Annotated in this window: 37 protein-coding genes, 3 tRNA genes and 2 pseudogenes; 19 read left to right on the top strand and 23 right to left on the bottom strand. The window is 57.7% G+C overall.

Annotated elements, in window-relative coordinates; genetic code table 11:
* Positions 1-14 precede the first annotated feature (14 nt).
* Positions 15-806: an IS21-like element helper ATPase IstB gene (istB, locus tag AKU94_RS16570; RefSeq protein WP_050528373.1), complete on the top strand. Its 792-nt coding sequence runs from the start codon at positions 15-17 to the stop codon at positions 804-806.
* 446 nt (positions 807-1,252) lie between these two features.
* Positions 1,253-1,741 (top strand): annotated as a pseudogene (locus AKU94_RS16565) (AAA family ATPase); the annotation flags it as partial.
* A 147-nt stretch (positions 1,742-1,888) separates the two neighbouring features.
* On the opposite strand, the gene AKU94_RS16560 reads toward AKU94_RS16565, so the two are convergent.
* Genes AKU94_RS16560 through AKU94_RS16550 form a run of 3 tightly spaced genes read right to left on the bottom strand, consistent with a single transcriptional unit; the run spans position 1,889 to position 4,060 of the window.
* On the bottom strand, positions 1,889-2,443 hold the full coding sequence (locus AKU94_RS16560) for a hypothetical protein (protein WP_050528372.1): 555 nt from the start codon (positions 2,441-2,443) through the stop codon (positions 1,889-1,891).
* Position 2,444: 1 nt separating this feature from the next.
* Positions 2,445-2,912: a DUF6634 family protein gene (locus tag AKU94_RS16555; RefSeq protein WP_050528371.1), complete on the bottom strand. Its 468-nt coding sequence runs from the start codon at positions 2,910-2,912 to the stop codon at positions 2,445-2,447.
* A gap of 38 nt (positions 2,913-2,950) precedes the next feature.
* Positions 2,951-4,060, bottom strand: a complete 1,110-nt coding sequence (locus AKU94_RS16550) for an AAA family ATPase (protein WP_050528370.1) — start codon at positions 4,058-4,060, stop codon at positions 2,951-2,953.
* A 701-nt stretch (positions 4,061-4,761) separates the two neighbouring features.
* Between AKU94_RS16550 and AKU94_RS16545 the strand changes: the two genes are divergently transcribed.
* Entirely contained in the window at positions 4,762-6,600 is a 1,839-nt protein-coding gene (locus tag AKU94_RS16545) for a TniQ family protein (RefSeq protein ID WP_050528369.1), read from the top strand.
* 118 nt (positions 6,601-6,718) lie between these two features.
* Here AKU94_RS16545 and AKU94_RS16540 read toward each other — a convergent pair.
* Positions 6,719-6,795, bottom strand: a tRNA-Ile gene (locus AKU94_RS16540).
* A 140-nt stretch (positions 6,796-6,935) separates the two neighbouring features.
* Here AKU94_RS16540 and AKU94_RS16535 point away from each other — a divergent pair.
* The 8 genes from AKU94_RS16535 (at position 6,936) to AKU94_RS16500 (ending at position 14,877) form a co-directional block, all read left to right on the top strand.
* Positions 6,936-7,895 (top strand): FliM/FliN family flagellar motor switch protein, encoded by a 960-nt coding sequence (locus tag AKU94_RS16535; protein ID WP_083445108.1) that lies wholly within the window; start codon positions 6,936-6,938, stop codon positions 7,893-7,895.
* Positions 7,896-8,261: 366 nt separating this feature from the next.
* Complete coding sequence (gene yajC, locus AKU94_RS16530; protein ID WP_083445107.1) at positions 8,262-8,585, top strand: preprotein translocase subunit YajC; 324 nt, start codon at positions 8,262-8,264, stop codon at positions 8,583-8,585.
* A 19-nt stretch (positions 8,586-8,604) separates the two neighbouring features.
* The gene (gene secD / locus AKU94_RS16525) at positions 8,605-10,272 is read left to right on the top strand and encodes a protein translocase subunit SecD (RefSeq protein ID WP_050528368.1); all 1,668 of its coding nucleotides are present in this window, start codon (positions 8,605-8,607) and stop codon (positions 10,270-10,272) included.
* 10 nt (positions 10,273-10,282) lie between these two features.
* On the top strand, positions 10,283-11,248 hold the full coding sequence (gene secF, locus AKU94_RS16520) for a protein translocase subunit SecF (protein ID WP_050528367.1): 966 nt from the start codon (positions 10,283-10,285) through the stop codon (positions 11,246-11,248).
* Positions 11,249-11,251: 3 nt separating this feature from the next.
* Complete coding sequence (locus AKU94_RS16515; protein ID WP_050528366.1) at positions 11,252-11,608, top strand: Mth938-like domain-containing protein; 357 nt, start codon at positions 11,252-11,254, stop codon at positions 11,606-11,608.
* A 194-nt stretch (positions 11,609-11,802) separates the two neighbouring features.
* Positions 11,803-14,211 (top strand): endopeptidase La, encoded by a 2,409-nt coding sequence (gene lon / locus AKU94_RS16510; protein ID WP_050528365.1) that lies wholly within the window; start codon positions 11,803-11,805, stop codon positions 14,209-14,211.
* Positions 14,212-14,372: 161 nt separating this feature from the next.
* Positions 14,373-14,789: an HU family DNA-binding protein gene (locus AKU94_RS16505; RefSeq protein WP_050528364.1), complete on the top strand. Its 417-nt coding sequence runs from the start codon at positions 14,373-14,375 to the stop codon at positions 14,787-14,789.
* A 13-nt stretch (positions 14,790-14,802) separates the two neighbouring features.
* A tRNA-Val gene (locus AKU94_RS16500) sits at positions 14,803-14,877 on the top strand.
* A 155-nt stretch (positions 14,878-15,032) separates the two neighbouring features.
* Here the strand turns inward: AKU94_RS16500 and AKU94_RS16495 are convergent.
* Positions 15,033-16,061: a LysR family transcriptional regulator gene (locus AKU94_RS16495; RefSeq protein WP_232295790.1), complete on the bottom strand. Its 1,029-nt coding sequence runs from the start codon at positions 16,059-16,061 to the stop codon at positions 15,033-15,035.
* Here AKU94_RS16495 and AKU94_RS16490 point away from each other — a divergent pair, their 5' ends adjacent.
* The 4 genes from AKU94_RS16490 to argE all read left to right on the top strand — a co-directional run bounded on the left by AKU94_RS16490 (position 16,062) and on the right by argE (position 20,339).
* Positions 16,062-17,033 (top strand): Bug family tripartite tricarboxylate transporter substrate binding protein, encoded by a 972-nt coding sequence (locus AKU94_RS16490; RefSeq protein WP_050528362.1) that lies wholly within the window; start codon positions 16,062-16,064, stop codon positions 17,031-17,033.
* 103 nt (positions 17,034-17,136) lie between these two features.
* Positions 17,137-17,631: a tripartite tricarboxylate transporter TctB family protein gene (locus AKU94_RS16485; protein WP_050528361.1), complete on the top strand. Its 495-nt coding sequence runs from the start codon at positions 17,137-17,139 to the stop codon at positions 17,629-17,631.
* Positions 17,632-17,643: 12 nt separating this feature from the next.
* Positions 17,644-19,134 (top strand): tripartite tricarboxylate transporter permease, encoded by a 1,491-nt coding sequence (locus AKU94_RS16480; RefSeq protein WP_050528360.1) that lies wholly within the window; start codon positions 17,644-17,646, stop codon positions 19,132-19,134.
* Positions 19,131-20,339 carry an acetylornithine deacetylase gene (gene argE, locus AKU94_RS16475; protein WP_050528359.1) on the top strand — a complete coding sequence of 403 codons (1,209 nt, stop codon included), beginning with the start codon at positions 19,131-19,133 and terminating at the stop codon, positions 20,337-20,339. Before AKU94_RS16480 ends, argE begins: the two co-directional genes overlap by 4 nt.
* A 12-nt stretch (positions 20,340-20,351) precedes the next feature.
* Here the strand turns inward: argE and AKU94_RS16470 are convergent, their stop codons facing one another.
* Positions 20,352-24,077, bottom strand: a complete 3,726-nt coding sequence (locus AKU94_RS16470; protein WP_050528358.1) for an AAA family ATPase — start codon at positions 24,075-24,077, stop codon at positions 20,352-20,354.
* A 3-nt stretch (positions 24,078-24,080) separates the two neighbouring features.
* Complete coding sequence (locus tag AKU94_RS16465; protein ID WP_050528357.1) at positions 24,081-25,298, bottom strand: exonuclease SbcCD subunit D; 1,218 nt, start codon at positions 25,296-25,298, stop codon at positions 24,081-24,083.
* Positions 25,299-25,434: 136 nt separating this feature from the next.
* Between AKU94_RS16465 and AKU94_RS16460 the strand changes: the two genes are divergently transcribed.
* On the top strand, positions 25,435-27,069 hold the full coding sequence (locus tag AKU94_RS16460) for an MFS transporter (RefSeq protein WP_050528356.1): 1,635 nt from the start codon (positions 25,435-25,437) through the stop codon (positions 27,067-27,069).
* 34 nt (positions 27,070-27,103) lie between these two features.
* On the opposite strand, the gene AKU94_RS16455 is transcribed toward AKU94_RS16460, so the two are convergent.
* From AKU94_RS16455 to AKU94_RS16395, 13 genes and pseudogenes are all read right to left on the bottom strand, one after another.
* On the bottom strand, positions 27,104-28,420 hold the full coding sequence (locus AKU94_RS16455) for an ATPase (protein ID WP_050528355.1): 1,317 nt from the start codon (positions 28,418-28,420) through the stop codon (positions 27,104-27,106).
* Between the two features lie 72 nt (positions 28,421-28,492).
* Positions 28,493-28,981, bottom strand: coding sequence for a prepilin peptidase (locus AKU94_RS16450; RefSeq protein ID WP_050528354.1), 489 nt, complete (start codon positions 28,979-28,981; stop codon positions 28,493-28,495).
* Positions 28,981-29,838: a tetratricopeptide repeat protein gene (locus AKU94_RS16445; RefSeq protein ID WP_050528353.1), complete on the bottom strand. Its 858-nt coding sequence runs from the start codon at positions 29,836-29,838 to the stop codon at positions 28,981-28,983. Before AKU94_RS16445 ends, AKU94_RS16450 begins: the two co-directional genes overlap by 1 nt.
* Before the next feature lie 28 nt (positions 29,839-29,866).
* Positions 29,867-30,433 carry a tetratricopeptide repeat protein gene (locus AKU94_RS16440; RefSeq protein WP_408633708.1) on the bottom strand — a complete coding sequence of 189 codons (567 nt, stop codon included), beginning with the start codon at positions 30,431-30,433 and terminating at the stop codon, positions 29,867-29,869.
* 12 nt (positions 30,434-30,445) lie between these two features.
* A complete protein-coding gene (locus AKU94_RS16435) occupies positions 30,446-31,420 on the bottom strand; it encodes a type II secretion system F family protein (protein WP_050528352.1) in 975 nt (324 codons plus the stop codon).
* A 10-nt stretch (positions 31,421-31,430) separates the two neighbouring features.
* Positions 31,431-32,399, bottom strand: coding sequence for a type II secretion system F family protein (locus AKU94_RS16430; protein ID WP_050528351.1), 969 nt, complete (start codon positions 32,397-32,399; stop codon positions 31,431-31,433).
* A gap of 9 nt (positions 32,400-32,408) precedes the next feature.
* Complete coding sequence (locus AKU94_RS16425; RefSeq protein WP_050528350.1) at positions 32,409-33,866, bottom strand: CpaF family protein; 1,458 nt, start codon at positions 33,864-33,866, stop codon at positions 32,409-32,411.
* 25 nt (positions 33,867-33,891) lie between these two features.
* Positions 33,892-35,162: pseudogene (locus AKU94_RS16420) on the bottom strand (AAA family ATPase).
* A 266-nt stretch (positions 35,163-35,428) separates the two neighbouring features.
* Positions 35,429-36,064, bottom strand: coding sequence for an OmpA family protein (locus AKU94_RS16415; protein WP_050528349.1), 636 nt, complete (start codon positions 36,062-36,064; stop codon positions 35,429-35,431).
* 4 nt (positions 36,065-36,068) lie between these two features.
* Positions 36,069-37,478, bottom strand: coding sequence for a type II and III secretion system protein family protein (locus AKU94_RS16410; RefSeq protein ID WP_050528348.1), 1,410 nt, complete (start codon positions 37,476-37,478; stop codon positions 36,069-36,071).
* Between the two features lie 236 nt (positions 37,479-37,714).
* On the bottom strand, positions 37,715-38,563 hold the full coding sequence (cpaB, locus tag AKU94_RS16405) for a Flp pilus assembly protein CpaB (protein ID WP_050528347.1): 849 nt from the start codon (positions 38,561-38,563) through the stop codon (positions 37,715-37,717).
* A gap of 42 nt (positions 38,564-38,605) precedes the next feature.
* Positions 38,606-38,800, bottom strand: a complete 195-nt coding sequence (locus tag AKU94_RS16400) for a hypothetical protein (RefSeq protein WP_050528346.1) — start codon at positions 38,798-38,800, stop codon at positions 38,606-38,608.
* Positions 38,801-38,992: 192 nt separating this feature from the next.
* The gene (locus AKU94_RS16395) at positions 38,993-39,196 is read right to left on the bottom strand and encodes a Flp family type IVb pilin (protein WP_050528375.1); all 204 of its coding nucleotides are present in this window, start codon (positions 39,194-39,196) and stop codon (positions 38,993-38,995) included.
* 236 nt (positions 39,197-39,432) lie between these two features.
* On the opposite strand from AKU94_RS16395, the gene AKU94_RS16390 reads away from it, so the two are divergent.
* Together AKU94_RS16390 and AKU94_RS16385 are read left to right on the top strand one after the other, a co-directional pair.
* On the top strand, positions 39,433-39,612 hold the full coding sequence (locus tag AKU94_RS16390; RefSeq protein ID WP_050528345.1) for a hypothetical protein: 180 nt from the start codon (positions 39,433-39,435) through the stop codon (positions 39,610-39,612).
* Positions 39,609-40,481 carry a lytic transglycosylase domain-containing protein gene (locus tag AKU94_RS16385; protein WP_232295788.1) on the top strand — a complete coding sequence of 291 codons (873 nt, stop codon included), beginning with the start codon at positions 39,609-39,611 and terminating at the stop codon, positions 40,479-40,481. The genes AKU94_RS16390 and AKU94_RS16385 overlap by 4 nt, the downstream gene beginning before the upstream one ends.
* A 33-nt stretch (positions 40,482-40,514) precedes the next feature.
* Here AKU94_RS16385 and AKU94_RS16380 read toward each other — a convergent pair whose 3' ends face one another.
* On the bottom strand, positions 40,515-41,144 hold the full coding sequence (locus tag AKU94_RS16380) for a 3-oxoacid CoA-transferase subunit B (protein ID WP_050528344.1): 630 nt from the start codon (positions 41,142-41,144) through the stop codon (positions 40,515-40,517).
* Positions 41,145-41,146: 2 nt separating this feature from the next.
* A complete protein-coding gene (locus AKU94_RS16375) occupies positions 41,147-41,845 on the bottom strand; it encodes a CoA transferase subunit A (RefSeq protein ID WP_050528343.1) in 699 nt (232 codons plus the stop codon).
* A gap of 212 nt (positions 41,846-42,057) precedes the next feature.
* Here AKU94_RS16375 and AKU94_RS16370 point away from each other — a divergent pair.
* A tRNA-Leu gene (locus AKU94_RS16370) sits at positions 42,058-42,144 on the top strand.
* A 401-nt stretch (positions 42,145-42,545) separates the two neighbouring features.
* Here the strand turns inward: AKU94_RS16370 and AKU94_RS16360 are convergent.
* Positions 42,546-42,909 (bottom strand): integrase core domain-containing protein (locus AKU94_RS16360; RefSeq protein WP_157056586.1); only part of this gene is annotated, 364 nt, incomplete at its 5' end.

The following is a 42,909-nucleotide window of genomic DNA, read 5'->3' as shown; positions in this document are numbered from 1 at the left end:
GGGGGGAACACGTCATGCGTCATGATCCCGCTGGTGCTGCCATCGTCATCATGTTGCGTAGCCTGAAAATGCCAGGCATGGCGCAGGCTGTGCAGGACCTGCATGAGCAAGGATCGCCCGCTTTCGACGCAGCGATCCCCATGTTGTCGCAGCTGCTCAAGGCCGAAATGGCTGAACGTGAGGTTCGTTCCGTCGCTTATCAAATGAAGGCGGCACGCTTCCCGGCATACAAGGACCCCTCTGGCTTCGACTTTGCCGCCAGTGAAATCCGTGAAGCCTTGGTTCGCCAGTTGCATCGCTGCGAGTTCATGGATGGGACCGAAAACGTAGTGCTGATCGGGGGCCCAGGAACCGGGAAATCGCATGTCGCTACCGCTCTTGGCATCCAAGCGATCGAACATCGCCGTAAACGCGTCCGCTTCTTCTCAACGGTTGAGTTGGTCAATGCGCTGGAGCAGGAAAAAGCCCAAGGCAAGGCCGGAAAGATCGCTGAGGCGTTGGTGAAAACCGACTTGGTGATCCTGGATGAGCTGGGATATCTGCCGTTCAGCGCTTCGGGAGGCGCGTTGTTGTTCCACCTTCTCAGTAAACTCTACGAGCGCACCAGCGTCGTCATCACCACGAACTTGAGCTTCAGCGAATGGGCCAGCGTGTTCGGCGATGCGAAAATGACCACCGCGCTACTCGACCGCCTAACCCACCGCTGCCACATCCTTGAGACAGGTAATGACAGCTATCGGTTCAAGGCCAGCTCTGAGACAGCGAAAAAGAAACGAAAGGAGACAGCAGCATTGACGCCATCATGACGCAAAGAACATAACAGCTGGGTGGGTCAAGTCTCGGTGACAATGCCGGGTCAGTTCTCAGTGACAATCAACATCGGCAGGAGACTTACCTTCGCGTCTTCAAAGCGATCCTCGCCGAGGAGCAGGTTCTTAGAGATCTTTATCAGCCGCTCGTGGATCGACTGCACGCCGCAGAAGGCACATTGCGGAAACTATCCTTTTCAGCGACACGCCGCGCCGATGTAGGAGGGTGGGCCGCATTGGGCGAGCAGCTGTTCGATCTTCGCCAGACGGGTGATTTCAAGGGTAAGGGATCGATTGCACAATGGGCCAACCAGCATATGCGTGCCGCTTGGGAGAAGGGTGACGTCTCGGCGATCGGTCAGGCGCTAAAACTATTCACGGAAGCATGGCAGGATGATCTGACGGCGGTTGCGAAGGTTCCGGCTAATGACGCTCCGGCATATCGTCGTTGGCTAATGCGGTTTGCCAAATGGCTGTTCAGCACTGACCACATCCAGATTGAATATAGCATCGACTATGAAGGGACCGACATAAGTAAACTGTCGCCCGGCACGAGAGGGATCGTCCTGCTTCTTCTTTACCTAGCGCTCGATGATACCGATCACCGCCCCCTAATTATCGACCAACCGGAGGAAAACCTCGATCCGAAGTCGATCTTCGACGAACTGGTAAGCCTGTTCATATCGGCCAAGGCGAAGCGTCAGGTAATCATGGTGACGCACAACGCCAACCTAGTCATCAATACGGATGCTGATCAGATCATCGTTGCGACCGCCGGCACTCATAGTCCTGGCGAGCTACCTCCGATCACTTATGTCTCCGGTGGACTTGAGGATGCAGGTATGCGGCGGCAAGTATGCGATATCCTGGAGGGAGGAGAAGCAGCTTTCAAAGAGCGTGCGCGCCGACTGCGTGTGCGGCTTGAACGTTGATTTCGTGCCTTGGACAGCAAGGAGGCGTAGGCGATGCACTCCTGAGATTACTACCAACGCGGCCATCGCGCTGGGTCCGAACGCAAGATTCCGCGTGCGGGCCTCCTTCAGCCGAGCGGGCATCAAGACTTCTCGCCGCCCTGCGCATCAACGCATGCTGCGCGGTTCGACCTGATGCCAATGGGCATTGACTGGCAGCGTGGCCGCGCGCAGTTCGATCTCGGGCAGTGTCACAGGGCGAAAGTCCCAAGCGTCAACCCCTACGTTGATGCCGTTTCGAGAGCCCTGCCAATTCTGGTGAACGTGGCCGAAGAGCTGCAGGCCATTCCGCCGCGCGCCAGGCCAGGTGATCATAGGATAATGACACAGGTAGAGACGTCTCCCATCCACCACGATGTCGGCAGTTTCCGCCATGCTGTCCCAAGGCAGATCGCGCACCCAAGGGACGTCATGGTTGCCCTTGATCAGATGTCGACGCCCCGGGAGGGCGTGGAAAATACTGCGCACCTCCCGCCGCTGTGCGTCCGTGGCTTTTCCCGCGCTGAAATCGCCGAGGATCCAGAGATCGTCATCGGGCCCGACCCGCTCGCGGCACTCAGCCAAGAGCTGTGCATTCATCGCGGCGGTGTCTGGACACGGCCTGTTGCAGAAATCAATGATCCTGTGATGGCCATAATGCGGATCGGAGGAGAACCAATGCATGTCAGTCCTCCTGTTCGGACGCGGCGCGGTCGGCCGCATCAATTTGGCGGATCTGCACGATGTTTGCCGAGAGGATCTCGTCGAGATCGCCCAAATTAGCCAGGGTGATGAAGCCGGTGATCGCAAACCGGGCCGCAATGGGGCTCTTCAGACCAAGGTTACTCGCGAAGATTTCCTTAGACGCAGGCTTTGGCTGCGCGAGACCATACCAACGCGACACCGTCCTAGCCCAGCCGGCTTCGGGATGGATCGCGATCAACTGGGAAGTCGTGATGCTGCGGGTGCCAAGAGTTGGGTGGCCGACCACTTTACCCACCAGGATCACGTGCGAGAACGGAGAGATCGCGGGCATCCAGTCGGACAGGACCGGCGCATTCGTGATGTCGGCGTCGGATGGTCCTGCCTCAACAGCGTTGATGGCGAAAAGTGCCTTGTCGATCCAGTCTCGGTCGTCGGGTAACAACTTCATATATTCACCTTTTGTTCCTTGAAAATCGGGCAGATGGCTCAGTGCTGCATCGGTCCGCTGTCGAGATCGTCAGCGCGTTGCAGCATCCGAATGGCGACCCGTAGGCTCAGGTGGTGACGTTGGATGGACGGATGGGAGAGGACCTCGCAGATCGCTTCGACCGCAGTCTCGGACAAGGCGCGCTTGGCCCCTTCGCGGCGAACGAAGCCCAGGAGCTCCGCGGGGGTAAGATGGCGCATCTGGATCGGCGGACAGCGGCTGAGCAATGGCTCCGGGAGCAGCCGGCAGTCGTTCGATGTCAGCACCCACACCACCCAGCTCATATCGAACTTCACCTGATAATAGGGACAACTCCAACGCTTTGCCGTCAGAGGTTCCAGAAGCGGCAACAGTGCTTCGGCCAGCCCAAAGGTGTGCCCCTTGTTTGACGTGGCCAGCCCCGCTTTTTCAACCTCATCCACGACCATCACTGGGCTGGCCACACGATGTTGCAACGTGGTTTCGATCAAGCGACCGGGGTAGGAACCGCCCCATCCGCGCTGCGATCCAACGATGCCAAAACTAGCGTTCTCGCCCGTGGCTTCGATCACCGTGGTGGGCACCGCCAGCAACTCACCAAGGCGGCGCGCCCAGTGGCTCTTGCCGATGCCTGGCGGACCGTCGAGCAGCAAAGGTGGCACACGAAGCCCCGGCCAACCCTCCCGAACGGAGCGGCGCATGGCCTGCCAGACGATTTCGGTCGCCAGTGCCATCCACGGCATGTCCTCGTGTAAAGCCGCTGCCAATTCATCGGCGCGATGTTCGCTCGGGATCGAGACCAGTCGTGCGCCGTCTTTCAGCGCCTCCAGCCGGGTCCGGTCATCGGATCGAAGATGCTCGAGGCCGGAGGCAGCCTTACGCCGGTCTTGGAGTCGCTTGACCCGACGCTTGATGCAGGCATCGTCATCGGAGGTGATGCCGATGATCCCCATCAGATGCGGGTCGAAGCTGTCGATGTCATCCAGCGCATCTTCGGGCGGCATCAGCACACTCGGCGGCAACTTCTTAACGCGCAGCATGCGCAGGTGCCGTCTGAGGCGGTTCTCGAGTTCGAAGCGGCTTTCGCTCGGATCGAAGAACCGAGCCTCAATGAAGGGAATGGTGGCCATGAGATAACTCCAGGCATGAGGGGACCGGCGGCCGAGAAAGCCCGGCCGGGAGCGAATTTTGCGAGACAGGCGGTGCCTGCTTGTGAGGACAGGCTTGATCGCCACTGTGGGTTGCGGCGTCATTCACCCTGCGATGGCCACCCCTTTCGCCGTTCGCCGCTCGTGTAGATGAGCTGGCGCGTCAATTAGCGTGGCTGCAGGCAGAGCGCGCGTCGAAGCGCTACCAGTTGTTCAGAGCAGTATTGTCTTCATCGGCAATCCTCCATCGACACCGATGGCGGATGCATCGGTGGGTCAGAAATGGCGCACTCATCGGCTGCAAGGACCTAACCGCGGCATAACCGGTGAAGCAGAGCAGGTCGTCGGGGTCGCAGGCAGGCGCACTTGCAAGCCCGCGCCGTCATTGATGGACAGCCAGATTCGAACGTATCCACCCCATTACACTAACGCGGAGGAACGCCTATGACAACACATATCTTATTGATTTAAAACGATAAAAATATTGTTGTGCGAATTTCTTATCTCGAAGAGCCTGATCGCCAACCCCGCTTGGCTTCGGGCCCGTTTACCCCCTTGCGAAAGATGAAATCGGTTTTCTTTTTTCGCATTTGCAGTGATGGCGAGGGCCTAGGGGCGTGAGCACCTCTGCCCTTCCAGGCTAATCTGGGTTATACTACCGCCCGATAAGGATCTGCCCAGCCATGACACAACTTCGCCCCGCCGACCGTGAGACCTTGCCGTCCTATCTGTCGCGGCTGGCGGCCTCAAAGGGTGTCGCAACTCCGGAATTCGCATACGATTTGAGAGGGAGCTTCAACCGCTTCCTGATCTGCGATCCTGAAATGATTGAAGCACTGTCCGCCTGGGCGCGACTTACGCCTCACGACACAGAAGAGCTTTTGTCCTGGACTGGCGTCCGCGTCGGCAATGTTCGATTGGACTATAGAGGCGACACCGTCATCTCGCGAGCCTTGCGCAGTCCTATTGTCCGCGGCTGTCCCGCTTGCTTGCGCGAAGATGCCGCCCTAGCCCCATCCGAGCCAACCAGCGCCATGGTCATGCGGGGCGACTGGCAACTTCGTGAGGTCTCGACATGTCTTCACCATAGCATGCGGCTTGTGCCGTTATGGACTGAGGATCAACCTGCGCGCAGGTTTGACATGCAGTTCCAGCTGCGCCTGATTTTGGATCGGATCATGTCCGGTCAGATTGACGGGGCGGACATCGAACCCTCTTGCTTCGATCTCTGGTTGGATGACCGTCTTTCCAGGCAACCAGACCAGACATGGCTTGCCCCGCACAGCACCTCCGCAGCCGCCGCGTTTTGTCGGATGTTTGGAACGGGGCTGATCCCGGCAGAAGCAGATCCCATCGCCCATCAGCACGCGGCATGTGCGGCCGGCTTCGAGATCGTCAGGCATGGGCCGGACGCGATTAAAGCTAAACTGATCCAGCTGTCTTTCGAAGGTGATGGCGTGGGTGATGGTGTCCGGCAGGTTTACCATCGAATGTTCACGACACTGGGTCGACATCTTAATCAGGAGCTAGCCTTTGACGTGTTCCGGGGTATCCTGCGCGAAGCAGTTCTCGACCTCTGGCCGTTGGCCGCCGGAGAAAGTGTCCTTGGCCACGTTATTCCCGAGCGGCGTGTTCACTCGGTCGCCACCGCCGCGAATGAGCTCAGCGTCAATCCTGACCGCTTGAGACCGTTGCTGGTCGAGGCCGGAGCAATCGCCGCCGATGATCACCGCCCCCATGCGCGTGTGACATTCGATGCCCGCAAATTCGCCTCTCTGCTGGAGAGCATCTCGGCACTCGTTCCGGACGGGGTGTTACGGAAAGCGCTCGGGGCCACCAAGGGCGAAATGACGGCGCTGGAGCACGCAGGAATCCTGATGCCCCGCACCTCCTTAAACACGGCGCGGTTGCGGTGGGATCCGAAGGACGCAGAGATCCTGATCCGTGAGTTAAAAGGCTATGTTCTGCCCAGCGACCCTGGTGATGCGAAGGACTGGGTTCCTATCCAGATTGCCCAAGCTCGAACCGGCGTGAGCATCGCTCGGATCTTCGCTAGCCTGCGCGCGGGGCTCCTGAGTTTGAGACAACAGTCACCAAGTGCGGGCTATCATGGGTTTCAGGTCAGTATCGCCGATGTCATTAACATGGAGAACGCCTCCCCTGCGGAGACTGGTCGTGCGGCATCTCTCTCCGAATTCGGGCGCGGGATCGGAATCCGCGATGCGGCGCAGCTTCTAGCCTTGGTAGAATCCGGAGACCTGGCAGCAGAATCCATTATCCACCCCGTCACGCGACGGCGCATGTGGACGGTTTCGGAATCATCTATCGCCGTGTTCCGCGCCCGCTTTCTGAACCTGACGATGATCGAACAGGAGTTCGGGCTGCAGCGAAATATTTCGCGCAGCATCCTAAATGGTGCGGCTGTCCGGCCCTATCTGGCGGGCAAAGGAAATGTCGGGACGCTCTATCTTCGTAGCGAGGTCGAGGAGGCATTACGCGCGACCGGACACAGGAACGCCTGATTCCATCAACAGACGCAAGCGATTGGCGTGCGCTGGTAGATTTCTCTTGACAGGGAGTGGGCAAAACTACCCCTAAAACGGGCAAACTTATGCCCTATTGGCATGTGACAAGAGGGAATGGTAGGCCCGGCAGGACTTGAACCCGCAACCAAGGCGTTATGAGCGCCCTGCTCTAACCAGTTGAGCTACAGGCCCGGAGCGGGGCAGGAATTTTGCACCCGTTCGGATGGCCAAGTGCTAAGCGCAACGGCCGGAAGGGTCAAGAAGAGTTTGCCATCGTTAACAGATCAGAAACTTGTTTCTGTAAAATAGACGGGGCGGCGAAGGGGGTTTCTTTGGAACACAACGGTATAAAACGTAAAATTGACCTGTCTCGCAAGAGTGCGGCGCCTCCTGAGGTGAAGGGTGCAGGCCGGTCATGGAAGCTGGCGCTGGCGCGTGCGGCGCGTGATGCGGTGGATCTGGACTTGGTGGTGTCGGACCTGCGTCAGAACCGGCGCTCGTTAACGGAGTTGCTGGAGCTGCTTCCTGAACGTGCGCTGATCATTATGCTGGAAGGTCCGAAGGATGGCTTGGGGCTCTTGGTGTTGTCGCCGGAGGTGTTGTCCGGGATTTTGGAAATGCAGATGGTTGGCAAGGTCAGTACTGCGCCACCCCTGACCCGCAGGCCGACACGGACCGATGCGGCTATGGTTGCCGAAATGATCGACCGTGCTTTGGACGGGTTGGAAGCAGAGCTCTTGCAATCGGCGGATCTTATCTGGGCCAGCGGGTTCCGTTACGCATCTTTTCTTGAAGACGCCCGCCCGCTTGGCTTGCTCTTGGAGGATGTCTCTTATCGTTTATTGCACGCAGATGTTTCCTTGTCCGACGGGGCAAAAACCGGCGAGGTTTTGTTGGCATTGCCGGCGGATGGCAAGGGGCGTCAGCCAAAATTGCTGGAGACCACCCCAAATCGCGCCGCAGCCATGGTTTTCGGTGCCGCTTTGGGGCAGCAGGTACAGGAAGCCAATGTGGAATTGATCGCGGTCTTGGCTCGGGTAAAGGTGCCATTGGACCTGACAATGCACTTGAAGCCGGGTGACCAGCTTCCGATCGGGGCGGCAGCCTTGGACCATATTGACATCGAAGGATTGGATGGTGTGCGGCTGGCGGGCGGAAAGCTGGGACAAAACCGCGGCATGCGAGCGGTGCGCCTCGCGGAGGAAGGGAAACCTGCCGCCCAGGTTACACAAGTCAAAGTTCTTGAAGCAGCCCCGCCCACAGCTTCGGCGCCTGTCCAAAAAGCGGGATAGCGATCGCGTCGGCTGGGGGTTGGTATTCAAGATGGAACTCTTGGTACGCATTTGGCGTTCTATGCTTTATTCGGCCATTGATGCTTGTAAAACCGATCCTCTTTTCTCGCGTTTAATGTGGAGAAGAAATATGCCCCTTTTACTGCGCTGAAAAGTAAAGATAAAAAAAGTACGAAATCTCTAGCCGCTCTATGCGTCTGTAAAAGTTTTGCGCTTGGTTGAGGTGCTGCCCTTGGACGTGGGCGCGTTTTGCCTATATGGGCAGGATGTGGCGCTTTCACATCGGCTTGCGAAGACCGCGCGCCGGATATAGGGTGCGCGGCGATAAAACAGGGGTTTTCCCCACCGACCGAGAGGAATTTTTGAATGTTTGCAACCCCAGCCTATGCGCAGGCCGCTGATGGTCTTACCGGTACTTTAACCTCGTTGATGCCATTGGTCTTGATCTTTGCGATCATGTATTTTCTGTTGATCCGCCCCCAGCAAAAGAAGCTAAAAGAGCATAAAGCGATGGTTGAGGCGCTGCGCCGTGGCGACCAAGTGCTGACGCAGGGCGGTCTGATTGGCAAGGTCGTCAAGGTTGGCGATGATGGTATCGTTGAGGTGGAAATCGCTGATGGTGTGAAGGTCAAGGCGCTCAAGCACACGATCGCGCAGGTCATGTCCAAAACCGAACCGGCTGCGGCCTAAGTTCAGAAAGCCATATTTTATGTTGCAGATCCCGCTGTGGAAGCGCGTGATAATCTGGGGGCTTTGCGCCCTCGGGGTTATCCTGACTGTGCCGAACCTGTTTTATAGTCAGGTTGAAACGCATAACGACGCCGTAGCGGCGGTGGATGCAGCGGGGGGTGTTGCCACGCCCGAGCAGGAGGCGGCCATTGCCAAGTGGCCGTCTTACCTGCCCTCGGGGTTGGTGAACCTCGGGCTGGATCTGCGCGGCGGTGCGCATCTGCTGGCCGAGGTTCAGGTCGCCGATGTCTATTCCGCGCGAATCGATGGCATGTGGCCTGATGTGCGCGATGCCTTGCGCGATGTGCGCGATGATGTCGGCGGGGTCCGCAGACAGCCATCGGTTGACGGTGTTTTGCGGGTGGCGATTGCCAAGCCCGAAGGGATGCCGGTCGCGCTTGCCGCCGTGCGCGCCTTGGCGACGCCCGTGGTTTCGCTGACGGGTGTCGGGCAAAACGACATTGAAGTCACGTCAGAAGGCGATGTGATCGTCGTGCAACTGTCCGAGGCGGAACGTGTGGCGACCGACAGCCGCACCATCCAGCAGTCGTTGGAAATCATTCGTCGCCGTGTCGATGCGGCCGGCACGCGGGAGCCGACAATCCAGCGTCAGGGGGATGACCGGATCCTGATCCAGGTTCCCGGCATCGGGTCTGCATCCGAACTCAAGGCGCTGATCGGGACCACGGCCAAGCTGACATTCAATCCGGTGGTGGGGCAGACCAGTGACCCAGGCGCCAATCCCGGCGCGCGCAATCTGCTTTTGCCTTCGCTTGATAACGAGGGACAATATTACATCGTCGAACAGACGCCTGTGGTAACGGGCGAGGATCTGACCGATGCGCAGCCCGCCTTTGATCAAAACAACCGTCCGGCTGTTAATTTCCGGTTTAACCCCTCGGGCGGGCGCAAATTCGGCGATTATACCGCGAATAACATCGGCAGCCCCTTTGCGATTGTGCTGGACGACGCGGTGATTTCGGCCCCTGTTATCCAATCGCATATCTCGGGTGGGTCGGGGATTATCACAGGGAACTTCACCGTTGAGGAAAGCACCAATCTGGCCGTGTTGCTGCGTGCGGGGGCCTTGCCTGCCGAAATGACCTTTTTGGAAGAGCGTACGATCGGTCCCGAGTTGGGGCAAGACAGCATTGACGCGGGGCGGCTTGCCTCATTGGTCGCGATGGGGGCGGTTCTGGTCTTTATGATCGCATCTTATGGCTGGTTCGGTGTGATGGCCTCGGTCGCTCTGGGGTTCAACGTGATGCTGATTTTTGGCACGCTAAGCATGATCGGTGCGACTTTGACCCTGCCTGGGATTGCCGGGATCGTGTTGACCATCGGCATGGCGGTTGACGCCAATGTGTTGGTGTTTGAGCGTATCCGCGAAGAGCTTAAAACGGCGCGCGGTCCGGCGAGGGCGATTGAGCTTGGCTATGAAAAGGCGCTTTCCGCGATTGTGGATGCCAATGTGACGACGTTCATCATCGCGACGATTCTGTTCATGGTCGGCTCTGGCCCTGTGCGCGGGTTCTCGGTCACTTTGGGGATCGGGATCCTGACCTCTGTCTTTACCGCGATATTTGTGACGCGGTTGTTCGTGGCAACGTGGTTCCAGTACCGCCGCCCCAAAACCATCGAAGTGTGAGGGTGAAACCATGCGTCTAAGACTTGTTCCACAAGAGACAAACTTCAATTTCTTTGGTTATGCCAAATATACCTTTGGTGCTTCTGTCGTTGCGGTGATTGCAGCCTTGGTCATCATTGCGATGATGGGGTTGAATTTCGGTATAGACTTCAAGGGTGGTACCACGATCCGCACCGAGAGCACCGCTGCGGTGGACGTGGGGGCTTACCGTGCAGCGCTGGAGCCTTTGGGGTTGGGCGATGTGACCATCACCGAGGTGTTTGACCCCAGCTTTGGCGCCGACAAAAACGTGGCGATGGTGCGTGTGCAGGCCCAGGAAGGCTATGAGGCGGTGACACCGGAGCTGATCCTTGAGATTGAGGCTGTTCTGCAAGAAGTTGATCCCTCAATCAGCTTTCCATCGGTGGAATCCGTTGGCCCGAAGGTCTCGGGGGAACTGATCTGGTCGGCCGTGCTGGCGGTTCTGGGGGCGCTGGGGGCGATTCTGGTTTATATCTGGCTGCGGTTTGAATGGCAGTTTGCCGTTGGCGCTGTGGTGTCGCTTGCGCATGATGTGATCATTACCGTCGGCATATTTTCCTTGTTCCAGATCAAGTTCGATCTGGCGGTGATTGCGGCCCTGCTGACAATTTTGGGGTATTCGATCAACGACACTGTGGTGGTATTCGACCGGCTGCGCGAAAATCTGGTAAAATATAAGACCACACCACTGATCGATGTGATGAACCTTGCCGTGAATGAGACCCTTAGCCGGACCTTAATGACTTCGGGGACAACATTGGTGGCGCTGACCGCGCTTTTGGTGCTGGGCGGCGATGTGATTCGTGGATTTACCTTTGCCATCACATTTGGCGTTGTGGTGGGCACCTATTCTTCGGTTTATGTGGCCAAGAACGTTGTGCTTTATCTTGGCGTTGATCGGGACCCGAAAAAGGGTGATGCACCGGGCACCCCGTTTTCCAATGTTGATGCGTGATCCATGCGGCTGACTGAAATCACATATGAAAACGCCCAGCCCATCGACAGCTATGGGCCGGGCTTCTTTCGCGTTGCAGGGCAGGTTATCCATGGTCCGATGCTGGTAACGCCTTGGGACGCCGGCCCTTGGGGTGGACTGGAAGATACGGCGGCACCGTTGGCGCTGGTTGACAAGATCGATGTGCTGTTTGTGGGGATGGGAACCGAGATTGCCCATGTTCCCACAGCCTTTCGTGAGGCGTTGGAGGCTGCGGGCATCGGGGTTGAGGTGATGAATTCCCCTGCGGCGGCGCGCACCTATAACGTGCTGCTGTCAGAGGGTCGACGTATTGCAGCCGCGCTTTTGCCGATTGGATGAGTGTGGCCAGATTTATACAAAATCTGTGTAAATCGACGCTTGCTGTGCATTTGCCATCCGGGCATGATTGGTGCAAATTGGACCGGACTGGTTGAAAGCGTGGCAGCGCAACACCAAATATACTATCCAATGTGGGGAAAGCCGATGTTGCCGAAATGTCGGGACATGGCCTTCCTGCCAGATAAGGAAATGAGATGAGCGAGATCAAATCCCCGAGCTACCCTGTATTGCCCCTGCGCGATATCGTGTTGTTCCCGCATATGATTGTGCCGCTATTCGTAGGGCGCGAAAAATCAGTACGTGCGCTGGAAGAGGTGATGGCAGAGGATCGCCAGATTCTGTTGTCCAGCCAGATCGACCCGACGGTTGATGACCCCGATGCGGATGGTATCTACCGCGCCGGTGTCTTGGCCAATGTGTTGCAACTGCTGAAATTGCCCGATGGCACCGTGAAGGTGCTGGTCGAGGGTAAATCCCGTGTGCGCATTACCGAATTCGTCGAAAACCCGGACTTTTTTGAGGCCGAAGCCGAGGCTTTGACCGAGCTTCCGGGTGAGGAAGAAACCGTGACTGCCTTGGTGCGCGCGGTTGCCGACGAGTTTGAGCGCTACGCCAAAATCAAGAAAAACATCCCCGAAGAGGCGCTTTCGGCCGTTGCCGAAACCCGTGAGCCGTCGCGACTGGCCGATCTGGCCGCCGGGCATTTGGGCGTCGAGGTCGCTGAAAAGCAGATCCTCTTGGAAACGCTGGATATCGGCAAGCGGTTGGAGTTGGTCTACGGCCATATGCAGGGCGAGATGAGCGTTCTGCAGGTCGAGAAAAAGATCAAGACCCGGGTCAAAAGCCAGATGGAACGCACCCAGCGCGAGTATTATTTGAATGAGCAGATGAAGGCTATTCAGAAAGAGCTTGGCGATGGCGACGAAGGCCAGAACGAGATTGCCGAGCTTGAGGCGCGGATTGCCAAAACAGCCCTGTCGAAAGAGGCTCGTGAAAAAGCCGATGCCGAGCTGAAGAAGCTGAAAAACATGAGTCCGATGAGCGCGGAAGCAACCGTCGTGCGCAATTATCTCGACTGGCTGCTTTGCGTGCCGTGGGGCACCAAATCGCGGGTGAAAAAGGATCTGGGCAAGGCGCAGGCTGTGCTTGATACCGACCACTACGGGCTTGAAAAGGTCAAGGAACGGATCGTCGAGTATCTCGCCGTTCAGGCGCGCTCAGCCAAGATGAAAGGTCCGATTCTGTGCTTGGTCGGCCCGCCCGGTGTCGGGAAAACCTCTTTGGGGCGGTCTGTGGCCAAGGCGACGGGGCGTGAATTTATCCGTATCTCTTTGGGTGGTGTGCGCGACGAGTCGGAAATCCGTGGTCACCGGCGGACCTATATCGGGTCGATGCCCGGCAAGATCATTCAGGCGCTGAAGAAGGCCAAGACAACCAATCCTTTGATCTTGTTGGATGAAATCGACAAGATGGGACAGGACTTCCGCGGCGATCCGGCCAGTGCGATGCTTGAGGTGCTGGACCCGGAGCAAAACGCAACCTTCACCGACCACTATCTGGAAGTGGAATATGATCTGTCGAACGTCATGTTCCTGACCACGGCCAACAGCTATAACATGCCGGGGCCGCTTTTGGACCGGATGGAGATTATTCCGCTGTCGGGCTATACTGAGGATGAAAAGCGCGAGATCGCCAAGCAGCATCTGATCCCCAAGCAGATCAAGAACCACGCCTTAAAAAAGAGTGAATTCTCGATTGCCGATGATGCGCTTTTGGAGGTGATCCGCACCTATACCCGTGAGGCCGGCGTACGTAACCTTGAGCGGGAGCTGGCAAAGCTGGCGCGTAAGGCCGTGACGGAGATCGTGAAGGGTAATGCCAAATCGGTTGATGTGACGATTGAGGGGCTGGAAGGCTTCCTTGGTGTGCAGCGCCATCGCTATGGTCTGGCTGAGGAAGAAGACCAGATTGGCGTAGTGACCGGCCTTGCATGGACGTCCGTCGGCGGTGAACTGCTCTCGATTGAGGCGTTGCGTTTGCCGGGCAAGGGTCGGATGAAAACCACGGGTAAGCTGGGCGATGTGATGAAGGAATCCATCGATGCGGCCAGCAGCTATGTCCGCTCGATCAGTCCCGAAATTGGGGTCAAACCGCCAAAGTTTGAGGCGCTTGATATTCACGTCCACGTGCCAGACGGGGCGACCCCCAAGGATGGTCCATCTGCCGGTCTTGCGATGGTGACGTCGATTGTTTCGGTGCTGACGCAAATTCCGGTGCGCAAGGATATTGCGATGACGGGTGAAGTGTCGCTTCGCGGGAATGCGATGCCGATTGGTGGCTTGAAGGAAAAACTGTTGGCGGCATTACGGGGCGGTATTAAAACCGTTCTGATCCCGAAAGAGAATGAGAAAGATCTTTCGGAAATTCCTGACAATGTGAAGGAAGGGCTGACCATCATTCCCGTGACCCATGTTCGCGAAGTGTTGAAACATGCCTTGGTGCGCCAACCGGAGCCGGTCGAGTGGGATGAGGCCGCCGAGGAGGCCGCCGCTGCAGCACGTCAGGCCCGTGCTGATAGCGCCATTCAACAGACAGCGCATTAAAGGTGTTTGTCTAAATCAAAAGGGCGCAGGCATTGCTTGCGCCCTTTCTTCATTTAACGGCATGATGCAAAACGCTGTTACACTGACCGCCCCAAAACACGCGCAGTTTTCTCATGATTGATTAAAAGAAAGCAGGACCCACTATGGTAAAACCCCGAACAATGGCTCCGAAGGCGCAAAGCACGGTCAAAGCAGCCATTGCACCGGCGGCGGTGGTCGTGCCGACCGTTTCCGTTCACGGCTCGGGCAATGCTGACACGCCGAAGGTGGCGGATACGGCCGCTGACCAGCCGCATATGCTTAAAAAACAAGAAATGGTGGAGCGGGTCGTCAAGGCCACCGGCGCCAAAAAGAAAGATGTCAAATTGATCCTAGAGGCGTCCTTGGGTGTTTTGGGTGATGCGTTGTCAGCGGGAGAGGTGCTGAACATTCCGCCGCTGGGAAAAATGAAGGTGAACCGCCAAAAAACCGAGGGCGGCAGCGACGTTTTGATCCTTAAACTACGTCGGCCGGGTGCGAAAACCAGTTTGAACAACCAGAGCAAAGAGGGACTTGCGGCCAAGAGCGACAAGGATTAAACCACGCTCTATCGGGTGATTAGCTCAGTGGTAGAGCGCTTCGTTCACATCGAAGATGTCAGGGGTTCAAATCCCTTATCACCCACCATTCCCCTTATCTTTGCAGCAAAAGTGCCACGAAAACGGCAGGGTTGATGTGATCATGAGCCCATTGATTGGCGGATATTGGGTTTGCACCTGTTGGGGCATAGCCTTGCCAAAACCTTCACTGGCGTGAAGCGCCTCGTCTGGCCTGACGGACCTTCATGAAACGACACCTGCGCGTTTCAAGCTGTCAATTTCATGAGCGACGGCTTCGGCAAAGGCCTGTCCAACTGTGCTTAGCGGGCGCTCATGCGGGATAAAGCGCGCGATATCCCAATTGATTGCGGGGATCAAACGGTGGACTGTCACCCGATTTGGATCAAGCAGTTGATGGGCGACGGGATCAATGATCGCAATGCCTTCGCCGCGTTCTACCAGCCGCACAATTGTGTGCACCGTACGCAGTTCTGCGATGATGGTGCGATGAACTTGGATGGTTTCCATCATGTGATCTATCCGCCGCCGTAGTGGGCTGCCTTGGGCCAGGTCGATGAACATCTCCTTGCGCAGGCGGGGCAATGGAATTTCGTCCATATCCCCCAGCGGATGCCCCATGGGCAGGATGCATTGCGCCTCGCAGCGGGCGAGCGACAGGGCGTCGCCGCCAAAGGCTTCGGCATTTAGGGTGATGCCAAAGGCCAGATCACAGCGTTGTTCGCTAATCATACGCAGCATTTCCGCCATGCCGACATCCACAATCTGGATCGTGGCTTGGGGATGTTTCTTCCGAAATTTTACCAAGGCATCCAGCAGAAACGTGTCGCAAAAAACTGGCTGGGCGGCGATCACCAGATGGCCGACTTGCCCACTGGCGATGGCGCCAGCCTCAAGCTCCAGATTGCGCAGACCGGCCAGATGGTGGGTGACTGTCTGATGAAATCGGAAAGCCTCGGCGGTAGGGGCGAGTCGATTTCGTTTGCGCTGAAACAACGCAAACCCTGCCTTCGCCTCTAATGAGGACAGCAGACGGCTTACCATTGGCTGGCTTGTATCCATATATTCCGCAGCCAATTTGACCCCGCCCAATTTCATATAGGCGTCAAAGGCCTTTAGTTCCCGTGTCTTAAACATAATGCACCCCTCAGTATGCATATTACGCAACTTTGCATCAACTATTGTTAAATTTCGCATACTGTGAATTGTATTACTATCCAACAGTCCGATAAATCGGACGAAAGAGAGGTACATATGAAAAAATTACTTGGATCGATTGCATTTGCCGTTGTGGCAGCGACAGGGCCGTTGATGGCTCAATCCTATCCTGATCAGGCGGTTACATTGGTGGTGCCTTACGGTCCGGGTGGAGCTTCCGATCTTGCGGGTCGTGCCTTGGCTGAAACGGTTCAACCGTTCTTGGGCCAACCTGTTACCGTGATGAACAAACCCGGTGCCGGCGGTATGAATGGCGCGCGTTTCGTGTCGGATGCGGATGCGGATGGCTATACGTTGTTGCTGGCGCGTGTTGGTATGGCGTTGTCGCCTGCGGTGATGCCGGACTCTGCGGTTGCATGGGATTCTTATACGTTCCTCAGCGCGCTGGAAGCCACGCCGATGATCCTCGCGGTGCGCAGCGATGCGCCCTATGACAATGTCGAAGGTCTGATCGCGGCGATCAAGGACAGCAATGGCGCGATGACCTATGCCGCCTCGGGGGCGACCGCGATTGACGGTTTCACCACCCAGGCGCTTTTGGCTGACAACGGTCTGGACCCGCTGACGGCGGCGACCTTGGTGCCTTACAAAGGGGGCGGTGCATTGGCGACGGCTCTTCTGGGCGGGCATGTGGATTTCGTGGCCATGGCCGCAGCCTCCTTGATGCCGCATATCGAAAGCGGTGACATGAAGGCCCTGATGGTGTTCGCACCTTCGCGTGTTGAAAGCCTGCCAGACGTCGCAACGGCCCAAGAGCTTGGCTATGAAAAAGCCGGCCAGATCACGGGTTGGAGCGCGCTTTACGCCCCGAAAAACCTGCCCGATGAAGTGGTTGCCAAATGGCACGAAGCCCTTGGTCAGGTGGCAACGGATGAAAAATGGCTGGATCTGGCCGCGCGTCGCGGGTCGATCTCGACCATCGGCACTGTGGATATGACCGATTACGCCAAAAGCCAGTATGAGCTTTTCAACGGTCTTGCCAAAGACTTCGGCTATTTGCCGCAGTAAGATGTTGACAGGTGGGCGCGGCGATCGCCCACCTGTCTTTCCGGCCTGATAAGACGGCCGATTTTATTTCCGTCCAGATCTCCATTTTCTCAGGAGCGTTGCCATGACCAAGCCTGTTTTGCGGGGGCTATTATTCATTGCGTTTTTCGCGCTTTGCGCCTTTGTCCTTGTGCCCGTATTCGTACCCCGCCCGGCCTTTATTCCCGGATTCGCCCCGCCGCCCGATATGTGGCCAAAGGCGGTATCGCTGGTTGGTGTCGCGCTTGGGGTGCTGGTTCTTTTGCTCGCATTTCGCGAAGGCCAGCCGGTGGATGAGCCGATTAAAACGGATGGCAGCTCTGCTGCGCGGATGGGTCTTCGGTTCTTGGGAGTTCTGGTCGCATTCGTCCTGTTTTTGGTGGTGATGCCCTATACCGGGTTCTTGGTTGCGACGATGCTCCTGACCCTGACGATGGTTTTGATGACCGGGGAGCGTGGCTACCGCATCTGGATTGCGCTGCTTGCCTTTGCGGCGCCGGTTTTGCTGTTGTTGTTCTTTAATTCCGCGCTCGGCACGCAGTTCCCCAAGGGTGCGCTGGCCAAGCTGCTCGGCTTTTGATCGGAGATACCTATGATCGAAGAGATCCTCTCGGCGCTGGTGGCCGTTGCTACCTTGCAAAACCTTCTGATCATGGCCGCCGGCATCTGGGGCGGGGTGATCGTGGGGGCCATCCCCGGCATGACGGGCACGATGGCCGTGACCCTGGCGCTGCCTTTTACCTTTTATATGGACCCTGTGCCCTCGATCCTGTTGCTGGTCGCTTTGTACAAAGGGTCCACCTATGGCGGGTCGGTCTCGGCCATTCTGATCAAGACACCGGGCACCGCCTCGGCGGCCTGTACCGCGCTTGACGGCTATCCTCTGGCGCAGCAGGGCAAGGCGGGCAAGGCGTTGAACATGGCGCTTTATTCATCCGTGATCGGGGATTTCCTGTCGAATATGTCCCTGATCTTTTTCGCCGTGCCACTGGCGGCACTGGCCCTGCACATCGGGCCGCCCGAATTTTTCATGCTGATGCTTTTCGCGCTGACCACGGTTGCTGGGGTGTCGGGCAATTCCTTGTTGCTGGGCATGATTTCTGCGGCGCTGGGGCTTTTGCTCGCCACGGTTGGGGAGGATATGTACGGCTCTTTCCGCTTTGCCTTTTTGCCTGATATGCAGGCGGGGCTGTCGATTGCGCCGGTTCTGATCGGGCTGTTCGCTTTGCCAGAGCTGATCAAGCTGATCGTGATGCGCGCGGCCACGACCGAAGATGCCGCCACATTGGGCGCGCAAAACATCACCCGCGCCGAGTTTATGGGGTCATTGCGCAGCATTCTCAAAGGCTCCGTCATCGGTTCCGTGCTGGGCGCAATTCCGGGTATCGGGCCATCCTCGGCGGCTTTCTTTTCCTATGGCGAGGCGCAGCGCAGCTCGAAAAACGGTGCAAATTTCGGCAAGGGAGAGCTGGAGGGCATCGCCGCCTCGGAATCGGCCAATAACGGCGCATGTGGCGCGACGATGATCCCGCTCTTGGCACTGGGTGTGCCGGGCGATGTGATCACCGGCGTGATGCTGGGTGCCTTTATGATCCAAGGGCTGACGCCGGGGCCGTTGCTGTTCCAGACCAATATCCACGAAGTTTACATGCTGCTGATTGGTATGCTGGTGTCCTCGGTCCTGCTGTTCTTTGCGGGCAAGATCACGATGCGCATGTTTTCCAAAGTGGCGCTTATTCCGCAAAGCCTGCTGACGCCTCTGGTGCTGTTGCTGTGCATCTTTGGCATCTACTCCATCGCTTCAAGCACCTTTGATGTCGCGGTGCTTTTGGTGATGGGCGTGGTCGGTTTTGGCATGTTCTTGTTAAACATCCCTGCGGCACCCTTCCTGATCGCCTTTATCCTTGGCCCGATGATCGAGGAAAACCTGCGGCGTGCGCTGGCAATTTCGCGCGGTGATTTGTCGGTGTTGTTGTCCTCGCCGATCACATGGGTCTTTGCCGCGCTGATCATCTTTGTGCTTGGGCTGACGATCCGTCGTGAAATCCAGAAATCGAAAACAGAAAGAAGAGTTGAACAATGACACTCTTGGACGGGACCACCTGCGCAACCAATGACCGGACGGGCAAGGCCGCAGAGCATCTGGCAAATTTGATCGCTTTTGATACGGTCTCGCGCAATGGAAACCGGCCGCTCATCGATTTCATGGCCGGTTACTTTGCCGATCTTGGCGCGCGGATCACCATCTTGCCAGATGAGACAGGACAGAAGGCCAATCTTGTTGCGGCCTTTGGCCCCGAGGATAAACCCGGTGTCGTCTGGTCCGGCCATACCGATGTGGTGCCCGCCAATGAGCCGGAGTGGACAAGCGACCCCTTTGTCGCCGAGATCCGTGATGGCAAGCTTTTCGGGCGCGGGGCCTGTGACATGAAGGGCTTTGCCGCCTGTGTCATGGCAGTGGCACCGGATCTGGCGCGTGCGGCGCTGTCGCGTCCGGTCTATCTGTGCTTTTCCTATGATGAAGAGGTCGGCTGTCTTGGCGCGCCGGCAATCGCGCAATATCTGGCGGGGCTTCCGGTTCCGCCCGAACTCGCCATCATCGGTGAGCCGTCGATGATGCAGCTGATCACCGGCCAAAAGGGCAAGATCGCCATGCGCGCAAAGGTGACGGGCACCTCGGGGCATTCGTCCTTTGCGCCCGAACATGTCAATGCGATCGAATATGCGGCAAAGGCGATTGCCCTGATCTCGGAACGTGGCCAACGTTATGAGGGCGAAGGGCCGTTTGATCCCGATTTCACCGTGCCCCATGCAACGATGCTGGTGACGATGGTGAACGGCGGGGTTGCCACCAATGTCACGCCGGAGAATTGCGAATTTACCTTTGAATTACGCTCTATCAGCGGGATGGACCCGGAGGCTGATTTGGCCGCGCTTCTGGACAGAATAGCGCATGAGGTCGCCGTCCCGATGCAGGCAAAAACCGCAAGCACAGGCATCACCTTTGAACGGATCTTTGCCTATCCCGCCATGGGCGATGCCCGCAATACCCTCGGCTTCAACCGTTATGCACGGCTTTTGCCGGAATGGGGGGGTAAGGTTTCCTATGGGTCTGAGGGTGGCGTGTTTGAGCAGATCGGCGGCATCCCTGCGGTAATCGTCGGGCCCGGCTCTATTGATCAGGCGCATAAACCCAATGAATTTGTGGCCTTGGACCAGCTGGACACTTGCGTGCAGTTTCTGGACAGCCTGGTTGCCTTTCTTGCCGCCGATGAGGGTGGCGCGTAAACGGTTCAGCCGCTATTTTGGCGCAACCACCTGCACGCTGCTTTTGCCATTGCCTTGACGTTTGACGCGGATTTGCACGGGGATTCGGTCCTTCATCGCCTCAACATGGCTGATGACGCCGACGCTGCGGCCCTGCGATTGCAGGGTTTCCAGCGCGTCGATGGCAAGATCGAGGCTTTCGGCATCCAAAGAGCCAAAGCCCTCGTCGATGAACAGCGTTGCCGCCAATCCGCCCTTGCCGCCCATCCGTGACAGAGCCAAGGCCAGCGCCAAGGAGACCAAAAACCGCTCGCCGCCCGAAAGGCTGCGGGTGGCGCGGGTCTCGCCGCCCATGTCGCGGTCCGCGATATGCAGGGCCAGATCGGTTGCTCGCCGCAAGCGGTAGCGCGGTTTGAGATCGGCAAGATGGTGATTGGCGCGGTCGACCAGCACATCAAGGGTGATCGACTGGGCGGTGCGCGCGAATTTATCCCCGCTGCGTGAGCCGACGGCGGCATTCACCGCCTGCCAGACCTCAAGATCGGCTTTGGCGGTGACGATTTCTGCCTCAAGCCCCTGTAGCGCCTTGCGGGCCTCGGCATCCGCACCCAACTGTCCGGTGATCGCGCCGATACGTTCCTGACGGGCGCTTTGGGCCAGATCGAGGCTGTTGAGCGCGTCAGTCAGGGTTTCGACGTCCGCTTCGGGCAGGTCTTGGGCGGCTAGGGAAACATCGGTTTGACGCGCGGATTTGGTCGCTTTGGCCGCGGTTGCCGCCTCGTCATATTGACGCAGGGCGCGTCGAATACCCTCAACCTCGGTGCGCTTACGGCCTAGCAAAGCGCCAAGGCTTTGTGCCGTCAGCTCGGATTCGATGAGGGCCGCGTTGAGGGCATTTTGGCGATGGCTCACATTGGCGCTGGCCTTGTCCAGCGCCGCAAGGGCCGCGCTCTTCTGACCCAAAGCGGTACCAGTGCGGGTGCTTGCCTCGGCAAGGGTGCGGGCGGTTGCCTCGGCCAATGTATGCGCGTCAAGCCGGGCGGTGTTGATGCGGGTGCGGTGGGTTTCGGTAGGCTCCCCGCCCAGAAGTCGGGCGCGCTGCTCGGTCAGATCACAGAGCGCATTGCGCCGTGATGTGGCCATCTGCGCGGCTTGATCGGCGCGGTCCGTTGCCTGTTCGGCCCTCGATTGCGCCGTTGCAAGTCGGGGGGTAAGCTCGGCAAGACGGGTGTCGGCGGCCGTCAAGGCCTCCCGGGCGGTGGTAAACGTGTCCAGTTTTTCTTCAATCCGCTGTTGCAGGCCCGCGATATCGTCCAGTGCCGACGCGGATTCTGCCAACCTTTCCAGAAGCGGCAGCAGCGTGGCATCAAGCGCCTCTTTCCGCTGGCGTTGATGGCTAGCGGTCTGATCGGCAAGCGCTTGTTCTTGTGCGGTTTTGCCTATGTCTTCGCGAAGTGCTGCCTTGGCCTGTGTGCGTTGTTCCATGGCAAGGGTCAGCGCGTCACGTTGCTGCATCGTCTCGGAATGGCTCTTGCGCAGGGCCGAGAGGCTGCGCGTCTCTTCACGGGCTGCAAGGCGCATGGTTTCACCTTGGGCAATGGCAACGGCAACCGAGGGGGTGGGCGCTTGGGGCGTCGCGGGCAACGGCGGGCAGATTTCGGTCGCTGTGGCTTGGTCAAAGGCCTGTTGCCACGCGGTCGCAGCGCGGTGCAAGTCTTTGATGCCAGTGGCAATCTCGGTCTCGGCCTGTTCCCTCTGCACGCGGGCCAGCGTGGCATTTGTGTCGGCCTCTTTCACGCTGTCGCGGGCGGCTTTGGCATTGACACGGGCGACGTCCTGATCTGAGCGCAACTGTGCCGCGAGGCTGGCAATGGCAGCATCCGAGGCGGTCGGGTGATCGGTCGCGCCACAGACGGGGCAGGGGGTCCCGGCCTCAAGGCGCAGGCGCATTTGGCGGGCAACCTCGGTCACGGCAAGATCGGCACGTTCCATCGGGGCGGCGAGGGCCTGCAGCGTGGCATCCGCCCGCGTTTCGGCCTCAAGGGCGGCGGCGCGCGCAAGGGCTGCGGCCTCGGCATCAGATGTGGCTTTGGCATGGGCTGTTTGGGCGCGGTCGATGCGGTTTTGTCCCGCCAAGTGGTTTTGCTGCGCCGCGTCCAGTGCCGTCAGGGCGGCGATCAGGCTGGAACAGGTCTCAACGCGCTCTTGTGGTGCGCTGGCCTCAATCGTGGCAATTTGGGATGCCTGTTTGGCGATTTGTGTCGTCAGGCTGTCGCGCTGATCGCGATCCTTATTATCGGCTGCATCGCATTGCGAAATTTCAGCGGCCAAGACCGTGGCTTTTTGGGCCAGCGCTCGGGCTCGGGCCGTGGCATCGGCATGGGCTTTATCGGCTGTGTCGCGGGCGCTTAGATCCCGGATCAGTTGGTCCCTTTGATCCGCGAGGGGCGCAATCGCGCCGAGGGTGGCCAGAAGGTTGCTCGCCTCTTGCTGTGACTGGCCTGCCTTGGCATGTGCTGACAGCAGATCGACGGCATTTTGGCGGGCGGTTGCGGCCTCGGACGTCGCGGTTTTGGCGGTGTCTGAGGCATTCGCAGCCTCTTGGCGGGCTGAAAGAATCTGCGTGTCCAATTGCGCCGCACGGGTCCAGAGGGGGCCGAATGTCTTGAATTCCTGCTCACGTTCGGCTTGGGCTTGTTGGGCGCGGGTGGCCGCAGCTTGGCGCTCTGCGGTCGTGGCCTCGGCAGCGGTCAGGGCGGTGATGGCATCGGCAAGGGCGGCCTCGGCGTTGGTGCGGGCCTCTTCGGCGGCTTTGACATTTTCCCACGGCAGGCGCAGGGGTTCGGCCGCCTCGATCCGGTGCAAGAGGTCACGATCAGCGGCAGCACCAGCCTGTGCGGCAAGGGCCTGTGTCTCGGCGGTCTGTGCCGCCAACAGCTTGGCCTTGGCATTGGCATGGCGGGCGTGGCGATCCAGATCGGCGGTATGGGCCTTGCGCAGGGCGTGCGCCGCATCGCTTTGCGTGGCAAGGGTTTCGCGTTCCGCTTCAAGGGCTGCGCGGTCCTCATCCGTCAGCAGGCGATGTTCGCCGCGCCGCAGGATCAGGCCGTCATAGACCCCGCGCACGGCCTCGGTGCGCTGAAAGATACGGGCGGAGATGTCGCGGTAAAGCTTGGTGCCCGTGACTTTTTCCAGCAAGGCGGCGCGGTCGTTGGTTTCGGCCCTAAGGAAGGCGTCAAAATCGCCTTGCGCCAGCAAAACGGTGCGGCGGAATTCATCATAGGACAGGCCGCTGAGCATCTGCACCTGCTCGGATACGGCGGTGATCTGGCTGGCTAGAACGTGACCATCGGCGATGCGGCTCAGGCTGCGCTGCACGGCTTGCAGCTTGCCGGTGGCGCGGTCGCGGGCCCGGCGCGCGGTCCAGACGGCCTTATAGGCGACACCGTCGAGGCCGACAAAGCTGACCGCCGCCCAGCCTTGCGCCGCGCCCCGCCGCAGGATTGAGCGCGCGTCCTGGGCCTTGATCGTGTCGGCGCCGACATCGGGCACATCGTCCTTTGACCCGCCCAAGGTCAGGCGCGGGGCCTCGCCATAAAGGGCAAGGCACATCGCATCGAGGATCGAGGATTTGCCGACCCCTGTTTCGCCGGTGATGGCAAAAAGGCCGGCACTGTGCAGCGGCTCGGCGGTAAAATCGATCTCGAATGGTGCGGCAAGGCTGGCGATATTCTGGCCGGAAATAGACAGGATGCGCATCGGCTATACCTCGGACAGCGCGTCACGAAAGGCGCTGAGATGGCTGTTGTCGGGATCAAGGCTGTGGGTCTGGCGAAAGGCCGCGCGGAAAAGATCCTCGGGTGTGGTATCGGCCAATGAGGCCGGGGGCGCCTCTGGCTGTTCCGCAGTGCTGCGGTCGATGCGCAGCGAGGCGAGGCGGACGGGGTGGCGGTCCAGCAGGGCCTCAACCTCGGCCATCAAGGTGGGCATGGGCCGGTCGGGGATCAGCGCGATATGGACAAAGGGGCGCAAGCCCGCAGGCGTCCCGGCGTCAAGGTCAAGTGCTATGAGCGCGGTTTCCACCTGTTCCAGCGGCGCAAATCCGGCCGTTGGCAGCCGCAGACAGGCCACGGGGCGCGGCATCGGGATATGGCGGTGCGGCGGTCCTGCGTCCAGATCCACAAGCGTGACGCCATGGTCATAGGCGATCTCGCTGGCCGAAAGCGGGAAGGGAGAGCCGGAATAGCGCACCCGCCCACCATCGAGGTTCTGCGCACGGTGCAAATGGCCCAAGGCGACATAATCCAGCCCGCTGGGATAGATTTCAGGCGGCACCGCATGATCGCCGCCAATCAGGATCCGGCGCTCGGCACCCTCAGATTCAAGCCCGCCCGCACAGGTCAGATGCCCCATCGCCAAGAGCGGCAGCCCGCCCGTGCGGGGCAGGGCCTGCGCAACCATGCCCGCGTGCAGCGCGCGCACGGCGGTCACCACGGCGCTTTCACCATCGCCCTGCATCCCCACCGCATAGCCCGGCAAATCCCCTAGCCGCAGATAGGGTATGGCCAGAACATGCGCGCGCGGGGTGTCGTTCGCATCCGTCAGCGGGATCAGATGACGGTCCATATCGACCGCGGCCCCATCGCGGTGCAGGCTGCCCAAGACATGAACGCCCAAGGCGCGCAGGACGGCCTCGGGGGCCTCAAGACGGGCGGCAGGGTCATGGTTGCCTGCGATCATCACAATGGTCAGGCCGGGACGGCGGCGCAGGAAATCCGCGATGGCGGCGTAAAGCAAACGCTGTGCCTGACCCGAGGGGTTGATGCCGTCAAAGACATCACCCGCGACCAAAAGCGCGTCGACCTCTTCGGTCACGATCACCTCAGCCAAAGCATCCAGAAAGGCGCGGTGTTCGGCCTCGCGGTCAAAGCCGTTCAGGGTCTGGCCGATGTGCCAATCGGCGGTGTGCAATATGCGCATGACGGCTCCTTGAAGGGTTGCTTGGTGATATACTGTCACGCAAGGAAGGTGAACTCCTCTATGGGCGGGCAGTTGCTCTGATCCTGTAACAACGGTATCAATTGCTGTAACGACGGGTCGGGGAAAGGAGCGCCTTGTGCCGCAAACTACATCGACACTGACGCTTTTTCAAAACCAGACGTTCCGGATGCTCTGGATTGCTGCCCTTGCTTCAAACTTCGGGGGGCTGGTGCAGGCCGTCGGGGCGGCGTGGATGATGACATCATTGACCGAGTCGCAAAGCATGGTTGCGCTGGTGCAAGCCTCGGTGACGCTTCCGATCATGATTTTTTCGCTTTTGGCAGGCGTGTTTGCGGATAATTTTGACCGTCGCAAGGTCATGCTTATCGCGCAATCCTTCATGCTGGCCGTCTCAACCGTGCTTGCCGTCATGGCCTATGAGGGGATGCTGACGCCGTGGCTGTTGCTGGCGTTCACCTTTTTGATCGGCTGCGGGACGGCATTGCATAACCCCTCCTGGCAGGCCTCCATGGGTGATATCGTTTCGCGTGATGAACTGTCGGCGGCGGTGTCGTTGAACAGCATGGGGTTCAACCTGATGCGCAGCGTCGGCCCTGCGGCGGGGGGGGCGATTGTGGCGATTGCGGGGGCCGCGGCGGCCTTTACGGTGAACGCCTTTAGCTATGTCGGGATTATCGCAGCACTTTGGTTCTGGCGTCGCCCGACGCCGCAACGACGCTTGCCGCGCGAACGGATGGGCAGTGCGTTTTTTGCGGGGCTGCGCTATGTGGCGATGTCTCCCAATTTGATAAAAGTGATCTTTCGCGGTTTTCTGTTCGGCCTGTCCGCCATTGCCGTGCTGGCGTTGCTGCCGTTGATTGTACGGGAACTGTTGCAAGGCGGGGCGTTTGTTTATGGCGTGCTTCTGGGATGTTTCGGCATGGGCGCGGTCGGGGGCGCGTTGATGAATGCCCGCCTGCGCGCGCGTTTCCAGAACGAGCGTATCACCCAATCGGCATTCCTTGCCTTTGCCGTGAGCTGTACCACCTTGGCTCTTAGCCGTCACTATGTGATCAGCGGTGCGGCGCTGCTGTTTGCCGGCGGCAGTTGGGTTTTGGCCCTGTCCCTGTTCAATGTGACGGTGCAACTGTCGACGCCGCGCTGGGTCGTCGGTCGGGCGCTTGCGCTCTATCAGACCGGGGTGTTTGGCGGCATGGCGGGCGGAAGCTGGGCTTGGGGCATCATCGCCGAAAATTTTGGTGCGAGCCTTGCGATGTTTCTGGCCGCCGCCTTGCTGGTTCTTGGCGCCTTGGTCGGGTTGAAACTTCCCCTGCCGGATTCCTCGGAGCTTGATCTCAACCCATTGAATACCTTTAAAGAACCCCCGCTGAGGTTGGAGTTGAAACAACGCAGTGGCCCGATCATGATCATGGTCGACTATGAAATCGCCCAGCAGGATGTCAGCGCATTTTTGGCGGTGATGAGCACGCGGCGGCGTATCAGAATCCGCGACGGTGCGCAGCAATGGACGTTGTTGCGTGACCTTGAAAACCCGGATGTCTGGACAGAAACCTACCATGTTCCAACCTGGGTCGAATATGTCCGCCACCATGAGCGCCGTACACAGGCCGATGCTGAATCCTACGAACAGGTGCTAAAGCTGCACCGGGGGCAAGAGCGACCCAAGGTCCACCGCATGATTGAGCGGCAGGCGATATCCTTGCGTGATGACACACCGCGCAAAGATCCATCCGATGAGGTAGCGGGGTAGCAAAGGGGAGGTTCTGTGCCGCAAGGCCAGCGGCCTAGTGATCAATCTTCTCTGCCTTGACAAACATATTGCCCCAGGCCCGATCGATGAGGTCGGGGGTCATGTGATATGGGCTGTTTTCAAAGTCACAGATTGCCATCATCTGCTCGACAAGAAATTTTGGCATGTAGTTGGCATAGACGTTTTGAATGGTCGGGAACTTGACCTTCATCAGATGCATCATCGCCTGTTCATCCAGCGGCATTTTCTTGGCCCGTGCGACCATCGCGAAAATCTTTAGGAAATTCGCCTGATCCGGCCCGTCAATTTTGATTTTAAAGAAAATACGTCGTAGGGCCGCCCCGTCAAAAATCTCATTGGGATGGAAGTTGGTGGAAAAGATGACCAATGTATCAAAGGGCACGGTGAATTTTTCGCCTGACTGCAAGGCGAGAATATCCTTGCCTTCTTCCAGCGGGACAATCCAGCGGTTTACGAGTTTTTGCGGCGGCTCTGCCTGACGGCCAAGGTCGTCCACAATGAAAATCCCGCCCGTGGATTTCAGTTGCAACGGCGCCTGATAGGTTCGCGCCGTGGGATTATAGGTCAGATCAAGCATGTCCAGCGATAACTCCCCCCCGGTGATTACGGTCGGGCGCTCACAATAGACATAGCGATTGTCGAAACGGTTGGAAGTTCGGCGCAGGGAGTTGGGGTTGTCAATCGCCTCCTCAGCGGCGGAATGGACGATGGGGTCATAAAGTGTGATCACCTGGCCCGCATATTCCAAGGCGCGGGGGACATAAATCTTGTCGCCCATGGCATCCCGTATCCCGTTGGAAATACTGGACTTACCGTTTCCGGGTGGCCCGTACATCAGGATGGAACGGCCCGATGTGATCGCCGGGCCAAGGTTTGACAAAAGGTCGGGCGGCAAAATCAGATGCCCCATGGCGGCGGTAAGCTGTTCGCGGGTCAGGCGGATGTTGCGGACGGATTGTCGCTCTACCTGAACGCGGTAATCGGCCAGCGGGATCGGCATCGCGCCGTAATATTCTGACTGCGTCAGTGCATCCAGCGCGCGGGCTTTGCCGGCCTCGGTCAACTGATAGCCCATCTCGCTGCTGGATGTCGCGTGTAATGTACCCGTCGCCTCAAGCAGGCGCTGACTTCTGGCGAGGTCAATCAATTCTTGTGTAAGCTGAACGGGCAGCGATACAGCGCGCGCAACCCCGGAGGTGACATCAAGATTGGTGCGAAACATTGTTTTCAACAAGATATCTCGCATCATCACCATGGAAATCCCGACCTCTGCCAGGGTTTTGGGCGGCGGCGGGGCAAGGACATTCGGCGGCACTGTCTGAACGTTCATCAGGTCTACCCGTTTTGGATCAAGCTCGTGGCTATCCTGCGGGAAGAAGCGTTTCGAAAGGGTGAAAACGCCTTAAATAAGTGCGACAAGTAACGGGTAAAAGATCAAAGTCCCCGCAAGCGCCAGCCCCATCGGGAAATCCTTGTTTGTCCAACTCTCCCAATCATTGGTGGCAGCCCGGAATCGGGGCACGCGTTTCATCAGGCGGTGGCTGGTGAAGGCGCCTAGCAGGCAGGCCGAAAAAAGCGCAAAGACGATGCGCACATCGGCGGTGGCGAAAAACGGTGCCATCGCGGCCGCAAATTTCGCATCACCCGCGCCCATCAGCCCGGCCGCAGTTGCGATAAAGCCTGCCAAAAGCACAATACCCATCAGTGCCCAACCCCAGCCCCAAACCCCAAGCGGAAAGACAAAGGGGCCGACGACAAGATAGACCAAGGCCAAGGCGATAACGGCTTTGTTCGGGATCTTCATGAACTTCATATCCGACCATGACACCCAGATCGCGATGGGCAGGGTGAAGGGTAGGAACCAGATCAGTTGGGGAAGGGTCATTTGCATCAGTTTGTCACATTCGCATCCAAGGCCTCTAATGAGCGCACAGCAGCATCAAAATGTTGGGGGTGGGTGTCAATCGCCTCTTGAAGCAGGCCTTTTCCGATCCGCACATCGCCTTGTTTGATAGCGGTCAGGGCAAGCGTATGCAGAAGCTGCGCACGTTCGGTCTGGGTCATTTTGATCACGGGAATCTCATATTGACGTTGCGCGCCGCGGGCCAGAACGAGATTGTTCTTGGCCGTGAACAGCGACGGATCATAGGTGAGCGCGTCAAAGAACAGCTTTTCCGCCCCCTTGAAATCGCTGCGCGTCAGCTTGGAATAGCCCCAGTTGTTGTAGACGCCGGCGGGGGTAGTGGTCAGCCCTGCCGCGATCTCGTAAAAACTATCGGCCTTTTTCCAGTTTTTGTTTGAATCGGCAACCATCGCCTCCAGCTTGTAACGCTCAAAGGTTTCATGGGTGGGGGGGATTTTGTTCAGCTCAGCCTCGGCCTGTTTCCAGTTGTTGGACCGGATCAGCGCATCGGCATATGCGACATGGTCATTCGCGGTGGCAGAAGGGTCGCGCATGACCTCTGCCCAAACGCTTGCGGCCTCTTGCGGTTTTTTGGCGCGGACCAAGGATTTGGCAAGTCCGCGCTTCAGGTCAACACGGTCGGGGCTCTCGGCCGCCGTTTTGCGGAAATAGGCAACGGATTCGTTCGGGTCACCCACGGTAAGCATAATGTCGTTGAGGTTGGATTCATCAATCACGTTTACCGATTTCACGGCACGGTTGACCTCGGATTGGGATGCCTGTTGGCAGGCTGACAAAGCAACCATGGCGCCAAAGCACAGGGCGAAAAAGACTGGGTGGCGCATTTTGCGTCCTTTATTGCTGCTCGAGGTCTTAGAGCTGGGAGAGGAGGACATATTGGCCTTGGTCCCGCCGCACTAAGGTAAAGTCGTGGTTTTGTGTCCCCTCATCATACACAGCGGCCGTGCTGCGCGCGATAGAAAGCCGCAGATTTTCCCGGATTGAGTCTGAACCGCCACTATCCAGCGCATAGGCCTGTTGGAAAACTGCGCGGGCCTCGCCAAGTTTGCCGCGCTCCATCAATACCACGCCAAGGTTGTTATGGGCCGGAACGGAGGTGGGATCCGCCTTGACCGCCTGACGCAAAAGCGTTTCCGCCTGACCCAGACGACCCAAGCGCAAATTGGCCGATCCTATCGCGGAAAGGACATCGGCGGTCATGCCCTGTTCAGCTGCAGCACGTAAATAGGCGCGCAGCGCAAGGTCAAATTCCTGTGCTTCCATCAGTCGGTGCCCGACCAGCAACCCGTCAATACCCTTGGCCTTGGCGTCGGCCGAAGGGGGCGCATTGCGCGCACGTTCCGCGGCAGAGAGACCTTGCGTCGACTGACAGGCGGCCAGCAGGACCATCCCCAAGATCAAAACAAATGGTCGCCGTATCATAGTCAGTGTTCAGCCCCCGCCAAGCGCTTTGGTAATCCCGTGAACCGACGGCCCGATCAGGATGATCATCAAGGGCGGTACGGTAAACAGCATTGTGCCGAGGGTTAGCTTGGTGGGCAAGGTATTTGCTTTTTCTTCGGCGCGCATGACACGTTTATCGCGCATTTCGGCAGAATAGACACGCAGGGCCTCAGCGATAGAGGTGCCGAAACTGGCCGATTGTACCAGCGTTGTTACAAAGGACGACACATCGGCAATGCCAACCCGTTCGGACATATCCTTCAACACTGCGATGCGTTCCTTGCCGGCCTTTACCTCATGGGCGATTGTGTCGAATTCATCAGCCAGTGCCGGATAGCCGGCGCGGCTTTCCTTTGCCACACGCATGATGGATTGATCCAGCGATTGGCCCGCCTCAACGCAGACCAACATCATGTCCAGCGCGTCGGGAAAACCGGATACGATTTCATCCTGACGCTGCTGGATGCGGCGCTGAACCCAATATTGTGGTATATAATACCCGATTGCACCCGGTCCGATGGTACAAATCACAAGCATCTGGGTTGAGACATCCCCCTGACTTTGCAGGAACAGGGCATAGATGACGCCAAGTGACAAAAGCCCGACCCCCAATACCAACTGCAAAAAATGGAAAAGCTGCACAGAATTTTTGGCCCGGTAGCCAGCGCGCAAGAGTTTCAATCGGGATGCGGAAAGTTCTTCGGCGTTTTGCGGTTCCAGAAAGGTAGAGTATTTCTGCAGTTTTTCGCTGGCACCACCATTGCCGCCCATACGCAGGCCGGCCTCTTTAGGTGCCTTATATGTGTCGCGCTGGCGTTTGATCTTGTCAAAGGGCTCAGGCGGCTTGCGCATTATAACGGGCAATGCCACCAGTACCAAAACAAACCCGAGCCCGCCAACCACAAAGAGCGGGCCCAAAGGACCAAGCTTGTCGACAAGCATCTGCTGAATCGTCGCAAACATATTCCCAATCCTATACCTTGATATTGACCATGATCTTCATGAAGATCACGTTGATCACAAGAAATGCCCCCACCACCAAAGCGGCGGGAATGAAGGCAGAAGTCTCTTTGACGTTGTCATAGTAATCTGGCTTGATCACCTGAATCCCGATAAGGGCAACGATAGGAAAACCGGAAAGGAACATACCGGACCATTTCGCCTCGGCCGTGATCGCGCGCACACGGCGGAACAGCTTGAACCGGGCGCGAATTACTTGCGCCAGCCCGTGCAAAATCTCGGCCAGATTGCCGCCCGACGTTTGCTGAATGGTGACTGCAACAGCCAGAAACCGCAGATCCTGACTGTCCATGCGTTCGGCAAATTCCTTGAGCGATTCGGATATATCACGCCCATATGCCGCCTCATCTGCGATGATGCCGAATTCGGTGCCCAAAGGATCAGCGACCTCTTTTGCGACAATATTGATAGCCGATGAAAACGGATGCCCCACGCGCAAGGAGCGCACCATAAGTTCCACCGCATCGGGCAATTGCTCATCCATTAGATCCATGCGCGCTTTTGCTTTGCGCGCGACCCAAGTGTAGACGCCACCGATGCCCATCGCGATGGCGATAACGGCGCGCACGGCTGGTTCTGCTGCGGTGCCGATGGTAAGGCCGAGATAGGCAAAAACGGACACACCTGCCATGATCAACACCAGCTGCCGGGGGGAAAACGCGATGTTTGCCTTTTGCGCCTTGGCCGCCAGAATAGAGTAAAGCGGGATGCCGCGGGCCTTCAGGTGTTGGCCCATTTCCTTGCGAAGCTGCTCCAGAACTTGTTCACGATTGCCGGATTTTTCCAAAAGCTCCAAACGGCGGCTGACACGGCTGTTCAGACTGATGGATTTGCCGAACACCGTCAGGTAAAGACCTTCGACCAGCACAAGAACGGCCACGAAAATCAGAATGTAGATCAGAGGGGCTGCACTGAATTGCATGGCTTGTCCTTAGACGATGGGTTCATAAATGGATGCGGGCAGGTCATAGCCCCATTGGCGGAAACGCTCGGAATAATGCGACCGCACGCCAGTGGCATTGAAACGCCCGATGATCGCGCCATCCGGTGCAAGGCCAAGCCGTTCGAATCGAAAGATTTCCTGCATGGAAATGACCTCTCCCTCCATCCCGGTGATCTCGGTGATAGAGGTCATTCGGCGGGTGCCATCCTGAAGACGGCTGGCCTGTACCACCAGATTTACAGCGGATGAAATCTGGGACCGGACGGCTTTTAGCGGCATCTCGATCCCGGCCATTGCGATCATATTTTCGAGGCGCGATACTGCATCACGGGCAGAGTTGGCGTGGATGGTGGTCATGGACCCGTCGTGACCGGTGTTCATAGCCTGTAGCATGTCTATGACCTCCTCGCCGCGGGTTTCCCCGACGATGATCCGGTCGGGGCGCATCCGCAGTGCGTTGCGCAGACAATCCCGCTGGGTCACAGCACCCTTGCCCTCAACGTTGGCGGGGCGGCTTTCCATGCGCCCGACATGGATCTGTTGCAATTGCAATTCGGCGGTATCCTCAATCGTCAACACCCGTTCGGAATTATCGATGAAAGAGGATAAAGCATTGAGCGTGGTGGTTTTTCCCGAACCCGTTCCGCCCGAGACGATGATGTTCAGACGGGTGGAAACCGCGGCTTGCAGATAGGCAGCCATTTCCTCGGTAAAGGCGCCGAAACTGACCAAATCGGGGACGCCCAGCTTGTCCTTCTTGAACTTCCGGATGGAGACGAGGCTGCCATCTACCGCGACGGGGGGCACCATGCAGTTGAAGCGGCTGCCATCCGCCAGACGTGCATCGCAATAGGGATTGGATTCGTCCACCCTGCGCCCGACGGCCGAGACAATCTTGTCGATGATACGCAGCAAATGACGCTCATCCTTGAAGGTGATGTCTGTCAGGGTAAGTTTGCCCGCCCGCTCAATAAAAATACGTTTTGGCCCGTTCACCAAAATGTCGTTAACCGTTTCGTCCTTGAGCAGGGTCTCCAGCGGGCCAAGGCCCATGACCTCGTCATAGAGCTCCTGATTGAGGATCGTGCGGTCGTCCTTATTCAATGCGACCGACATCTCATCCAGCGCTTCGGAAACGATCGCAGAAATCTCGGCCTTCAAGTTGGCTTCTGACGCGGTTTCGAGGGCGGCAAGGTTCAGGTTTTCAAGCAGTTTTTTATGCAGCTCTACCTTGAGCTCCATCAAGCGGTCTTTGCGCTTTTTCTCTTTGTCTACGGCAACCGCCTCAGCGGATGGGCGGATGGTGACTTGCGCGGTACGCTTTGGGGCTGAGGGTTTCGGCTCGGGTGCCGCGGGCCGGGTCTCAACCGGTTGCAACGCTGAGACCGCAGCGGATTTTGCAGCTTTTGGAGCGGCTTCGGCGGTCTTTTTGTAACGCGAGAACATGGTCTATGCACCCCTTCAGTCGTTTTTATCCTCTGGCCGCCTCCGCTGATTTGTTCAGATCATACAAAGACTTTGCCAGCTTCTGGATTTCCTTGCGCATCGGATTCTTGGCAGAAGATTCCGCCAAGGGCAGCCCGTGATCATTGGCCTGCGTTACTTGGGCACCCCCGTCCGGCAGCTGCACTTCGATGTCGATATCCAGGCTTTCAGCCATTCGTTTAACCCGACTTTTGCCGGACAGATCCGTAAACTTCGGCGCACGGTTCAAGATAAAGCGCAGCTTGTCTGACGGCAGCGCATCTGCCTTGAGGGCACGCACGAGGCGGAGAACGTTCTGTGCCGAGCGTAGATCGAGTTCCATTAAGGCGAAGTAAATATGCGCACGGGTCAGAACGGTTTCTGTCCAGCTGATAATCGTAGAGGGCATATCGATGATGACAAAATCGAAGTTTTGCCGTGCCATATCGATCAGGCGGTCGATGTCCTCACCCTGCACAATGTCCAGCGGCAGCATATCAGGCGGCGCGGTAAAGACATGCAGCTTGTCGTTGAAGGTCGCATGGATTTCAAAAAGGCCTCGGTATCGGCCCCTTCGGTGTCTTGCAAAATATCAAACACCGCCTCGCGACGTGGCAGGTCCAGATAGGTCGAAACCGCGCCGAACTGGAAATCAAAATCCAAAAGGCAAACACGGGGGGCATCCGTTTTGCTGACGGTCGCCAGATCCCATGCCAAATTGCATGCGAATGTTGATGCACCAACGCCACCCGCCATACCGTGCACCGGCAAGACCACACCTTCGTGGTCGCCCCCGGCCTTGAGGCTGGGCCTGTTCTCGGGGTCAGGCTCTGCCTCTGGATAGGGAAGGTCAGAGGCGACCTCGGTCGTGGCGCGGCGCATCCGGGCGATTGCATCATGCAGCGCCCCTTCCGGCAAAGGGTAGGGGACAAAGTCATCGGCGCCCAGACGCAGCAGCTGATGCAGGGCGACCGGGTTAACATCATGTGCGATCAATATAACCTTGATGTCATTGGATTTCGCCTGGGTGATAAGGTTCGCGATCGGGTCCAGAACCTGTACATCATCACCATCTACTGCGATCGCAACAAACTCCAGACTTCCCGATTCTGGCTGGTTCAGAAAGACAGGGGCGTCCTCAAAAGAGAGGTCACCCCAACTCTCGCCCAATTCAATTTCCATATCGTCAATCAGAAGATCGAAGTTTTGCACATCGCGCGATATTGTGCAGGCCACAATCGGGGTCGGATCGGGATGGAGGTTTGCTACACTTGTCATCTTGGTATGCCCTTTAAAAGCGGGTCCACCCTAAATCGCGTTTGCAAAATTGACAAAACGGTCGCTAGAGCGTGGAAAAACCCCGCCGCCAACCGCTGCGCAATTGGCCTCATTCCGGGTAAGATGGTGGACAATCTTGGCGATATTGGGGCTAAAAGGCTCTTCTTTCGGGTTTTTTGCAAAATAGTAACCATGTTATCACTATAACCCGCCCTGATAGGTCTAAGATGCAGGCACAGAATCAACCCTGCCTGCCCTCAAAGCGCCTAGCCGGGGTTGGTCTGCGTTTGGATGATCTGATTTGCCGGATGGGGACGTCGTGCAAGGTCGATATATTCCCGGTGAATCACGGCAGCATATTTCCCATTCAACACGGTCGGATGATTTTTCACAAAACCGGACACTTCGGTGACGGTGCGACGGTTGCGTTCTTCCGGTGAAGCGGTTTGCACCAGCGGGCGGGTTTCGCCAAAAGAGGCAAGCGCTTCCAGCCGGTCCCGACTGATGCCCTGACTTGCGAAATAGGCCACCACAGCCTTGGCGCGCCGCAGGCCGAGCGCCTTGTTATAGCTTGACGTCCCGACCAGATCGGTATGGCCATAGACGCGGAACCGTACCTCGGGAAACGCCTTGATCCAATCCGCTTGCTGGCGCAGGATGGAAACCGATCTTGCATCCAGATGTGCTGAATCAAAAGCGAATGTGATTGTTGAGGGCACTTCACGCGCGAAACGGCCCGCCAAGGCAATTGCATAGTCCTTTTGCCCAGACTGGATCAGGGTATTGTTCATTGTGGCATTGCCGAAATCTGTGGCACCGCCGCCAATTTCTTGGTCAAAGCCTGGACCGCAGGCGGCCAGTGTCAGGAGGGATGCCCCCAAAAAGAGTTTCGAAATCCGCATCCGCTTACTCCATCACATAGCCATAGGAACCGCTGAAATCCTGTCGGGCAACTTCACCGGCCGCACCTGTGCCGGAAACTTTGCCAAAGAGAAAGAACTCACGCTCGGTCGGGGGTCTGACGCGGTCGGTCGGAAGCGCCAGCGCCTCACCTCGGGTCGGAGTCACCAGATGCGGGGTGACGATGATCACCAGTTCCGACTGCGCCCGCTGATACTCGGCGCTGCGAAACAGCGCACCGATCACGGGAATATCGCCCAGCCACGGCACCTGTCCGTTCAAATTCCGAAAGTCGTCCTGCAACAACCCGGCAATGGCAAAGCTCTCCCCGTCGCGCATTTCCACGGTGGTTGAAGTTTCGCGCCGTTTGAAGGCGTTGATCGTAAAGCCCCCGGCCTCCAGCGTGACCGAGTTGTCGATCGAGGATACCGAGGCGTTGATCGTCAGGTTGATCACATCGCCATCAACCACCACGGGGGTAAAGTTCATCTCTACGCCGAAGGGTTTATATTCAATGGTAACCGTGCCATCGCCGCCAGACACCGGGATCGGATATTCGCCACCCGCCAGAAATTTGGCCTCTTGCCCCGACAGCGCGGTCAGGTTTGGTTCGGCCAGCGTGCGGACAACCCCCTTACTTTCCAGCGCCTCCAGCAAGACCGCAAATTGCAGGCTGCCTGCGGAAAAGCCAAGGGTCATATTGCCATTGGTGCCCGCGGGGGAACTGTAGCTCCCGCCCGAAAAGGCCCCGTCAAGCGCGCTGCCATCCGTAAAAACGCCTGATCCGCCCTTGGTGCCGACATCACCGCCGGCGATTGAACCGTTAAGCCCGAGTGAGGCAGAGAGGCTTTTGGAGACGGAGCGCTGCATTTCGGCGAAGCGTACCTTAAGCATGACTTGTTGGTTTCCGCCCACACTCATTAAATTAGAGACCCGTTCGGGGGCATATCTGTTGGCCAGATCCAGCGCGCGGTCGAGTTTGGCCGTGCTGGAAACAGTGCCAGACAGGACGATGCCATCATTGGCGGTGCGAACCTCGATCTGCTCACCGGGAAGAATCTGCCTCAGGCGTTCTTTGAATTCCGCGATGTCGGGGGTGACATGAACCTCAACGTTGGAAATGAGTCGCCCATCCGCCCCCAGAAGGGTCATTGTTGTCCGGCCGGGCGCTTTGCCCAATACATAGATCGACTTTTCAGAGAGGGTAGAAATATCGGCAATGCCGGGATTTGCGATGGAAAGCTCGGCAAAGGCGGTATCGCTTTCAACCACCACGGCGCGGTTCATCGGAACCTGCAAGGCCCGCGAAGGTGCGCCACTCATGACCCGCAGGCTCTGGGCCTGCGCTCCGGAATAAACGGGCTGGAGCAGAGCAAGGCCAAGTGCCGTAGCCCTCAGAAGGGTCTGCATTCTCATATCACTGCCTTTCAATCGCGCCTCGGTATCGGGTATGCCTGAAAACAGGCACGCCAGAGCGATAGGTCTAAATGCCCATCTTGAGTGCATTTTGTAGGTCTTTTGGTTTTATTGCAAGAATCAAAACCTTAAAGCGCGTTCTTGATGTGGATATGTTGCAACAGGGGACGCAGAGCCTGCAACCCAAGGTGGTTTTAAGAGTGCCTGCCCACTAAATCCGGTAGATTCTATGCGGCCTAATTAGTGCAGGGAATCGGCATCTCCACCACCTCTGCGCCGCGGCGGGTTTTAATTGTGCATTCCTTCTCGCGCTCTACCTTGACGGGTTCTGCGGTGTGAAGACCCAAAAGATCTGCGCTGTCTACTTCGACACTTTCAACGATTGTCTCATCGCCCGCGCCCACAAGCGACAGCGAAAGGCTGCCGGTTGCTTGCGCTTGGGCAAGGCGTGCGACCTGTTGTGGCGTTGCCTCGACTGTAACGGTGCGGGCGATCATGGCGGTCGCGGCACTGCGATCACTGTTGGCGGCCTGATCAACCGCGACCACTTTGATAGCCGTTTCAATCAATTGGGTAAAATTGTTCCGGCTTTCCGGGGTGGATCCAGTCCAATAGATGTCAATATTGTCGCCCGGCTGGACAAAGCCTGACACACCCGAGGAGACATCCACCTTTATGGCAAAGGCGCGCTTGCCCTTTGACAGACGTGACGTCAGGCCTAGGGCCGCCCCCGGCTCCGTGATTTTAACGGCCAGGACCGGTTCCAGCTTTTCCATCTGGCGCAAAACATAGCGTGGTTGCTTTTCGCCGCCGGGAAACAGGGCCTCCTCGGTCAGAAAGGCACCTTTGGCCAGAGATTTAACCGGAAAAGTTGCAAGCTGCACATCGTCTTTGGTGATGGGGACGCCGTAGGGCAGGGTTTTGGTGACGACATAAACTTCAATCAACTCCCCCAGCTTAAGGCGGGAGGCTTTTTCGCGCGCGACCTCGACTTGGGCCTGACTGACATAGCCTTGCACCATCCATACCGCCGCCCCGGCAAGAGCCAGCCCGACAAGCAGGACAAGTCCGAATATCATGCGCATATTTCGATCCCCTTAATGCTTCAGGGCCATAGACCCCGGTTCCTATCTGCTGCTGGTATAACCCAGCTCCATCTCGCCGATCTGGTCACCGATTTTTTCAGCGGAGCTATCTGCGGTATAAGCGATAGGCATTAACACAATCATACCAAGGCCAATGATTGCTGCGGTTAAAACCACCCAGTCGACCGTAATCGCGCCGGTTTCAGATTTTAAAAACTTGATAAGTAAATTTGCCATTGATCATCCCTCTGCTCTCGATGACCATCTGAACCGGGGCCGACCCTGAACCCGGGCATGAAATATGCTGGGTCAACTAGCGTTTTCTAGTTTCGGAGACATTAGGGATCATCGATGTTTCGCACCAACCAAGGCCGCACCCTTCCGGATGCGGCCTTGTTTTTCGCGTTCAAGCGGCAGTAGTGTGGCCGATTAATCCTCAGCAGACACGTAGCCGATTGCTTGTTCGCCTAGGGTATCAGCTACGTTCTGGCCCATATCTTCGATGCCGCCGCCAACGAGGGTCATCACGACCATGCCAAGGCCGACAATCGCTGCGGTCAGGACGACCCAGTCCACAGTCACAGCACCGGATTCGTCATTGAAAAACTTGCGGATGAATGTTTTGATTTGCATGGTATTGATCCCTTTCATGGATATCGTTGGTTCAGATCGAAACCGTTTTCAAGCAGCGGGTCTTCGTTTGCTTCGCTGCCGTTGCGGTATGACCCTATATACCCCTTTAAACATGGCGCGATTGGGGCAAGGGTTGGGTCGTTTCTTGATATAATTAACGTTATGGAAACGCTCGGTTCCATTAGCGAAACATTAACCCTTTTCAGGCCCTTTCAGCGGATATTTGAGGGCAGATTATGATTAACGCCCGGTGCGGCTGCGCATTGACGGTGGTGGAAAAGCCGAGATTCTTTGAAGAGTTTGAAACAACCATTGTGACAATCGCGCCGGTTTCGGCCCTTGTCGCCGGTTTTGCTATCAAAATCCTAGCGTGTGAGGGTGAATCCTGCGATTATCTAAAAAAGAAAAGAAAATGAGCAGTATTCACATGGTAAAGCGGGTTGTCCCCCTTTTGCTTGCCCTGTCGATAATCGTCGGCTTGGGTATGCCTGTTATGGCGCTGGCGCAAACCGCGCCCTATCAGGATGACTTTTCGGCCCGTCGCGTTAAGGTAGATACCAACAGGGTCGGCCCGCGCATTACCGTACAGATTGACCCGGCAGACCAGGCCAAACGATTGGTGGTGGCCCCGCAGGCGATTCCCGAAATCCTGGCACCGACTGTAAAAGGGGCCGCGCTTGCCCCATCTGCCAGCTATGCTTGGTACTGGGATGCGGTTCCGGCCGTTCAGACCGCAAGGGATGGACGCTTTACACTGGCGATGGCCAGCCTGTCCAAGGGTCCGGCGGGGGCATCGGTGCGCGCCCCGCGTTTGCAGCACATGCAAGAGGTGGCCGGGAAATACGGCACCGAGATACTTAAAGCAACGATCGGGACCAATGTCTCTCCGGCTTTGGTTCTGGCGGTGATCGGGGTTGAGAGCGCCGGACGTGCAGATGCTGTCAGCTCGGCCGGTGCGCAGGGGTTGATGCAACTGATCCCTGCCACAGCTGAACGGTTCGGCGTGACCGATGCCACGGATGCGGCGCAAAACATCAAGGGCGGCGTGGCCTATCTTAACTGGCTGATGGCAGAGTTTGACCGCGACCCGTTAATGGTGCTTGCGGCCTATAACGCGGGGGAGGGGGCCGTGCGGGCCAATGACGGGGTGCCCCCCTATGCCGAGACCCGCGACTACGTGCCCAAGGTGCTGGCGGCGTGGCAGGTGGCGCAGGGGCTGTGCCTGACCCCGCCCGAGCTTGTGAGTGACCCCTGTGTGTTCAAGGTAATCGCGGCAGGGGGATAAAGAGCGCACACGATCTGCGCGCCCTTTGAATGTTTAAGCGACGATGGTCGCCTCGGTTGCCGCGCGCAGCTCGTCCTCAGTGACGCCATCGGCGCATTCGACAATGCGCAAACCGCCCTCAACCACATCCAGCACACCCAGATTGGTGATGATACGGTCGACCACGGATTTCCCCGTCAGCGGCAAGGTGCATTCCTTGAGCAGCTTGGAATCGCCGTGTTTGGAGGTATGGTCCATCACAACAACCACACGGCCGACACCGGCAACAAGGTCCATAGCACCGCCCATGCCCTTGACCAGCTTGCCGGGGATCATCCAGTTCGCCAGATCGCCATTCTCGGCCACTTCCATCGCGCCAAGGATCGCCATCGCAATCTTGCCGCCCCGGATCATCGCAAAACTTTGCGCAGAATCGAAGTAGGCGGTCTGTGGCAGCTCGGTGATGGTCTGTTTGCCCGCATTGATCAGATCGGCATCCTCTTCGCCCTCAATCGGGAAGGGGCCCATGCCAAGCATGCCGTTCTCCGATTGCAGCGTCACCTCGACCCCCTCGGGGATGTAGTTGGACACCAAGGTCGGAATCCCTATCCCGAGGTTCACATACCAGCCGTCCTGCAGTTCTTGTGCGGCGCGCGCCGCCATTTGGTTCCGGTCCCAAGCCATGATCAAGAAGCCTTTCTGACGGTGCGCTGTTCAATGCGCTTTTCGTGTTCACCCTGAACAATGCGGTGCACATAGATGCCGGGCAGGTGAATGGAGTCGGGATCAAGCGCGCCCATTGGCACGATTTCCTCGACCTCTGCCACGCAGATTTTGCCGCAGGTCGCGGCGGGGGGGTTAAAGTTGCGCGCCGTCTTGCGGAACACAAGGTTGCCCGAGGGGTCGGCCTTCCATGCTTTTACGATGGCAAGATCGGCCACGATGCCGGTTTCCATGATGTATTCCTGCCCGTCAAAGACCTTCACATCCTTGCCCTCGGCAATCACGGTGCCAACACCGGTCTTGGTATAGAAACCGGGAATACCGGCACCACCAGCGCGCATCCGCTCGGCCAAGGTGCCCTGCGGGTTGAATTCCAGCTCCAACTCTCCGCTAAGATACTGGCGCATGAATTCCGCGTTTTCCCCCACGTAAGAGGAGATCATCTTTTTGACCTGCCGGGTTTCAAGCAAAACGCCCAAGCCAAACCCGTCAACGCCTGCGTTATTGGAGGCAACCGTCAGCCCCTTGGTGCCCGCGTCCCGAATAGCAGAAATCAGCAGTTCCGGAATGCCGCAAAGGCCAAAGCCACCGGCGGCGATCATCATCCCATCAAACAGCACGCCGTCCAGCGCCGATGATGCGTCTTTATAAATCTTCTTCACAGAAGCTCCCCCGCAATATGATAGCCGAAGTTTTGGCCCAGCCCCGAGATGAAGTCAATTGCACTGACGGCCCGGTTTCATGTGATTGGAACGTGATTTCGGAAAAATAGAGGAAAACCGCTTGAAGCGGAGGCGATTGCGGGATTATCAGGGGGGACTGGCTTTTTGCCCGACCGGTCGCTATGGCCGGTGCATAGGAAAAAGCGTCAGATGCGGGCGTGCTGGAATGGTAGACAGACCAGACTTAAAATCTGTTGGGGCTTGTCCCCGTGTGGGTTCGAGTCCCACCGCCCGCACCAAATTCATATTTATTACAATGACCTGCACCTTATTATTCCGCTGCGAGTTTTGAGATCTTTTGGCGTACTTCGTCACTCAGGTATTCGTCACTTATGTTGCTTAAGTAGCGCAACGCGTGCTCGTCATTTGCCTCATACTCTAGCCCGCGTTTAAAGAATGTCAGGCGACCTTGACACTCGTCTATGATCTGCCCCCAAGTCTTAGCCCATACTCGAATTCTGGGATCATCAAGTTCAAGTACAAGACCCCGAGGCTTTCCGGTCTGCTTGGCCTCCAATTCAGCGTCACGCGTGAAGCTGTTAGAGACGGCTAAAAAATCCCACTCTACAGAAGAATTCTTAAACCTATCGTCAAGCGCAACGGTAATCCCCCCCTTTTTAACGAGGTGCATCCGTAGAACTTACGCGGCCATTTTCAGTTTCTGGGCGGGAGTGATGCCGCCGATGCCCCGCTGTCCGGCAACGGTTTGCAAGCAAACCGTGAGAGGAATGTTCGGGCGGTCGTTGTTGTATGTCCATAGCCATTGCGTGGCGTGATCTTGTGCCTCCTCTATGCTTTCGATGATGTATTGGTCCAGCCATTCATGCCGGACCGTCCGGTTGTAGCGCTCAATGTAAGCATTCTGTTGAGGTTTGCCGGGTTGGATGTGTAGGATGGTAACCCCTTGTTCCTCGGCCCATTTCATTAGCTTTCCACTGATGTATTCCGGGCCGTTGCCGACTCTTATGGTGCCGGGCTTGCCACGCCATTCGATGATGCGGTTG

Origin of the sequence: Pseudorhodobacter aquimaris (assembly GCF_001202025.1) — a bacterium.
Lineage (GTDB): Bacteria > Pseudomonadota > Alphaproteobacteria > Rhodobacterales > Rhodobacteraceae > Pseudorhodobacter > Pseudorhodobacter aquimaris.
This window is presented reverse-complemented; position numbering and strand designations above follow the sequence as displayed.

What these genes read in the sequence shown, in the direction of transcription:
- AKU94_RS16555 (WP_050528371.1), bottom strand. Translation starts at nt 2,912, where the DNA reads ATGAAGTTGTTACCCGACGACCGAGACTGGATCGACAAGGCACTTTTC.
- yajC (WP_083445107.1), top strand. Translation starts at nt 8,262, where the DNA reads ATGTTTGCAACCCCAGCCTATGCGCAGGCCGCTGATGGTCTTACCGGT.
- AKU94_RS16495 (WP_232295790.1), bottom strand. Translation starts at nt 16,061, where the DNA reads ATGTACCTCTCTTTCGTCCGATTTATCGGACTGTTGGATAGTAATACA.
- AKU94_RS16465 (WP_050528357.1), bottom strand. Translation starts at nt 25,298, where the DNA reads ATGCGCATATTGCACACCGCCGATTGGCACATCGGCCAGACCCTGAAC.
- AKU94_RS16425 (WP_050528350.1), bottom strand. Translation starts at nt 33,866, where the DNA reads ATGTTCTCGCGTTACAAAAAGACCGCCGAAGCCGCTCCAAAAGCTGCA.
- AKU94_RS16455 (WP_050528355.1), bottom strand. Translation starts at nt 28,420, where the DNA reads ATGAACGTTCAGACAGTGCCGCCGAATGTCCTTGCCCCGCCGCCGCCC.
- AKU94_RS16430 (WP_050528351.1), bottom strand. Translation starts at nt 32,399, where the DNA reads ATGCAATTCAGTGCAGCCCCTCTGATCTACATTCTGATTTTCGTGGCC.
- AKU94_RS16415 (WP_050528349.1), bottom strand. Translation starts at nt 36,064, where the DNA reads ATGCGGATTTCGAAACTCTTTTTGGGGGCATCCCTCCTGACACTGGCC.
- argE (WP_050528359.1), top strand. Translation starts at nt 19,131, where the DNA reads ATGACACTCTTGGACGGGACCACCTGCGCAACCAATGACCGGACGGGC.
- cpaB (WP_050528347.1), bottom strand. Translation starts at nt 38,563, where the DNA reads ATGCGCATGATATTCGGACTTGTCCTGCTTGTCGGGCTGGCTCTTGCC.
- AKU94_RS16545 (WP_050528369.1), top strand. Translation starts at nt 4,762, where the DNA reads ATGACACAACTTCGCCCCGCCGACCGTGAGACCTTGCCGTCCTATCTG.
- secF (WP_050528367.1), top strand. Translation starts at nt 10,283, where the DNA reads ATGCGTCTAAGACTTGTTCCACAAGAGACAAACTTCAATTTCTTTGGT.
- AKU94_RS16435 (WP_050528352.1), bottom strand. Translation starts at nt 31,420, where the DNA reads ATGTTTGCGACGATTCAGCAGATGCTTGTCGACAAGCTTGGTCCTTTG.
- AKU94_RS16390 (WP_050528345.1), top strand. Translation starts at nt 39,433, where the DNA reads ATGATTAACGCCCGGTGCGGCTGCGCATTGACGGTGGTGGAAAAGCCG.
- AKU94_RS16395 (WP_050528375.1), bottom strand. Translation starts at nt 39,196, where the DNA reads ATGCAAATCAAAACATTCATCCGCAAGTTTTTCAATGACGAATCCGGT.
- AKU94_RS16485 (WP_050528361.1), top strand. Translation starts at nt 17,137, where the DNA reads ATGACCAAGCCTGTTTTGCGGGGGCTATTATTCATTGCGTTTTTCGCG.
- AKU94_RS16445 (WP_050528353.1), bottom strand. Translation starts at nt 29,838, where the DNA reads ATGCGCCACCCAGTCTTTTTCGCCCTGTGCTTTGGCGCCATGGTTGCT.
- secD (WP_050528368.1), top strand. Translation starts at nt 8,605, where the DNA reads ATGTTGCAGATCCCGCTGTGGAAGCGCGTGATAATCTGGGGGCTTTGC.
- lon (WP_050528365.1), top strand. Translation starts at nt 11,803, where the DNA reads ATGAGCGAGATCAAATCCCCGAGCTACCCTGTATTGCCCCTGCGCGAT.
- AKU94_RS16380 (WP_050528344.1), bottom strand. Translation starts at nt 41,144, where the DNA reads ATGGCTTGGGACCGGAACCAAATGGCGGCGCGCGCCGCACAAGAACTG.
- AKU94_RS16550 (WP_050528370.1), bottom strand. Translation starts at nt 4,060, where the DNA reads ATGGCCACCATTCCCTTCATTGAGGCTCGGTTCTTCGATCCGAGCGAA.
- AKU94_RS16385 (WP_232295788.1), top strand. Translation starts at nt 39,609, where the DNA reads ATGAGCAGTATTCACATGGTAAAGCGGGTTGTCCCCCTTTTGCTTGCC.
- AKU94_RS16450 (WP_050528354.1), bottom strand. Translation starts at nt 28,981, where the DNA reads ATGCAAATGACCCTTCCCCAACTGATCTGGTTCCTACCCTTCACCCTG.
- AKU94_RS16490 (WP_050528362.1), top strand. Translation starts at nt 16,062, where the DNA reads ATGAAAAAATTACTTGGATCGATTGCATTTGCCGTTGTGGCAGCGACA.
- AKU94_RS16515 (WP_050528366.1), top strand. Translation starts at nt 11,252, where the DNA reads ATGCGGCTGACTGAAATCACATATGAAAACGCCCAGCCCATCGACAGC.
- AKU94_RS16560 (WP_050528372.1), bottom strand. Translation starts at nt 2,443, where the DNA reads ATGCATTGGTTCTCCTCCGATCCGCATTATGGCCATCACAGGATCATT.
- AKU94_RS16400 (WP_050528346.1), bottom strand. Translation starts at nt 38,800, where the DNA reads ATGGCAAATTTACTTATCAAGTTTTTAAAATCTGAAACCGGCGCGATT.
- AKU94_RS16410 (WP_050528348.1), bottom strand. Translation starts at nt 37,478, where the DNA reads ATGAGAATGCAGACCCTTCTGAGGGCTACGGCACTTGGCCTTGCTCTG.
- AKU94_RS16470 (WP_050528358.1), bottom strand. Translation starts at nt 24,077, where the DNA reads ATGCGCATCCTGTCTATTTCCGGCCAGAATATCGCCAGCCTTGCCGCA.
- AKU94_RS16505 (WP_050528364.1), top strand. Translation starts at nt 14,373, where the DNA reads ATGGCTCCGAAGGCGCAAAGCACGGTCAAAGCAGCCATTGCACCGGCG.
- AKU94_RS16480 (WP_050528360.1), top strand. Translation starts at nt 17,644, where the DNA reads ATGATCGAAGAGATCCTCTCGGCGCTGGTGGCCGTTGCTACCTTGCAA.
- istB (WP_050528373.1), top strand. Translation starts at nt 15, where the DNA reads ATGCGTCATGATCCCGCTGGTGCTGCCATCGTCATCATGTTGCGTAGC.